The 57,671-nt window shown below is 65.5% G+C and carries 48 protein-coding genes (1 of these 48 running past the window's edge); 26 read left to right on the top strand and 22 right to left on the bottom strand.

The features are described from left to right. The 10 genes from Q7514_RS30290 to Q7514_RS30245 all read left to right on the top strand — a co-directional run. Positions 1-728, top strand: the 3' portion of a protein-coding gene (locus Q7514_RS30290) for a hypothetical protein (RefSeq protein ID WP_330136957.1). The gene continues 10 nt to the left of window position 1, outside the view; the window shows 728 of its 738 coding nt (coding positions 11-738); the start codon falls outside the window, past its left edge; its stop codon occupies positions 726-728. Beyond that, positions 716-2,260: a hypothetical protein gene (locus tag Q7514_RS30285; protein WP_330136956.1), complete on the top strand. Its 1,545-nt coding sequence runs from the start codon at positions 716-718 to the stop codon at positions 2,258-2,260. Before Q7514_RS30290 ends, Q7514_RS30285 begins: the two co-directional genes overlap by 13 nt. After that, on the top strand, positions 2,257-3,750 hold the full coding sequence (locus Q7514_RS30280) for an SCO6880 family protein (protein WP_330136955.1): 1,494 nt from the start codon (positions 2,257-2,259) through the stop codon (positions 3,748-3,750). The genes Q7514_RS30285 and Q7514_RS30280 overlap by 4 nt, the downstream gene beginning before the upstream one ends. Before the next feature lie 37 nt (positions 3,751-3,787). After that, positions 3,788-5,527 carry an ATP/GTP-binding protein gene (locus tag Q7514_RS30275; RefSeq protein WP_330136954.1) on the top strand — a complete coding sequence of 580 codons (1,740 nt, stop codon included), beginning with the start codon at positions 3,788-3,790 and terminating at the stop codon, positions 5,525-5,527. Positions 5,528-5,622: 95 nt separating this feature from the next. After that, positions 5,623-5,820 carry a hypothetical protein gene (locus Q7514_RS30270; protein WP_330136953.1) on the top strand — a complete coding sequence of 66 codons (198 nt, stop codon included), beginning with the start codon at positions 5,623-5,625 and terminating at the stop codon, positions 5,818-5,820. Next, positions 5,820-7,430, top strand: a complete 1,611-nt coding sequence (locus Q7514_RS30265) for a peptidoglycan DD-metalloendopeptidase family protein (RefSeq protein ID WP_330136952.1) — start codon at positions 5,820-5,822, stop codon at positions 7,428-7,430. Before Q7514_RS30270 ends, Q7514_RS30265 begins: the two co-directional genes overlap by 1 nt. 21 nt (positions 7,431-7,451) lie before the next feature. Next, positions 7,452-8,015, top strand: coding sequence for a hypothetical protein (locus tag Q7514_RS30260; RefSeq protein WP_330136951.1), 564 nt, complete (start codon positions 7,452-7,454; stop codon positions 8,013-8,015). Between the two features lie 53 nt (positions 8,016-8,068). Further along, positions 8,069-8,734, top strand: a complete 666-nt coding sequence (locus tag Q7514_RS30255; protein ID WP_330136950.1) for a hypothetical protein — start codon at positions 8,069-8,071, stop codon at positions 8,732-8,734. Positions 8,735-8,793: 59 nt separating this feature from the next. Then, on the top strand, positions 8,794-10,659 hold the full coding sequence (locus Q7514_RS30250; RefSeq protein WP_330136949.1) for a type IV secretory system conjugative DNA transfer family protein: 1,866 nt from the start codon (positions 8,794-8,796) through the stop codon (positions 10,657-10,659). 11 nt (positions 10,660-10,670) lie between these two features. Further along, complete coding sequence (locus Q7514_RS30245; protein ID WP_330136948.1) at positions 10,671-11,510, top strand: DUF4913 domain-containing protein; 840 nt, start codon at positions 10,671-10,673, stop codon at positions 11,508-11,510. 187 nt (positions 11,511-11,697) lie between these two features. On the opposite strand, the gene Q7514_RS30240 is transcribed toward Q7514_RS30245, so the two are convergent. The 3 genes from Q7514_RS30240 to mobF all read right to left on the bottom strand — a co-directional run bounded on the left by Q7514_RS30240 (position 11,698) and on the right by mobF (position 27,210). After that, positions 11,698-20,574, bottom strand: a complete 8,877-nt coding sequence (locus Q7514_RS30240) for a DEAD/DEAH box helicase family protein (RefSeq protein WP_330136947.1) — start codon at positions 20,572-20,574, stop codon at positions 11,698-11,700. 227 nt (positions 20,575-20,801) lie between these two features. Continuing rightward, the gene (locus Q7514_RS30235; protein WP_330136946.1) at positions 20,802-21,437 is read right to left on the bottom strand and encodes a hypothetical protein; all 636 of its coding nucleotides are present in this window, start codon (positions 21,435-21,437) and stop codon (positions 20,802-20,804) included. Between the two features lie 184 nt (positions 21,438-21,621). Then, entirely contained in the window at positions 21,622-27,210 is a 5,589-nt protein-coding gene (gene mobF, locus Q7514_RS30230; protein WP_330136984.1) for a MobF family relaxase, read from the bottom strand. A 241-nt stretch (positions 27,211-27,451) separates the two neighbouring features. Between mobF and Q7514_RS30225 the strand changes: the two genes are divergently transcribed. The 4 genes from Q7514_RS30225 (at position 27,452) to Q7514_RS30210 (ending at position 29,051) form a co-directional block, all read left to right on the top strand. Next, positions 27,452-27,847, top strand: a complete 396-nt coding sequence (locus Q7514_RS30225; RefSeq protein ID WP_330136945.1) for a hypothetical protein — start codon at positions 27,452-27,454, stop codon at positions 27,845-27,847. A gap of 16 nt (positions 27,848-27,863) precedes the next feature. Beyond that, entirely contained in the window at positions 27,864-28,361 is a 498-nt protein-coding gene (locus Q7514_RS30220) for a hypothetical protein (RefSeq protein ID WP_330136944.1), read from the top strand. 165 nt (positions 28,362-28,526) lie between these two features. After that, a complete protein-coding gene (locus Q7514_RS30215) occupies positions 28,527-28,865 on the top strand; it encodes a hypothetical protein (RefSeq protein WP_330136943.1) in 339 nt (112 codons plus the stop codon). 12 nt (positions 28,866-28,877) lie between these two features. Further along, on the top strand, positions 28,878-29,051 hold the full coding sequence (locus Q7514_RS30210; protein WP_330136942.1) for a hypothetical protein: 174 nt from the start codon (positions 28,878-28,880) through the stop codon (positions 29,049-29,051). Between the two features lie 127 nt (positions 29,052-29,178). Here the strand turns inward: Q7514_RS30210 and Q7514_RS30205 are convergent, their stop codons facing one another. Together Q7514_RS30205 and Q7514_RS30200 are read right to left on the bottom strand one after the other, a co-directional pair. Next, positions 29,179-30,177 (bottom strand): DUF4192 domain-containing protein, encoded by a 999-nt coding sequence (locus Q7514_RS30205; protein ID WP_330136941.1) that lies wholly within the window; start codon positions 30,175-30,177, stop codon positions 29,179-29,181. 388 nt (positions 30,178-30,565) lie between these two features. Beyond that, positions 30,566-31,081 carry a hypothetical protein gene (locus Q7514_RS30200; RefSeq protein ID WP_330136940.1) on the bottom strand — a complete coding sequence of 172 codons (516 nt, stop codon included), beginning with the start codon at positions 31,079-31,081 and terminating at the stop codon, positions 30,566-30,568. A gap of 290 nt (positions 31,082-31,371) precedes the next feature. On the opposite strand from Q7514_RS30200, the gene Q7514_RS30195 reads away from it, so the two are divergent. Then, positions 31,372-31,572 (top strand): hypothetical protein, encoded by a 201-nt coding sequence (locus tag Q7514_RS30195; protein WP_330136939.1) that lies wholly within the window; start codon positions 31,372-31,374, stop codon positions 31,570-31,572. Positions 31,573-31,630: 58 nt separating this feature from the next. On the opposite strand, the gene Q7514_RS30190 is transcribed toward Q7514_RS30195, so the two are convergent. Beyond that, the gene (locus Q7514_RS30190; protein ID WP_330136938.1) at positions 31,631-32,239 is read right to left on the bottom strand and encodes a recombinase family protein; all 609 of its coding nucleotides are present in this window, start codon (positions 32,237-32,239) and stop codon (positions 31,631-31,633) included. Positions 32,240-32,758: 519 nt separating this feature from the next. Here Q7514_RS30190 and Q7514_RS30185 point away from each other — a divergent pair. Both Q7514_RS30185 and Q7514_RS30180 read left to right on the top strand, forming a co-directional pair. Beyond that, the gene (locus Q7514_RS30185) at positions 32,759-33,175 is read left to right on the top strand and encodes a hypothetical protein (protein ID WP_139282005.1); all 417 of its coding nucleotides are present in this window, start codon (positions 32,759-32,761) and stop codon (positions 33,173-33,175) included. 160 nt (positions 33,176-33,335) lie between these two features. Beyond that, positions 33,336-34,241: a hypothetical protein gene (locus Q7514_RS30180; RefSeq protein WP_139282004.1), complete on the top strand. Its 906-nt coding sequence runs from the start codon at positions 33,336-33,338 to the stop codon at positions 34,239-34,241. Between the two features lie 264 nt (positions 34,242-34,505). On the opposite strand, the gene glpX is transcribed toward Q7514_RS30180, so the two are convergent. From glpX to Q7514_RS30165, 3 genes are all read right to left on the bottom strand, one after another. After that, complete coding sequence (gene glpX, locus Q7514_RS30175) at positions 34,506-35,483, bottom strand: class II fructose-bisphosphatase (RefSeq protein ID WP_083583940.1); 978 nt, start codon at positions 35,481-35,483, stop codon at positions 34,506-34,508. A gap of 77 nt (positions 35,484-35,560) precedes the next feature. Next, complete coding sequence (gene nhaA / locus Q7514_RS30170) at positions 35,561-36,865, bottom strand: Na+/H+ antiporter NhaA (RefSeq protein ID WP_330136937.1); 1,305 nt, start codon at positions 36,863-36,865, stop codon at positions 35,561-35,563. A gap of 496 nt (positions 36,866-37,361) precedes the next feature. After that, positions 37,362-38,903 carry a SulP family inorganic anion transporter gene (locus Q7514_RS30165; protein WP_330136936.1) on the bottom strand — a complete coding sequence of 514 codons (1,542 nt, stop codon included), beginning with the start codon at positions 38,901-38,903 and terminating at the stop codon, positions 37,362-37,364. A 202-nt stretch (positions 38,904-39,105) separates the two neighbouring features. Here Q7514_RS30165 and Q7514_RS30160 point away from each other — a divergent pair, with 202 nt between their 5' ends. After that, positions 39,106-39,477 carry a MerR family transcriptional regulator gene (locus tag Q7514_RS30160; protein ID WP_330136983.1) on the top strand — a complete coding sequence of 124 codons (372 nt, stop codon included), beginning with the start codon at positions 39,106-39,108 and terminating at the stop codon, positions 39,475-39,477. A gap of 99 nt (positions 39,478-39,576) precedes the next feature. On the opposite strand, the gene arsA is transcribed toward Q7514_RS30160, so the two are convergent. The 3 genes from arsA to Q7514_RS30145 are packed head-to-tail and all read right to left on the bottom strand — an operon-like array spanning position 39,577 to position 42,303. Continuing rightward, positions 39,577-41,367: an arsenical pump-driving ATPase gene (gene arsA, locus Q7514_RS30155; RefSeq protein WP_330136935.1), complete on the bottom strand. Its 1,791-nt coding sequence runs from the start codon at positions 41,365-41,367 to the stop codon at positions 39,577-39,579. 59 nt (positions 41,368-41,426) lie between these two features. Then, positions 41,427-41,822, bottom strand: a complete 396-nt coding sequence (arsD, locus tag Q7514_RS30150) for an arsenite efflux transporter metallochaperone ArsD (RefSeq protein WP_330136934.1) — start codon at positions 41,820-41,822, stop codon at positions 41,427-41,429. Between the two features lie 58 nt (positions 41,823-41,880). Beyond that, positions 41,881-42,303, bottom strand: a complete 423-nt coding sequence (locus Q7514_RS30145; RefSeq protein ID WP_330136933.1) for an arsenate-mycothiol transferase ArsC — start codon at positions 42,301-42,303, stop codon at positions 41,881-41,883. Positions 42,304-42,355: 52 nt separating this feature from the next. Between Q7514_RS30145 and Q7514_RS30140 the strand changes: the two genes are divergently transcribed. The 5 genes from Q7514_RS30140 (at position 42,356) to Q7514_RS30120 (ending at position 46,110) form a co-directional block, all read left to right on the top strand. Continuing rightward, entirely contained in the window at positions 42,356-42,763 is a 408-nt protein-coding gene (locus Q7514_RS30140; RefSeq protein WP_330136932.1) for an ArsR/SmtB family transcription factor, read from the top strand. 35 nt (positions 42,764-42,798) lie between these two features. Then, the gene (gene arsB, locus Q7514_RS30135; protein ID WP_330136982.1) at positions 42,799-43,839 is read left to right on the top strand and encodes an ACR3 family arsenite efflux transporter; all 1,041 of its coding nucleotides are present in this window, start codon (positions 42,799-42,801) and stop codon (positions 43,837-43,839) included. 23 nt (positions 43,840-43,862) lie between these two features. Beyond that, positions 43,863-44,513, top strand: coding sequence for an arsenate reductase ArsC (locus tag Q7514_RS30130; RefSeq protein ID WP_330136931.1), 651 nt, complete (start codon positions 43,863-43,865; stop codon positions 44,511-44,513). Between the two features lie 27 nt (positions 44,514-44,540). Further along, on the top strand, positions 44,541-44,975 hold the full coding sequence (locus Q7514_RS30125) for an arsenate reductase ArsC (protein WP_330136930.1): 435 nt from the start codon (positions 44,541-44,543) through the stop codon (positions 44,973-44,975). Positions 44,976-45,048: 73 nt separating this feature from the next. Next, the gene (locus Q7514_RS30120) at positions 45,049-46,110 is read left to right on the top strand and encodes an ArsO family NAD(P)H-dependent flavin-containing monooxygenase (protein WP_330136929.1); all 1,062 of its coding nucleotides are present in this window, start codon (positions 45,049-45,051) and stop codon (positions 46,108-46,110) included. 129 nt (positions 46,111-46,239) lie between these two features. Here Q7514_RS30120 and Q7514_RS30115 read toward each other — a convergent pair whose 3' ends face one another. Together Q7514_RS30115 and phoU are read right to left on the bottom strand one after the other, a co-directional pair. Continuing rightward, positions 46,240-46,404 carry a hypothetical protein gene (locus tag Q7514_RS30115; protein ID WP_330136928.1) on the bottom strand — a complete coding sequence of 55 codons (165 nt, stop codon included), beginning with the start codon at positions 46,402-46,404 and terminating at the stop codon, positions 46,240-46,242. A gap of 67 nt (positions 46,405-46,471) precedes the next feature. After that, complete coding sequence (gene phoU, locus Q7514_RS30110; RefSeq protein ID WP_330136927.1) at positions 46,472-47,119, bottom strand: phosphate signaling complex protein PhoU; 648 nt, start codon at positions 47,117-47,119, stop codon at positions 46,472-46,474. Positions 47,120-47,478: 359 nt separating this feature from the next. On the opposite strand from phoU, the gene Q7514_RS30105 reads away from it, so the two are divergent. Beyond that, a complete protein-coding gene (locus tag Q7514_RS30105; RefSeq protein ID WP_330136926.1) occupies positions 47,479-47,775 on the top strand; it encodes a DUF3349 domain-containing protein in 297 nt (98 codons plus the stop codon). A gap of 147 nt (positions 47,776-47,922) precedes the next feature. Next, entirely contained in the window at positions 47,923-50,001 is a 2,079-nt protein-coding gene (locus tag Q7514_RS30100; protein WP_330136925.1) for a PhoX family protein, read from the top strand. A 36-nt stretch (positions 50,002-50,037) separates the two neighbouring features. On the opposite strand, the gene Q7514_RS30095 is transcribed toward Q7514_RS30100, so the two are convergent. From Q7514_RS30095 to Q7514_RS30060, 8 genes are all read right to left on the bottom strand, one after another. Next, entirely contained in the window at positions 50,038-51,087 is a 1,050-nt protein-coding gene (locus tag Q7514_RS30095; protein ID WP_330136924.1) for a helicase associated domain-containing protein, read from the bottom strand. A 17-nt stretch (positions 51,088-51,104) separates the two neighbouring features. After that, entirely contained in the window at positions 51,105-51,827 is a 723-nt protein-coding gene (locus tag Q7514_RS30090; protein WP_330136981.1) for a response regulator transcription factor, read from the bottom strand. A 106-nt stretch (positions 51,828-51,933) separates the two neighbouring features. Further along, positions 51,934-52,701, bottom strand: coding sequence for a phosphate ABC transporter ATP-binding protein PstB (gene pstB, locus Q7514_RS30085; RefSeq protein ID WP_330136980.1), 768 nt, complete (start codon positions 52,699-52,701; stop codon positions 51,934-51,936). Positions 52,702-52,874: 173 nt separating this feature from the next. After that, entirely contained in the window at positions 52,875-53,780 is a 906-nt protein-coding gene (gene pstA / locus Q7514_RS30080) for a phosphate ABC transporter permease PstA (protein ID WP_330136923.1), read from the bottom strand. Beyond that, positions 53,780-54,760 carry a phosphate ABC transporter permease subunit PstC gene (gene pstC / locus Q7514_RS30075; protein ID WP_330136922.1) on the bottom strand — a complete coding sequence of 327 codons (981 nt, stop codon included), beginning with the start codon at positions 54,758-54,760 and terminating at the stop codon, positions 53,780-53,782. Before pstC ends, pstA begins: the two co-directional genes overlap by 1 nt. After that, positions 54,761-55,729, bottom strand: a complete 969-nt coding sequence (locus Q7514_RS30070) for a PstS family phosphate ABC transporter substrate-binding protein (protein WP_330136921.1) — start codon at positions 55,727-55,729, stop codon at positions 54,761-54,763. 304 nt (positions 55,730-56,033) lie between these two features. Next, on the bottom strand, positions 56,034-56,276 hold the full coding sequence (locus tag Q7514_RS30065) for a hypothetical protein (RefSeq protein ID WP_330136920.1): 243 nt from the start codon (positions 56,274-56,276) through the stop codon (positions 56,034-56,036). A gap of 141 nt (positions 56,277-56,417) precedes the next feature. Next, positions 56,418-57,305 (bottom strand): helix-turn-helix domain-containing GNAT family N-acetyltransferase, encoded by an 888-nt coding sequence (locus tag Q7514_RS30060; RefSeq protein ID WP_330136919.1) that lies wholly within the window; start codon positions 57,303-57,305, stop codon positions 56,418-56,420. Positions 57,306-57,405: 100 nt separating this feature from the next. Here Q7514_RS30060 and Q7514_RS30055 point away from each other — a divergent pair. Beyond that, the coding region (locus Q7514_RS30055) for an FAD-dependent oxidoreductase (protein WP_330136918.1) at positions 57,406-57,671 on the top strand (266 nt) is incomplete at its 3' end.

Genomic DNA, 57,671 nt, shown 5'->3' with positions numbered 1-57,671 from the left:
CGCCCGGTGACGATGCTGCGGTCGAGCAGGCTGCACCTGCGACTCCGGCGCCTGTGGAGTCGTTGGAGAACAACGGGAGCATGGGGTTTGGGCCTCCGTCTTCCGACCTGCTCGGACGAAAGGTCATGATCCCGAATAACCATGCTGGTCAAGCACTGCCGCAGCAGGCCCCCGGCCCTCGTGCGGGATGTGACGATATCGACAATCTTGTCTCGCCGGCCGGGATGATGATCCAGCACACGTTCGGCACACCGAATCTCTTCTCGACATCAGATGGTCCGAGCCACGTAGACGGTGTGCTTGCCGAGGGGTACTCGAGAACTCCGCAGGGTGCTGCGTTGGCTGCCTACAACATCTGGCAGCGGGCGAACCTTGGCGGGGACGTTGCTCTGACCGTGATTAAGAACCAAGGCATCACTGACCCTGCGACGTTGCAATCTGTCGAGGACAAGGGCATCGCGAACTCGGACTGGTCCGCTGAAGATCGCCGCAAAGTTCCCGCCGCCGAGGCATTCCGCATTCTCAGCTGTGACAACGACTTCGTCGTCACAGAGTTCGCAACACGAATCTTCGGCGACGAGACTGGCCGATTCACCGAGCCACGGTGGGTGACCTTCCGCTTCAACATGGCGTGGTCTGACGGCGATTGGAAGATGCAGTTGCTCAAGGGCGCCGCGTCCGCGTCCAAGGTCGATTCGCTGGCGGGGTGGACACAATGGGCATTCTGAAACGCATCGTCGTCCTGAGTTTGGCGATATTCGCGCTGCTCGGTCTCGGCGCCAGTACCGCGATGGCGCAGGACCGTCCACCGGCTCCTCCGATGAATCCGTCCCCGTCCCTGAATTTGCCGGAAGCTGGCGGCGATCAGAATGACTTCCAGAGGGCGTATGCGCAATGTGTGGAGGAAAACCAGGACAAGGGAGCCTGGGAGAAGCTCGCCGATTCCGGTGAAGGCAACCTCTGGGACGAGTTCTTCGGCGCTCCAGATAGCCCGTTGCTGGGTTTGCTCAGCGACGAGCTGAACTGTGCATCGACGGAGACTTGGAACCATCCTGGTGACGCAGCGAGTGCAGCCGTAGACAATGCTGCTTCTGCTTTCTGGGGCGACCCGGTCGGTGATCTCGCGAAGGCCGTGATGGAAGGCAATGTGTCGGCGTTCGCGACAGTGATGACGTTCTGGATGTCCGTGCCGATTCCGGGTCTGTCCGGGTCCGCAGGTATGGACGGGATCCGCAACCTGACGTGGGAATTGCAGCTTGCGTTCCTGGGATTCGGCATCGTCTTCGCTGGGATCCGACTTGCCCTCGCTCGAAAGCAAGCTGTCCTCGATGGCGCAGAAGAGTCTGCGAAGATGATCACTCGAACGATCTTCGCGGTGACTCTACTTCCGTTGCTGGTCCTGACTCTCCACGCCGCCGGCGACGTGTTCTCTGCGTTCGTCATCGAGCAGGCCACCGGTGACTCGAATGCCTCCATCAGCGGGATCGCGTGGATCGACGAAGAGACTGGTCTCGGACCAGTGGTGTCGCTCCTGTTCGCGGGTCTCTCGTTGCTCGGTTCGGTCATCCAGCTCATCGCGTTGATCGTGAGAGAAGCGATCTTGACTCTCGCGGTCGCGCTCGCCCCGATCGCGGCAGCAATCTCCGTAACCAAACATGGCCAGATGACCTGGTCAAGCATCATGACCTTCACCGCCGGCGCCTTGCTGTTCAAGCCGGTGGCATCACTGATCTACGCGTTCGCGTTCTGGGCGTCGTCCAGCGACGATGCTGCGTCAGCGATCGTCGGTGCCGTCCTCCTAGCAGTCGCGGGCCTGGCCCTGCCTCAGATCATTCGGATCGTCGCACCTGCCGCTGAGTCGATCTCCGGCAGTGGCGAGCAGATGGCGTCTATGGCTGGCGCCACCGGCGCTATGGCCGGATCAATCGCATCGCGTGGCGGTAGCAGTCACGGCGTATCCGGCGCTGGCGGTGCCGGAGGTACTTCCGGCTCCGGTGCGGGCGGAAGCGGAGGCGCATCCGGCACGGGCGGGTCGGCTGCATCCGGGGCGGGCTACGGAGGGTCTTACACCGGCGGTGGATCCCGAGGGTCGGCCGCAGCTCGGACAACCGGGAAAGCAATGAGCGGCGCTGCCGGCTTGGCCGGCGGTGCCATTGGCGGGGCCGCCAAGGCTCTCCAGGTCGCGGGTACGGGTGTACGCACAGCTTCGAACATGGCCGAAGGCTCTGTCGGGAACTACCACGGAAGGATCAATCGGTGACTGCACCTGCCGCCGACCTGGAGATTCGACTGCATCGTCCGGGACAGCGCCCGAAGCGAGTCGGCTTCTTCGGTATGTCACTGAAGGCGAGCGTCTACGGCATCGTCGGGCTGCTCCTCGGTGTCGTCGTGTGGATGTGGAAGCAGAACGGGTGGCTGGGCCTGACCATCATCGTCGGCACCGTCCTCGTCCTTCTTCCGATGGTCATTGCCCCTGGCGGGCGTTCCTTCTACGAGAGGACTGAACACACAATGCGTTGGTGGAGCCGCAAGCTCAATGGTTCGACTGTCTACCGGCCCGGTCCACATGGTCGTGTCCCGGACGGGATGTACAAGCTGCCCGGCATCCTGAATCAGACGACGATGCATATGGGTCGTGACTACTTGGGCAACGACTTCGGCATCATTCACCGTCGCCGCGGTGACCAGTACACGATTGTGCTGGACTGCTACCCCGGCGGTGACGAGGCCGTCACGCAGGCGCAGCGGGACCTGATGACCGCCGATTGGGGTGCCTACCTCGCTGGTATTGGTCTGCCGGGCGACGTCGTTCTCGCAGCGGTGACGGTCGAGGAGATTCCCGCAACAGGTCACCGGTTGGCGCTCGAGGTCGAGCAGGATATCTCGAATTCGCCGAGCGAGTTGGCGTCGGCGATGATGCGGCAGTCCGCGATTCAGTTCCCAGCTGGCAAGCAGCAGACCATGGCGCGGATGGCGATCACGTTCAAGGCGAAGACGAAGGAACATCGTACCGAGCCAGAAGAGATGGCCACTGACCTGGCGCGTCGACTGCCGGCACTGTACGAGGACCTCGCCGGTGCAGGTGTCGAGGCAGTGCCGATGACGGCAGAGGAAATCACAGCGTTTGTGCACCGCAGCTATGATCCGTCGTCCGAGCCGCTGCTCGAGGAGCTCGACATCGCGGGTGAATCGCACGGCATTGCGTGGGAGAACGCTGGTGCTGCGACACGTACCGAGTGGAATCACTTCCGACATGCGGGCGCGGTGTCCGTGGTGTGGGAGATGCAGGCCCCGCCGGATTCGGTGTTCCCGGACACGATCCTCAAGCCGTTGCTACGCCCTCACGACGAGCTGACCCGCAAGCGTCTGACCGTTTTCTACCGCCCGTTCTCCGCTGGTGACGCAGCACGAAGCGTGAACCGCGAATACAAGGACGCGCTCAATGCGCTCAATCAGAAGAAGGGCGTCAAAAGCGCGCAGGACGAACTGCGTGTGGAAGCCAGCGAGCAGGCGCGGAACGAGCAGGTGCGCGGCGCCGGCCTTGTGCGCTACTCGGCGCTGATGACGGTGACCGTCGACAGCATGGAGGCACTGCCGACTGCCGCGTCGATCCACGACGCACTCACCGCCCGCGCGTCACTGAATGTGCGCCGCTGCTATGGATTCCAGGACGCAGCGTTCGCCGCGGCCCTCGGGATCGGCATCAACCTCGCTGACCACTCGACCGTGTCGTCGCTCGGCAAGAACTGACCGCGATGAGAACCACCCAGAGAACTGTACTGACGGAATGGAGCCAATGATGGGCGGGATACGTGGGTCGGTGATCGATCCGGACACCGAGGTAGCGCTGGCGCAGCTCGCTGCGGAGATCGAGGCCGGCGAGGCAAGCGAGCCCGGTGTGTTCTCGCGAACGCGATGGGCGTTGAATGCGTGGCGCAAGCGGCATGGCCAGGTCGAATCGGCCGAGCGTGGTTCGTCCGGCAGTGGTGGCCCGGGCGTGCGGTTCGGCTGGCCGGCACCGCTCAAGCTCGCGGTCAAGGGATACAAGGGCCGCGGCGGCGGTGCGATGACGAGCGTGATGCCGCTCCTCGAGTACCAGTCGACGACGATGCACGCGTGCGGGTTCAACCCGTGGGTGATCGGTGCAGCGTCACCGCAGATCGGTGTCCCGGTCGGTGTGCACGCCGAGACCGGGGAGGCAGCGTGCTGGGATGTGTTGTCCTGGTTTGCCGAAGGACTGATCTCGAATCCGTCGGCGTTTGTGTTGTCGCTGCCAGGACTGGGCAAGTCGACGCTGATCCGCAAGGCGCTGACCGGTGCGGTCGCCTACAACCAGATTCCGATCGTTGCCGCCGATATCAAAGGCGAATACGTTCTGATCACACAACTTCTCGGCGGCCAGGTCATCAAGCTCGGCCACGGCTACGGCCACATCAACCCGCTGGCGGCCGGCGCGCTTGGTGACTCTCTGTCTGTGCTGGTACGCAACCGGGCGAAGCTGGAGGCGATCGGCAAGGTTGAGGAGATCGCCAAGACCGAGGCGATGATCCACTCGCGCCAGGTCACGATGACGGTGGCGTTGCTCGAACTGAATCGCAAGGCGCAGCTCGAGGACTATGAAGTCTCGGCGATCTCTGTTGCGCTGCGCGAGCTGCGTGAGGACGGGCAGTTCTCGTTCGCGCGCCCGCCGCTGCTCAAGGATCTCCTCGACAAGATCGCTGCCGGTTCGGAGGGGATGCACCGCGCAGTATGGGCGAAGGGCCAGGAGGAGTACGAGCGAACGGTTCGGCGGCTCGCGCAGTCCCTGGTGGCTTTGCTCGACGGCGCGCTGGGGCAGATCTTCGCCCATCACACCACCGAGAGCCTGGATCTGTCGAAGTCGGCGATCTGCATCGACGTCTCGGGTCTCGAGCGTTCCGATCAGCATCTCAAGGCTGCGGTCATGCTGGCGTGCTGGTCCGACGCATTCGGCACGATGGAGGCAGCGCATCTGCTGGCGGACTGCGAACTCGGCCCGCAGCGCTACTTCCTGGCCATCCTCGACGAGTTGTGGCAGGTGCTCGGTGCGCAAGGCGCGGGGATGGTCCAGCGTGTCGACGAGTTGACCCGCCTCAATCGCACCGACGGCACGGGCTTGTTGCAGATCACCCACACCGGACGTGACCTCGAATCTCTGCCGTCCGAGGTCGACGTGAAGATCGCCAAGGGCTTCATCGAACGCTCCGGCATGGTCATCGCCGGGGGACTACCGCAGGGTGAACTCGAGCGACTCGCCGATGTACTGCCGTTCAGTGAAGCCGAAGCCCGCCAGATCACCTCGTGGTCGCGGGGTATCCCGTTGCGACGCAGCAAAAGAGGACGTCGGCAGCAGTACTACGGCACCGGAAAGTTCATGCTCAAAGTGTCGAAGGACAACACCCCCGGTGTGCCGATTCAGACGGTGCTCACCGACGTCGAGCGCGAGTACCAGCTTCACAACACGAACGTGCGCTTCGAGGAACTGATGATCGAGAGGGGCATTGTATGAGCGGGTCCAGCTACTCCGATTCGACTCGAAGATGGGCACTCGAGACCTATGCCGAGACACGTACGCGGTATCGGTCCCGACTTGAATGCTGCACGGTGATCGCCGGGGACATTGGCGCGCACGTGAACACGGTGCTGCGCTGGGTCCAGGCCGAGCATGGCCAGATTCGCGCGCTCACCAGCGAAGAGATTCCCGGTCATATCCGGGTCCTCGAAGAGGAGAACGCACGACTGCGGGCGGCGAACCGTGAGCTGATGGAGCGGCTCGACACCCGCTGGGCGGTGGAGAACTAGTGAAGCCGGCTGCCCTCGCCGCAGCGGTCTTTGTCATGCTGACGCTGCTGACGGTGTTCCTGACGACGATGAGCGACACCGAGTCCACTGACTGCACGCCTCGCCAGAGTGGGTCAGTGGTGGTCGAGGGCGTCCCGGCTGGGCAGCTGGCAAAACCGATGAAGACCGGCGACGGCCAACTCACCTCGAGCTGGCGTACGTCGAATCGGCCTGACCATGAAGGCATGGATCTGGCCGGACCACCCGGCACCCCGATCTACGCACTCGCCGATGGTGTGGTCGTCGCTGCTGGCCCGGCCACCGGATTCGGGCAGTGGATCGTTATCGACCATCAGCTCAACGGCCAGCTGTACTCGACCGTCTACGGACACATGAACGATGACGGACTACTTGTCTCGGCAGGTGATCAGGTCAAAGCGGGCCAGCACATCGCCAACCAGGGCTTTAACGGTGTCGTCTCGCCCCCCGGCCCGGCCGGTACCCACCTGCATTTCGAGATGTGGGAGGGCGGCAGGCTCTCTGGCGGCAATGACGTCGACCCGACGCCGTGGTACGAGAGGGCCGTCGAGCCTGGCACTGCCGGGTCGGAACCGACGACGCCCGCGCCGACCCCACCACCATCTGCTGGCGCCGAGCTGGCGGCGCTGCCAGCATCAGTCGGATCGGAAGCACACTTTCAGATCGACACGGTCCGGGTAGCGCGGGCGGTGCACGCGAAGTTCCCGCAGGTCGAGACGATCGGCGGATGGAGGGAACAGGATCCATATCCGGATCATCCGTCAGGCCGGGCCGCGGACATCATGATCCCGAACTACACGACCAGCGAGGGCAAGGAGCTCGGCAACGCGATCCGAGACTACCTCTGGACGAACCGGGCCTACTTCAACATCGAGTACATGATCTGGCGACAGGAATACATTCCGTCGCAGGGCACCCCGAGCATCATGGACGACCGCGGTAGTGCGACACAGAATCACTTCGACCACGTGCACGTGACCACCGTCGGCGGCGGTACGCCGAAGCCGGGGCAACTGTACGGGGGACTTCCGAACGGCGAAATCGCATCCCCACCCGACGCGTCCGACGATTGCACATTGTCGGGTCCGGTCGGAGATTCCGGCGGAGACCTTGCCGAAGGCGCGGTCCCGCCGGAGTTCGAGAAATGGTTGACGATCTCGGCGACGCAGTGTGCGGAGATCTCGCCGAGCCTGCTCGCCGCGCAGATCCAGCAGGAGTCCGGGTTCCAGCCGAACCGTGTCTCGCCGGCCGGGGCCAACGGGTACACCCAATTCATGCCGGATACCTGGGCAGCTTTCGGGCACCCGGTCGACGAGAACGGCGAGATCGCCGGCCCCGCAGGTGCTGGCGACCCGAACGACATCGCCGATGCCGTGATGGCACAGGGCCGCTACGACTGCTACATCGCCGACTACCTGCGGCCGAAGCTCGCCTCGGGCCAGGTCACCGGCGACCCGATCGACCTGATGCTCGCTGGGTACAACGCCGGACCCGCCGCGGTCGAGCAATTCGGTGGCATCCCGCCGTACCCCGAAACGCAGGCCTATGTCCCCAGCATCCGCAGCAGTGCGCGGCTGTACGAAGCGACCTGACGAGCGAAAGAGCCATCCATCATGCGTACTACCTACAAAACACTGCTCCTGACCACGGCGATGCTCGGCTTGATCGGGGCCGTGATCGCCGTCGTCATACTGACCCGAACCTCCTCGCCCACACCGCAGACCGGTACCGACAGCCACATCGGTGAGGGTGACCCGCTCTCACCGGTCGGATCGGCACCCGAAACCGTCGCAACGAACGCGATGTCGATCGTCTTCAGCTGGAAGCCTGCCACCGACAAGTCCGGGTGGGATGCGTTACACAGAGCCGGTGACCTGCTGACAGGCGAGCTCGCCGCCGCGGCCGCGACGCCGCCGGCGACATCGCCGCGGCCGGTGTCCGAGTGGGATTCGTGGGCTCGCAGCGGTGACGTTGTCAGCGCATCAACCACCGTGTCGGCCGGGAGAAACACCACGATCTCCGGATCTGCATCGTCCGTGCCGGTGGACATCTCACAGACGGTGCTCCATCCCGACGGCGACATGACGCCCTACACGAAGATGACCGCCACCGTCGAACTGGTCAACGTCGACGGAACCTGGCTCGTCGAGACATACCGCATCGACACGACGCAGTGATCGCCGATCAACTACCACCAGAGGGGGCCATGATGGCTGGAAAGAAGACCAGCATGTCGAGCGTGCAGGACTGGGACAAGGCGAAATCCGCGGTCGCACAGCACCGCGAAACGTTGACGTCGCTTGCTGATCACGCCGAGATTTTCGGCTGGGCAAAGGAGAACGGTTTCGCCACCAAGTCGTTGTTCCCGAAGTTCAAGGTGGAACTGAACAAACAACTCGGCATCGACTATGAGGCGCGGCGCGAAGAGGCCCACGTGCTGCGACGCGAGCAGATTGCCGCCGCAGCCACCGACGGGCCACTGATCGAGATCTACACGGCTGCGGATGGTCAAGGAAGCTTCGCGGTGTGCGGGCCTGACCACACGATCGTCGCCTATGGCAGCTTCCACCCAGAGGACCGTGTGTTCATCGAGGGCGATCAGACGTCGGCGGACCTTTCTGCGGCCGAGTTCGCAGTGTTCCTCGCCGGGCAGGCACGCGAAGAACTCCAGGTCGATGCGGTACGCCTTCGGCTACACGTGCTCAATCACGAAGTATCGGCCGACAATCCGGTACTCGACCGGGCGGCAATGCGGTTCAGGGTGGCGCTGGCGGTCGAGGTCAGCGACACCAATGCTGCACTCGAGTGGACTCAGGAGCCCGGATATAAGCAGTGGCGTGAGACGAATTTGGCAACACTGATCGTCGATGAGTCGATGGCCGGAGCTGAGCAGTGATGGCGCGGACACGCAAAAGTGCGTCAGCTTCTGGGTCGGGCTCCGTTGAGCTTGTCGCGGTGTGCGCTGTTGTCTCACTGGTGGTGGTCGCCTATGTCTCGTGGTGGATCGGCGCGACGCTGTCGGGTTCGGACACCAGCGGTGATCCGATCACCGCCATGACAGAGGTCGTGACGGGGAGTCGTCCGTGGCCGGTTCAGGCAACGGTGGTCGCAGGAGTGCTGCTCACGTTCGTTGCCGCGCTGGTCATCCTTGCAGGGTTGCGGATACGGGGCCGCACCGAGGTGGATTCGGCCGCCCGGACGATGGTCGATCCTCGCAAGCTCAAGGGCGTCTCCGCGAGCGAGTCTCAGCGTCTCGTTCCCCAGTTCGGCAAGGACGACCCACGGGCACGTGGATTCTGTCTCGGCGACACGGTCCGTGGAAACCGACGTGTATACCTGTCCTGGGAAAACGTGATGGTCGTCCTGGCGGGTACGAGAATGGGGAAAACGGCGGCCATCGCGGTGCCGGCGATCATGTCGGCACCTGGAGCTGTGATTGTCACAACCAACAAACCGGATCTTTATCCGCTCACGCGCGGACCCCGCGAGAAGCTTGGAAAGCCCTGGCTGTTCGACTTGCAGGGTGTCACAGGCGAACCCCAGCTCGAGTTCTGGTGGAACCCACTCAAGCAGGTTCGGCGAAAGGCAAGTGCGGACAACCTCGCCTCATTCTTTGTGTCTGCTGCGACAGCGAAAGACGCACGAACGGACGCCTATTTCGATCCCGAGGCGCAGGACACGCTGTCGATGTACTTCCTGGCCGCGGCACTGGCAGGCGGGGACCTTTTGCACGTGAAAACGTGGCTGGACAGCGATCAGGACCCCACTGTGGTGCAGATTCTCGAAGCATTCGAGCAGCAGGGTCCGGCGTCGACAATCCGGTCGCGTCAGAACCTGACAGGAAAGCAGCGCGACGGCATCTTCGGCATGGCACGTAAGTATTTGAACGTGCTCAACGATGACGAGTATGCAACGGCGGTACTCCCACCGGCGCGAGCGATCATCGAGGTTGATGCAACCGCTCGAGGCCGGAAGCCGACGGTGAATGTGCGCCACGACGTGACCACCCATGCCCGCCCTGAGTTCGACCCGATTGCGTTCGCGTCCAGTACAGACACCCTGTACGCGCTGTCGAAGGAGGGTCCTGGGTCTGCCGCTGCGCTGACGACTGCCCTGGTTGGTCAGGTGTTCGAGGCTGCGGAGGCATTGGCGTCGAGGACTCGCGAACGTTCGTATCCGAAATGGAAGAATCCGCCGAAGTGGTTTCCGGAAGCACTTGTGCCGACGATCAAGTCGATTCATGGCCGCTTGGAAATCCCCTTGGTCGCGGTCCTCGACGAAGTCACGAATACCGTTCTGCTCAAGGATCTTCCGGACCAGTACAGCCACTTCGGTGGGCGTGGAATCATTCCCATCGCGATTCTCCAGTCTCCACAACAGGGTGTTCGAATGTGGGGGCGGGACGAGTTCGAGGGGATGTTGGCGGGTTCGGTGCACTACTACGGCGGCAACGTCAAGGGCGATGCCTACCTGCGGTCGTTGTCGGGCCAAATCGGTAGTCACGAAGTCCTCACCACCAGCCGAAGCAGCGGCCGCGGTGGCGGTGGCACATCGCAGAGTTGGCAGGAACGATCGATTCTGCCGATCGACGCACTCGCTGCGCTCCCGAAGGAACGTGCCATCGTGTGTTTCCCTGCAAACCGACCGGTTCTGATCAAGAAGCTCTGGTGGTGGGAAGCGGACTACGCCGACGAGATCCGGGACTCGATTCGCCGGTACGCGGGCAGTGCCGCCTTGTCCGACAGGCTCATGTCCGGAGGCGAATTCGTAGACGAGTACGACGAACCGGAGTCGACCCGCGACGTCCAAGCATTCCGGTAGGGGTGGATGACATGATCGATGATCTGCTTGACGACGAGTTCGCGCTCGACGATGACTTCGATGAGGACCCTCAGATCGATCCGGCATTCGAGTCGGTGGAGCAGTGGGTGAGCGAGTATCTGGCCGCTGTCATCAATCGCAAGATCGATCCACAGGCAGGGCGTGGCCTTGCTTGGGATCCGGGCTGGTGGCGGCATTCGGAAGTGGTAGCCCGTCTGACCGCGTTGTGGTGGGCGTTCGAGGGCGCGAGGCTGCGCAGTCGCGAGGATCGCTCGGCAATGTCCGGGTGGTGGGTCGAGCACTGCGAGCCTCACCTGCGGGTACTTCTCGACGGCGAAACCGGACCGATGAGTGGTGCCAACGAAGGCGGCACGTGGCTGGGCCACGGCTCGCTCGCGTATGAACCGACTCCGGGCACGTGGCATGCGGACGATCTCGCGGACTTGCCGGAACCAGCGGGGGAGAACGCGGACGAGCTTCCTGAACCGGCCTTTTCCCGATTGGAAGACTTTGTCGAAAGCTACTTCTGTGTGGTCATCAACCGGAAGATCGACCTGCAGCCCGGCCATGGTCTCTCCTGGGATCCGTGCTGGTGGAGACATCAGGAAGTGGTCTCTCGACTCACCTCGTTGTGGTGGGCATTTGAAGATGCGCGCGCTGCCTCCGATGATCCTGCCGCGATGTCGACCTGGTGGATCCGCCACTGCGATCCGCACCTGCGCGTGCTTCTCGACGGTGAGGATGGGCCGATGAGCTTGACCAACGGGGCCGGGACCTGGCTCGGACACGGCGGTCTCGGCGCCGATCCGCCACCGGAGGGCTGGGTGCGGCCAGCGCACCTGACGCCATGAAGGGGTACCGGTAGTAATGGGGAAGTAACGGTCGAATATGCAGGTCAAGCAGCCAGGTGTGGAATGCTGTCGACGTTGATTGCAGAAGCTCTGACCTGGTAATCCGCCGATTTTGTCGCCATTGCTACCGGTACCCCGTGACAGATGCCCCCGATCCTTGAGATCGGGGGCATCGCACAACCAGGGGCTACAGTCCGCGGTCTTGGTCACGATCGCGGCCAGTGCGTGCATCAGGCTCGAGACCGTGCCCGCGATCGGTTTTGCTGCGTGACTGGTTGCCGAGCATGGTCGGCAGGTCGTTCGGATGGCCGGCGCCGCGGGAGGTGTCGGCGGTGCGAGTGACGTCTGCTCCCGATTCCACGGCGGTGGTGACCTTTTCCAGCTTGGTCAAGGCATCTTGAGCCGCGTAACAGGCAGCGTCGCGGCGTTCTTCGAGACCGCCGACGATGCGGCCGTCGCCGCTCCAGGCGCTCCAGTGCCAGGCCCGGTCGGTCCATTCGATGCCGGCGCCCTCCTTGCCGCTGTCGCGGTCGGCGTCGAGCTGGAACCTTGATCCGTCGGCCGATTTCGGCTTCCACGGGTCGTTGGCGCGTCGTTCTTCTCTTTCGTCGGCTCCTGCTGCCCAATCCTCGGCGGCGGCGACCATTCGCTCGGGTACGGCTGCCCGCAAAGCGGCCCGGGTCATGCCTTGGTCCTCGGCGTGACCGGGGGTGGCATTGAGGTCGAGGGTCCATTTCTCGTAGAGGCCTTCGGACCGGCGTCGATCGAGTTCGTGGCCACGTGCGACGAGTGCCTGGGGGGAGTTCTCACGTGCGTTGACCTCTGCTTTGAATTCGGCCAGCTCGTAACGTGCTCGAGCCAGTTCCTCGGTCTTGGTGAACTCGCTGTCGGGAACCGCGGAGAGTTCGTCGCGGCGGGTGCCCGCACGGACGAATTGTCCATGGGCACTGGCGGCCTTCTCCGGCAGGTCTTTGATCAGGTTGCGGGCTTGTTGGATGATGCCGCGTGCCGCGGTCTCAGCACTCATCGCCTCGATGACCCTGTTGTGCTCGATGAAGCGATGCCCGCCTGGGGTGACGGACAATTGCAGGGCGTCGCCGGTCCTCACGGCACGACCGGTGATGGTGATACCGCCGATCTCGAGCAGGTCCCACGGTTTGTCGTTCCTGACGGTGCGGGCGTCGATGTACTTGCTCCGGAGAGCGCGTTGAAGGGCATCGACGAGAGCTTCGCTGTCGTTGTCGGCGATCGGTGTGCTGCCGACGGTGATGGTGCGTGCGCTGCGGTCTTCGATCGTGAGCCATGCCTGGGCCTTGGCGGCGTGATCGTCGAGACCGGGGAGGGCGGCGTCGAGGCGGCGGACGGTGCGAGCGAGGCGTTCGATCGCGCTATGGCGAGATGCGTTGCCGTTGGCGACCATGGCCTGCTCGGATTCGAGAGCATCGACGAAGGCCTCCTGTTCGACGACCTGGACATAGACCGGGTCGCCGGTGGCGGCGGCCTTGGTCTGGGCGGCGGAGAGTGCAATGTCGCCGCCGATGTCTTCGAGGGTGTCGGGTACGTCGGCGTTGCGGATCTGCTGGACGGCGTTGGCCTTGCGCTCGATGATCTGCCACATCGTCGCGTCGAAGGATCGGCGGGCGACGAGGTTGACGACGTCTACCTCCTTGTGGACGTTGCCCTGGCGGATGATGCGGCCGAACCGCTGTTGCATGTCGGCGGCTGTCCACGCCGGGTCCAGGGAGATCAGTTGCTTGAGCAAGCGCTGTGCGTTGACGCCGGTGCCGAGCATCGGGGTTGAGCCGATGAGAACTCGGACTCTGCCTGCCCGGCACAGGGCGAACAGTTCCTGCTTCTGCTTCGGTGACGGGTAGTCGTGGATGAATGCCACTTCGTCCTTGGCCATACCGCGTTCGACGAGTTCGTCCCGGAGTCGGGTGTAGAGGTTGTTGTCGCCGATGACACCCGGTTTCGGTGTGCCGCGGTCGCAGAACGCTATTTGGAAGACCCCGTGGGCGTCGGGGCCGTGACGGTCAGCGGGGGTGAACAGGTCGAGGTTGTCGGTGTGTGTCTGCCAGATCAAGTTGGCCGCGACCACGATCCTGTCGTGCTCGGGGTCCGGTTCCGGGAGGCCGGCGAGGGTGGGGTGCAGGGAGGCGTTGCGGCCGTCGTTGGCGATCTTGAGGGCATTGTCGATGTGCATGGTCTTGCCGGTGGTCGCGGCCATGCGGTCGTCGAAGTCGTACATGGCGTCGCGGACGGTCGGCGCCAGGTCGAACTCGACGACGATCGGTTTGCCGGTTCGCATCCGCGGGAGGTCGACGGGGATCTGGTCCTCGGTAACGACGTCGCGGAACTGGTCGACCATTGAGATGAGCTGTCCGAGATTCTGGTACTCGGCCATGCGGGAGACCGGCCGCAGCGAGGTGCCGGTGATGTTCATTTCCACGGTGGTGCGCTGCTTTGCGAAGGTCTGCGCCCAGGCGTCGATGTGCTCGACGCCGGCGGCGCGCAGCAGGTCCGGGCGAAGGAACTTGTTCATCACCCACAGCTCGCTCATCGAGTTCGAGACCGGCGTACCGGTGGCGAACGCGACGGCCTTCGCGGGGGCGTCCGGGCGACCTGCCTCGACATTGCGCAGGAAGGCGCGGGAGCGGAGGTGCCTGGCCTTCATCTCGAGATCGCTGGCGCGCTGCGAGCCGTTGACCACGGACAGGTCGGTGCTGTTGGAGGCTCTCGCGAGGTTCTTGTAGTAGTGCGCCTCGTCGACCCAGATGAAGTCGCAGCCCGACTGCTCGAACGTCAGACCGATGTCGGTGGCCTTCGATTGGACGAGTTTGCGTTGCTTCTCCTCCTCGCGCTTGATGGCTTTCTCGATCTCCTTGATGGAGTGGTCACTGCCCGCGGCTTTGGCGGAGTCGAGTCCTTCTCGCAGCTCCATCAGTCGGGTCTGGATGTACTCGATCTCGGTTTCTTTGGCGACGCCGATCATCTTGAATACGGACTGCGGCACCACCACCATGTCCCAATCGGTGACCGCGGTCTGTCCGAGGAACCGTTGCCGGTCGCGGAAGCCGTCGAGGTCGCCGCCAACGAGAATCTTCGCCGCAGGGTAAGCGTCGCGGATCTCGGTGGCCCACTGGTCGACGAGGTGATTCGGTGCCACGACCCACGGCTGCTTCACCTGTCCGAGGCGCCGCATCTCCATGCTCGCGATGGTGATGGTGAGGGTCTTGCCGGAACCGACACAGTGATCGAGCAGGATCGTCTCGCCGTGAAGTAGGCGCTCGATTGCGCGACGCTGGTACGGGTACGGATCGTACTTCTCGGTGTTCAGGCCGGGGTACTGCCTGTGGGCGGTGTCGTACTGCGGAGTGACGAAGCGGTTGAACCGCTCGTTGTAGGCGGACTTGAGCTGTTCGTATCGCTCCGGTTTCGCCCAGAGCCACTGCACGAACCGCTCTTCCATCTTCACTGCACGGTTGCGCAGGTCGTTGGTGTGCTGCGGGTGGAAGCGTGGCTTGGGCGCCCTGAGCAGCTCCTCCTCGGTCTTCTGGACCTCGACCGGTTTGTTGTTCGCAATCGTCTCGAACAGGGCCACGCCGTTGGCGCGGCCGGGGATACCCCAGGTGTCGTTGTATCCGCGTTCCTCGTCGATCCAGTTCGGTGGCCGGTTGACCTGGATCTTCCATGTCGCGGTGACCGGCGCGTACGAGACCTCGACGTCGTCGACCGAGACGTCGAACTCCTCGGCAATGAACTCGCGGTGGAACTGCTCGCCGACCCAGTCGGCGCCGGGCCGCACCCCGATGCGGGTCGGGTCGACCTCGGGCGGGAGGGCATCTTCGAGCGCTTCGACCGCTCCCCGATACCGGTCAGGGCTCTCGGCCTCGGAGATGCGGGCGCGGGCGAGTTTGGCCCGCACGTCGCCGGAGAGGAATTCGCCGGCCAGCTCGTAGCGATCCGAGTCGGACAGGGAGGGGTAGATCTTGTCGCCGGCCTGTTCGAGGACGGCGGACACATCGGCATCGAGCAGGTCGGCCATGCGCTCTGGATCGACTCGGCCGAGTTCGTCGATGCTGATGGCAATCGCCTCATCGATGTTCTGTGCCGACTCCGCCCTGCGGGCGATGAGGGTCGCGTCGTCGGTGAATATCGATGTCTTGACGCCCGCGTTGGTCTCGTCGTCGAACAGCTCCAGGGAACGGACCATCGCGATCCGCGGGTCGTAGCTGATCGCGCCCTGGAGGTGGTAGCGGCTCTTCCTCGGGCCTTGAGCTGGTATGCGGGCGGCCTCCATGAGGGCATCGCGGACCTCGTCGGGCATGGGGCCATCGAATGGATCGACGTCAAGGTCGTCGATGTCTTCCGGAGCCATGCCACGCTCGACGGCGAGTCCTTTCGCGGCGTCGACACGCCAGCCGGCTTCGAGCTTGCCGAACTTCTCTTCGGTCTTCTCGGGACTGTTCTCGGTGGCGTGGTTGGTCCACTTGTACCGGTTGATGTAGCCGTACTTGGCGACATAGTCGTCGTACTGGTGCCCCAGGTGCTCGCGCAGGCCCTGGCGGTGGCCGGGGGTGGATGCGAGGTCGCGAGCGGCGTCACCGATTTCGAGGACCGTGTCACCCATCGCGAGCAGCCGCTGCCACTGGTCGTTGAGGTCGCGGCCCTTCTTCGGTGTGGACACCCAACCGTCGCGGACCTGGTACTGCTCCCACAGGTTGGTGCGTTCGTCGAAACGCAGCGTTCCGGGGATGGTGACTTCCTCGGCGGCGCGGGTGAAGATGCCCGGCTCGTCCAGGGTGGAGCCGATCGAGCGGTCAGGTGCGCTCGCGGTCAGGTGCTGACCGTTGTCGAGGGCGTCGTCGATGATGCGGTCGAGGACCCGGGCGACGCCGAGCGGGACGCTCTCGTGCTCGTGCGGGACGACTTTCAGGGTGCCGGGGCCGTACATGCCGTTGCCGATCTCGAATCGCCCGAGCACGTGCTGGGGTCGTTCGAGGAAGTAGCCGTTGATCCGGGTGTTGTGTTGCCCGTCCTTACCTGGTAGGGCTTGGGTCGAGGTGTCGAGCCATTCGCGGGTGTCCCCGCTCATGTCCCGGCCTTCTTCGCGCCGCCGGAACACGAGGATGTCGGTGACGACGTCGGTCGCGGCCTGCCGTCGGTGTGCGGTCGAGGGCAGGCGGACGCCGCCGACGAGATCACCGAGTTCGGCCATCTCCTTGCGCGAGTCCGGGCGGGCGGCGTCGGAGGTGAACGCGGAGGTGATGACGGCGACGTAGCCGCCCGGGGCGGTCAGGTTCAGAGCTTTGATGATGAAGTGATTGTGGACGTGCCGACTGTTCGGGTTGTGCAGGTCGTCATAGAGCGGGTAATCGCCGAAAGGGACGTTGCCGATCGTGGCGGTGAATGCGGCATTGGCCGCGAATCGCGCCTCGAAGCCGTGGTTGCGGACGTGCTGACCGGGGTAGAGGTGGTGGGCGATCTGCGCGGTGATCGGGTCGAGTTCGACACCGACCATCCGCACACTGTCCGGGGCCATGCCGAGAAAGTGTCCGGATCCACATCCAGGCTCGAGGACGCGGGCGTCTTCTGGAAGGCCGGCACGCTCGACTGCCTGCCACATCGCCGCGACGATCGCCGGGTCCGTGTAGTGGGCGTTGATGGTGCTTTCCCGCGCCGACGAGTACTCCTCCGGCGCTAGCAGGGTCCGCAATTCGGTGCGTTCGGCGTCGAACTCTGTTCTAGCGGTGTCGAAGATCTGCGGTACACCACCCCAACCGGACCACTGCGCGAGCACCTGCTGCTCGTCCGCACTCGCGGTCCGGCCTTCCCTCTCCAGCATGCGGACCACGGCCAGGGCGTTGAGGTTCGCCCTGGCCCGGCGCTTAGGCGACGACGGTGCCAGCACGTCGGTCCCGAGGTCGAAGTCTCGACCGGCCGGGGCGACGGGGGACGGGGCGACGGGGGACGGGGCGATGCTCGCCTGACCCACGGGTTCCTGTGACTCGGTGTTGTCGATGGGTTCCGCGGGCGCGGCGGCAGGGGCCTCGTTGACTCTGTCGGATTCCGGAGTGTCCAACGCTGCCGGAGCCTGAGCTACCTGGCTGTACCGCTCGGCGACCGCAGGGGAGAGGTACACGGTGGACCCGTCCGGGCGCAGTGCAGGCACGGTGGTCTTGTTACGCCAGTGCGCGCTGGTGAGGGATTCTCCGAGTTCGGTCTGTGGCACCGTCAGCGCCGATTCAGCTGCGGCAACCGGATCGGTGCCCCCCGCTGGGGCGGGCTCGCCGAACTTCTCGGGGGTGGCGTCGGTGACCGCTGACGTCACGATCTCGGGGTTGCCGCCGAGGTGCTCGACGACGGTCCGGGACTCGGTGGCGTCGGTACCAACAACCCCAGTGGTGGGCGCCTCGTTCGTCGCGGTGGAGGCCCGGCGGGTGTCAAGGGACTGGCGGGAGCGTCGCGCGCCATAGCGGATCTGCGCCGCGATCGCAGCCAGCGTCTCGTGCTTGGCGGCATGGTCTTCGCGTCGGATCTCGTCGACGGCGGCGTCGAGCGCGGTGAGTCGCTCGACCGTGTCCGTGAGTGCATCGGTGACATCCGATCCGGTGGCAGTCCCGGCTCTCCTGTCTTCGAGTGCGTCGGCGGCCGGCCTGAGTGCATCGTCGAAGCAGCGATGCGCAGATTTGGCAAGGTCGTCCAGGTAGTCCCCGCCATCGCGGAAACTCTCGCGTGCGGCGGCATCGAGAATCCGCTGGTAGTCGTCGACGGTCTTGGCGGCGTTGAGTGATGGAACCTCGACCCGTTCGAGGTCGGCCGGGACACCGGTGGATACCTCGACCACAGGCTCCGATTCCGGGTCAGTCCGCAACGGACGTGCTTCCGAATCGCGGAGGTAGTCGCGGGCGAGAGCGACCGCGTCCTGGAAGGTCAAGGTCAGGTCGGCGGGAGCGGAGCCGTCGAGAATCCAGCCGGATCGGAACCGTTCATCGCGGCTCATCTCGATCTGCGCGCCGGTCGACCCGGTGACGACCGCAGTTGTACCGGTTCTGTTGGAGAATTCGACGTCGGTGGGGAACTCGCGTGTCAGAAGACCACCATCGCCGTCGAACTCGGCATAGAGCTGCCGCAGTGTGGGCTCGATCGAGTCATCGTCGAGAACGTCCGCGAGGGGCAGGCCGACGTTGTCGAGGACCGCGACGTGGTCCGGGAACTGGTCGCGAATCGCAGCTATGACATCGCCAACGGCTTCCTTGACCAGGCTGTTGTACTTGGCGTTGAACAGCCCGTACGGGTCGTTCCGATACAGGTCGCTCGCCGCGACGATCCGGGTGCTCTCGTGGTCGGCGAGCATCTGCCGGGCCGCAGTGTCGAGGACCGAGCGGGCGGCGGCGACCTGGCGGTAGAGCGCTTCGCTGACCGGGTGCGGATTGGGTTGTTTCGCGGCTGCGAACATTGCCCCGAGGGCCACGCAGTGATCGGTTCCCCATGACCGCTGGTTGTCGCCGCGTGTGGTGGTGACATGCCAACGCCCCATCATGTATCTGACGCCGTAGTTCCTGCGGTTGGTCAGCGCCCACCCCGGGTCGTGGACGCACAGGACCTCACCTGCGGTTCCGCGTGCTTCGTTCCCCGCAGCGAAGGTCGGCACGATGTCTTGGCGGATCGCAGCCTCGACGCGCCCTCTTGTCGCGTCGGTGATGGCAGCGCCGAGGTCTGGGTGTTCCTGCGCGAACGCAGCCAGGCTCGTGTTGACCACCTCGTCGAGGACCTGGGCTTTGTCGTGCACGATGTGGTGTCGCAGCGCGACGGTGGCGAGTGGGTCGGTTCGGAAGTGTTCGAGCGTGAAGGCTCGCCAGGTCTCGAGGTCCTCGGTACGACTCCAGGGCAGTGGGCCGGCCTGCTCGACCGCGGCGGCAACAGAGACGGCTACGGACTCGTGACCGGCGGGGAACCGGTCGTCGAGGATGTCGTGGAGTGCCGCAGCGCGGGCGAGATCCCCTCGATCGTCGAGTTCCTGGGCTTTGGCGACGACGACCTTCTGGAAGTCCCTATCCAGAACCAGCTCGTTGGGTCCGCGTCCTCGGACTGCGGCGACGACCGCCGGGTCAGTGGCGACCTCGTTGACCAGTATGTTCTCCCGGATCGGCTCGGTGAATGCCGTCCGTTCCTGCTGGTAGCCGAGCTCGAAGTCGTGCTTGAGGCCGATGGCGGTCTTGCTGCGTGCCTTGACGCTGCTCAGGACTTCGGCGGCGACCGGGTCTGCGGCAGGGTTCGATGGGGAGAGAGGGTCGGCGGGGTCGAATGCTGCGCGGCCACGCAAGCGCCAGTCCGTGACGGTCGAGGCGTCGGCCTCCTCGAGTTCACGCTGGAGGCGTTCCTGCCGGATGACCTCGGTGGTGGAGACGGCATCGTCGCCCGCGGGTGTGGTCCCGCGGGCGTCGGCGTGTGCATTCCAGAGGTTCTCGGTCCACTCGCGGGTGAGGGTGTCGAGGTGGGCAGGGTCGGCGAGCAAGTCACGGGCGGCGGCAGCCAGTACAGACGCGCCAGCCGGGAGCTCTGCGAACTCTGCGCGGTCGTCAGCGAGGTCGACGAGCACACCGACGGCACGGTCGGCGATCTTCTGGAGGGCCCAGTCCCGGAACTGGTCGTAAATGTTGACCGGGCTGGATGCTGCCACGGCGATCTCGGGATCGCCCTGGATCGCTGCGAAGACCTGGTCCCGGGCGGCAGCAGCGTGAGCGGCGGCGGCCATGCCGTCGACGACGGCGGTGACCGGGTCCGGCTCGGTGATGGCTCGAGGGGTCGGCACCTCGGTGTCACCGGCGATCAGGGCCTTGATCGCCTTGTCCGCCTCGCCCTTGGTCATCCGGGCGTCGAGCAGCTCGTCGGGCAGGCCGCGGTGCTCGATCATCCGACGCAAGGTGCCGATCTGACGCTCGGTGGCGGGGTCGTCGACCCACGTCCGCTCCGGCCGGGTGCGGACACGGTCGATACGACTGGCCAGTGCAGACTCGACGGTGGTCGGGTCGACGCCTGCGCCGATCAGTTCGCTGCGCAAGCGCCCCTCGGTGGCCGCAGCCTGCTCGTACTCGGCCAGTAGGCGAGTGCGCTTGTCCGACAGATCGGATATCCGCTGGGTAAGTGTCTCGATCCCGGCGGCGTTGTGTTGCGCTCGGGCGCGCTCGAGCGCGCGAGTTGCGGCGTCGAGGTGCTTGCGGACGGTGGTACCGCGGCGCAGTGCTTCCTTGCGGGAGGTGTGTGCGCGCGCCCACTGCGCCCGGAGGGTCAGAACGGGGTCGTCGTCGGATGCTCCTGCATCTCGACCTCGATCAACGCTCCCAGCTCGTCCGCCAGTGGGTCGTGCCTGCTGTCCGGTGTCCGCTGGTTGTCCTCCAGTCGCTGCTGGATCAGCGACCAGGCCAGGACCAGGAACCGTCCCGACTGCCCCGGCCAGACCCGGTCGACGATCTTCTCCGCCAACTGCGACGGATCCACCCACGGCGTCTTCCAGCGATCCGGGTCCCGCGAGTCGCGTGCCCGCTCCACCAGCTGTTGGCTCTCCTGCTCGACCAGCTCCTGTGCGCGGGTCACCCGCTGGTACACCTCGTCGGTCACCTGCGAGTACAGCTCCGCTTCCAGCACCCGCGAGCTCTCCCGCTCCCACGCCTGCCGCATCGCCGAGACCACCGTCTGATAGTCGGGTGTCAGTCCGGGGTTCTTCGCTCGCCACTGGTCCAGCAGACCTCCGTGGCCCCCTTCCCCGACTGCTTCCTCCACCATCTGCGTCAGCCGCGCGGCTTCTTTCCAGATCAGGCTCTGGCGCTGCTCCGGTGTCAGGTCGGGGTCCATCCCTACCCACTCGCCCCAGATCCGAGCCACCTCGGTCTGGATCTTCAGATCGGCGTTGCCTTGTTCTTCCATCGTTGTCTTCCTCCCCGAACGTAAACAGTGATCTCTGGTCGTCGTTCTGCCGGGCCATAACCCTCCCCATGTCGGTCGGCTACCACCGATGAATCTGCCCACGCACCACCGACCGTGGTGAGCGTCCCCGCTGCGGCCGTGCGCGTTTTTGTGCATCGTTTCATGCCTCCTTCGTCTCGGCCGGTCAGCGGTCAAGGCCACGGTCACGGTCGCGACGCGGGCCAGAGTCGTGGGCATCTCGGCCCGGTTCAGTGCGAGCCTTCTTCTCGTTGATGCGTTGCCGTGCAGCATCTTCGACCGTTCGTTCGGCGGCGGGAAGCTGGGCGCGGCGCTGCAACTCGGCGCGGTACTTCTCGATGCCGGCGCGGCCTGCGGCGGTCGGGTTCATCCGCTGAGTGAGCATCGCCTGCTTGATCTTCGACTTGAGCTCGGCCGTCGGGATCGCGGCGACTTTGTCGGCCTTCTTGATCCGTGCGGTGACCTCGTCGATGGTCCGCGCTGCGGTCGGCTCGCTCACCGCAGCGCGGTGCGTCTGTGGTTGCTCGACCGTGTCACCGCGGCCCACCTTCGGCAGTTGGTGGTCGAGGTCACGCTGCGGCGTGGGCTGCTGGCGGGTCTCGGCTGGACGGTCGAGGGTCCGGGTCGCGGCAGCGGCTCGTGCGACGTGCGGTGCCGGACCGTCACCAGGAACGATGGGGGCGGTCTCTGCGTACGCGCGCGCAATGACCGATTCAGCACGGCTGACCGCACCGCTGAGCTGTTCCACATCGCGACGAGCCTCGGCGAAGGCGCGCAGGTCGCGTTCCTCGGCCTCGAGCCTGGCGATCTCGACGTCGGTGGAGGAAACGATGTTCGCGGCGCCCCCGGCCATCTCGACCAGACGCTGTTCGGCCGCGTCGTGGTCCGCCTTCGCCGCTGATGCGGCGGTGGCCGCCGCATCAGCGACCATCGCTGCCAGCGCGTGATCGGCATCGAGCGCCGCTGCCTGGTCGTTGTCGCCGGCCGCCCGCGCGGTGCGCGCTTGCTCGGCCAGACGGGCGACGGTGTTCGCCGCGGCCTCTGCCTCGCGGGACTCGTCGGTCCATCCACGATGCGCGTCGGCGGCGTCCGCAGCGTACGGGCGCTGCTCGTCAACTCGGCGCTGCATATCGGTCAGCATCGGCAGGGCGGCGGCGAGGTGCTCGGTGGTGCCGTCGAGCGTGGCCTGCCACAGCGAATCGAGTCGTCGCTGCGCCGCGGCGAGATCGCGGTTGAGACGGTCGAGGCGCTCGATCAGGGACAGCTCGGTGTATCGATCCGGCGTCGCCCGGGCGGTCGCGAGCAGACCTGCGGCCCAGGCGTCGCGGTCGGCGACGTCGACCGGCTGGTCGAACTCCACGTCCGGAGGCGGGGGCAGATCCAGGTCCGGCGGCTCCTCCAAGTCGCTCGGTACCGAGATCTCGGACGTGGAGGTGCGGCGCTCCGATTCGAGTGAAGGGGATGTCGATTCGAGGGGCCGGACGCTGCGGGTGCGCGAGGGCACGTGCGCGTCGGGAGCCCGCTGCTCGACGATCCACGCTCCCGCAAGTGAGGCGACTTCCTCTTCAATCTCGGGGGAGACAGGCTCGATCGCACCCTCGCCGGGGACAGCGGCGGTGTGTGCGAGGACCGCTTCGACTCGCCACGGCAAGGCAGTGGCGAGCGCGCGGGTGTCGAGCGTCTCCCCGTCCTGCCCCTCGACTGCGAGGTCGTGGGCCACGGTGAGCAGATCATGGGCAGTCCAGTCGGCCGGATCAGCCGCGTCGATGACGGCGACAAGTTTGTTCCACACCGGATCCGCCGACAATGCCTCGGCGCCGCCCGATCCGAGGACTTCGGACAAGGTCGCGCCCCAACTGGGGGTGCGGTCCACCGCCGCCGCGGCATCGGAGGTAGTGCGCGACAGTTCCCCGGACAGTCGCCACCACAAGGCGGCGGCTGGTAGGTCGGTGGGCAGCGGTCGGTCGGCGACGCCGCGGCGGACGAGGCCGTGCACATCGACACCGGTGCGTCGCACAGCGGCGAGGCGGTCGGCGAGCTCGGGCCAGAACGGGTCCTTGAGTAGCCGGGGTTCGACGGACTCGGCGAGCGCGCGCCAGCGCGACGCCGCGGCGTTCGGATCCCCCAGGATTGCGGTTGCTCGGGTGTCGAGACGCCGCTGGTGGCGCCGGGACGCTGCGACGTATTGATCGGGACCGGTGGGCCTGCGGTCCGCGTCGTCGACCTCGTGGGATGCCCGCCAGACCGCGAGATCGCGGAGCAGGACACCGTCGGTGTCGAGGAGCGGGCAGGCCCACATCGGCGCGTTCTCGGGCGTGTATTCGCCGGCCTGGGTCTCGATCTGGGCGGCGAGGTCGGAGACCAGTTCCGCGCGGCGGGACAGGTAGGGACCCCACTGTTCGTCGGCGGCGAGTGTGGGGGGGATGGCCGGGAGCCACGGCAGTGGGCCGGTACCGGCCGAGTGTGCGCCCGAGGGGTCGAGGCGCCAGTCGAGCACCGCGGCGACGTCGAGCGCGGTGTCGATTTCGCGGTGGTGTGCCGCCACGTCGAGGACTTCCACAGGGTCGTGGCCTTCGATCGCGATCCGGGCGAGGTGCTTGCGTAGCACCGGATAGGCCGGTGCGTCGGTGAGGCCGGACCGGATCTTCTCGGCGGCGGCGTCTATCCGTGCGAGCACCTCGGCGCCGACCGCGTGTTCAGCAGCGGTGCCGATGGCGTCGTCGTAGGCAGCGGCGGCATGCGCGATGCGGGTCGCGGGGTCGGTGAGGTCGCGGGCGGTGCTTGTCGCGGACTTTTGTGCCTCGCCACGGGCGAGGATGCCGGTGAAGATGTCGACTGCGGTCGGGGGCAGCAGGGTCTCGCGGTTGATCACGTTCTCCGGGTCGCCGTCGCTGGCGGTACCGAAGTAGAGGTGGTTGCTCTCCTTGCCGCGTGTCATCGCAACGTACGCGAGCTGGCGGGATTCGGTTCCTGTGGCGACGGTGTGGCAGGTGTCCGCGGTGATGCCCTGAGCGGCGTGGATGGTGCGCGCGTAGCCCAGCGTCGTGTACTCGGCGACGTACTCGGCGGGCAGCTGGATCGACCGTGAGTTGCCGACGTTGGTGACGGTGAGTGATCCGTCGGGATGGACCTCGTCGACGGTCCAGCGGTCGCCGTTGCGGACGAAGTCGGTTCGGGTCAGGGCGAGCATCCGGTTGTTGCGCCGGGTGCAGATCATGTCGCCGGCCGAGCAGGGGAGTCCGTCCGAGAGCGTCACCGAGGCACCGAGGACCGGGCCAGTAGCGGCGAGCCGATCCGTGCGGGCGCGTTCATTAAGACCGCGGACCATCTCGCGGTTCGGCGCGAGCAAGACGGTGTCGAGACCCCTGGCGCGGTCTTGCTGCCAGGCCGCGTAGGCGATGTCCTCGGCGGCGACCTTGTCGGCGACGTGGACCCGGCCCTGGTCGATGTAGAAGCCGATCGCGGCCGGATCGCCGTCACGTAGAGCGAGAGTTGCTGCACGCTCGCCGGCGCCCTTGAATCGCACCACGTCGGTGAGGGTCACGGCACCGGCGGTGGTCGCGACGTCGCGCAGGACACCGCCGGCAGACACCGACGCGAGTTGCTGATCGTCGCCGATCAAGCGGACACTGCCACCTCGGGACACGACGAACTCGATGACCCGGTCCAGGTCGGCGGTCGACGCCATCCCTGCCTCGTCGACCACGATGAGGGTGTCGGCGCCGATGCTGTCGAACCAGTCGGGTCTGCGCAGCGGCTGCTCGGTCAGCGTGTGGATGAGCTTTCCCATTGTGTCCGTCTGCGCGCCGAGGTCCTTGCGCAGTGCATCGGCGGCGGTCGCGGTGGGGGCGAGCCCGATGACGTTGCCGCCACTGTTCTCCCACGCCCGTGCCAGGGCCGCCATCGCGGTGGTCTTGCCGGTGCCGGCGGGGGCCAGGGCGAGCTGCACCCGTGCCCCGGAGGTGGCCATCTCACGAACGAGTGCGGTCTGTCCGGTGTTCAGGTCGAAGTCGTTGGCGGCTTGCTCGAGCAACGCGAGGTCGACGTCGATCTCGGTGGCGCGGCGGCCGTCGGTGCGCATCGCGGAATCGACGATGCGCTGCTCGGCATCCAGGACTGCCTCGGAGGTGTAGAGCTGCGTTCCAGCTGTCGTGTAGACGCTCGAACCATCGCGGCGGCGCAACGGGCCGGGCTCGCCGAGTTCTTCTGGGCGTCCGAGCGGGACGCTCATCTCGGGCGACGTGACGGTCTCGACGAGCCGGGAAACGACCGTCTCGACTTGTTGCTCGGAGAGGTCCGCTGCACGGGCGGCGCGCTGCGCCTCGGCGATCACGTGCGCCTTCTGCCACCTCGACTGGTGTGCGGAGATGGTGGTGAGAATTTGCTCGGCGGACCGGAGAATCCACTCGTCGGTGATCTCGGCCCGGGTCTTGCTGGGCGCGGGGTTGGTGGCCGACCTGACCATGTCAGAGAGTTCATGCTCGCCGCCGAGGACTCCGACGGCGGTCTGCCTCCACTCCTGCCGCTGCTCGGCGTGCGACTTCGGCTCGTGCTTTGCTTCGCGGGTTTCCAGGTTCGCCTGCTGCGCTAGTGCGATCGCTTCGATCGGCGTCGGTTCGCGGCCGTGGTCGCGCTGGAATGCGGAGGCGAGCTCGGCGCGGCGGACCTCGATCATCGCGCGTCGCGAGGACCACACTTCGTTGAGGTTCGGGTCGATTCCGACGATCTCGCGGACCGGTCGCTTGGTGCGGTCCGTCTGCTCGCGTTCGGTGAAGCGAACTCCGAGCCGAGAGCGCATCTCGACTTCGAGTTCGGTGTTGTAGACCTCGGATGCGGCGACGAACAGCTTGTGCAGGGGGCGTCCGTCGAGCGCCAGCCATCGCCCGGACTCGCTCGCTCGGACTTTGTTCGATACGGCAACGTGGGTGTGCAGGTTGGGATCACCGGCACGGGAGTCGCGGTGCGTGAAGGCGGCGCAGAGCAGCCCGTCGACGTCCACTTGCTGGACGCCGTTTGTGCCGAGTCTGGTGTATGTCGCGTTCTTCTCGACGAATCGGATTGCCTTCTCGACCGCGGCGTGATGGGCGCTCTCGACCTTCTCTGAGATCTCGAGAGGGGCGACGGCCCACAGGGTCGATACCGACTTCACCGGGGTGAAGGTGAGATCGTATCCGGCGACTGCTGTGGTCTGTTGGCGTGATCCCTTGGCGACGAAACCGGACAGTTCTCGCTCGTCGACCGGAGGGCGGCCGTACTCCTTTTCGAAGAGTTCGTGCCCAACCTTGGTGCGGATCTCGGCGCGCACCTCATCGTCGATGCGGGCGTTCCATTCGGCCCCGCGGGCAGTGTTGTAGTCGGTGAATCGTTGGGCAACCACCTGACGGAACTCGGTGGCACCGGCGTAGATCCGGAAGGGGTTGCCGAGTCGCGTTTCGGCCATTCCGAGCCGCGCTGCTGCCTCGGGTTCGAGTCCGCGGGTGACGGCCTCGGCGATGGTTTGCTTCTCGATCTCGGTCGCATTGGGGTGGCGTCCTTCGCCGAATAGGGCGCGCATCTGGTCGGCTTCCACCTGTGATCCGGAGTCGACTCCAGTCAGTGATTCGAGTCCGTTCCCCATCCATCGGCCGGGTGTCTCACCCTTGGCGGAGTAGTAGTCCGAGAGGGTGGAGCGCCCGAGTTCGGTGCTGTCCGCGGCAGCGACCTGCCGGGTCAGGTACTCGTACCCGTCCCCTGCGGTCAGCTTCTTCGCGGACATGCCCACGAACGAAGAATAGCGCACGTTATCATTTCGTGACCTTAATGCAAGAGGTGTGTTGGATTTAAGTGGCAGAGTCTCCATGCTTGGAGACGGCGGAGTCCGATGAGAAGCTGATCGGATCTCGAAAGCGATAGGGTGGCCGAAGCCGAACCAAGATCTGGAGGAATCTGTGAGCGCTACTGAGAAGAAGTCCGCAGCCACCGCGCGCCAGAGCGCGCGCGTCCGCGCCGCGGAAAAGATGGCCGAACGCAAGAAGCGCGAGAAAGAAATTTCCGACAAGCTCGAAGAGTTCATCGCCGCCGGCCTCCTGATCGACGACGCGGAGAAGCAGCGAGATGAAGCCATCACGAGAGCAAACGAATCGTGCACTGCCGCTACTGCGAAAGCTCGAGATCTGCAATCCACGCACGCACTCGGGCTCAAGAACCTGGATCTGACAGACCGCGAGATCTCAGATCTGACAGATCTTCCAGTGAGCGCAGTGCGCGAAATGGTCAAGGAAGCAAAGAAGTCTTCCGCTGCGGAGACTGTCAAAAGTTCGGACACTGGGGCTGCCGAGACTCCGACCTCCAAGCCCGGCTCGTCCTCGACGGACACTGATCGTGTAGCTACCGATGATCGGATCGCATCCTGACGCCACCGGAGTCACAGTGACCCTCGAACCTGACGACGATTCCGAAGTCGAACGGTTCTTCCGCTACGTCATCAAAGGGCCGGGACCGCAGGACTGCCACTGGTGGATAGGAAGCATTGCTGACGACTCATACGGTCGATTCTGGATGAAGCGAGACGGGCGGCAGCGTGTTGTTCGTCCGCACCGATACGCACTCGCGCTTGCGCTCGGTCGACCGCTCCAAGACCACGAAGTGGCGCTGCACGTGGTGTGCGACAACCCGCTGTGTGTGCGGGCTTGGGAGGCGTTAGGTCGCCCACCTCACGTGGTTCCCGGAACACAGTCAGAGAATCTGGCGAGTATGGCGGCGAAGGGTCGCGGTGGAGGCAAGACACAACCGTGGCGATGGCAGGAACTCGATCGCGCTGGACGCGTAGCGCGTTCACGCCGAGCTCGTGAAGCATTGCGGAACGGTTGGGACGAAGACGCGCTGCGGCATGCACTATGGCAGTCGGGAAACCCGACGTTGTTCTGACTATTCGGCTCGTGAACGAACCGGGCAATCAGAAGAATGGGTGAGGGGTTGGCGGACGGTCAACGAACCGGCGGTACAGATCTACGGCGCGCTCGTGTGGATCGGATGATGTGGGTGTCAGTGCCGAGTGAGACGATCCGACAGCATCAGAGATTGGGGAGAATCGTGGGCGCCTTGGCAGGACTTGTCATCATCGTTCTCGCAGCGTGGGTGTTTGGTTCCGGTCTCGCGCGACTCAGCGGCGGGCTGCTCGTCATCATCGGTCTGCTTCGGATCGCGAGCGACCACGCGAGCCCGCGTATGTGGACGTTCGTTGCGGTCGGAGCCGGCCTGTGGCTATTCGGTCATTGGCTGTGGGCATTCAAACACAAGCTGTGGCGCACTCGGCTCGCGCTTTCTGTATTCAGCTTGCCCCTGCTCGATGGTCTTGCGCCGATCCATACCAACCGGGTTCCACGAGACCGCGGCGCTTCCAAGAAGGAAGGCCAGTGGGTTCAGCAATGAAAGGCATAGACGTTGGAGCGTTCACACGCGGAGAAGCAGTTGTACGACGCGACGAAGCATCTGTACCGACCGAGTGACAGTGACCTCGAGGCGATCGTCGGCGGCGAGAGCATCCCGCGCACCTTCCCTGTTCGGATCGACGTCGTGTTCCCAACGGACGTGGACGGCGACGCGTTCGGACTGTAGGCGCCCTGCCCAGCTGGGTACTGTGAGACTTGCGTAAACGTTGTTCAGGCTCGATGCCTGAACAACGTTCCTGCGCAACGGGCGTGGCCCCCGGAACTACCGATTCCGGGGGCCACGCTTGCGTGTGTTAGATCCAGTTGTTGCCCGGGGCGGGTAGCTCGATGCCGAACTTCGCTCGGGCGATTCCGACTCCGGTGCCGGAGAGTCCGCGCATCTTCTTCGGGTGCAGACCCGTCTGGAGTGCCTCGTCCACCAGTCCGAGCAGTCGTGTGTCGGACAGCGGATGCTGGTCGGCTTCGGTGCGGGCAGCATCGAACGCGCATCCTGCGTCGGGCCCCTGAAAGTTCACGTAGGCGAAGAATCCGGCGACTGTCAGGGCTGCCACACGCTCAGGTCCGTGAAGCTTGCGAGTGACCGTGGCCATCGTCTCGGATGCGGATGCCGGATCGATCACTGCCAGTCCGAGGATCGCGTCGCGGGCCACGATGTCGGTGGTAAGCAACAACCCGATGCGGGCTGCGAGCGCGGCCGACGGTTCCCGGCGCTCGGTCACGGTGTCGGCCAGCTCGCTGATGACATTGCGTGCGAAGTTCTCGCCCATGACTTCCTTGGCGTTGCGTGCGCGGCGGCGATCGATGATCTTCGATCCCTCGCGCCGGTAGCGGGCGGCAATCTCGTCGCGGCTGGCCGCGACGGCCTTACCGGCGAGAACGGTCGCGGCGGCGAATTCGGTCGTGCTCGGATCGACCACGGTACCGGTCTCGAACGTGCGCATGTCGGTCCATGTCTCCCCGCCCTCGACGCTCGGGGTGTAGAAGACGTCCTGGTCGGTGACACCGAGTGTGAGCAGCACGTCGCTGACGCGGTCGCACTCGTCGAGCACTTCGCGGAACGTGCGGCCTTTCGCCACAGCGACAATCACCACCGCGTCGGACGCGTTGGTCTTGACGATCGCCTCGGCCGTCAGCGCTCGTCCGCCTGTGCCGAAGTCGGTGCGAGCGATGAAGGTCATTGCTCCGGCATTGAGGAATGCCATCACGATCGACGAAGCGGGAACGAAGCCAAGCATGGTCGGCAGAGCTGCAATGAGTTCGCCGGTGCTCTTGATCTGAATGCGGTCGGACATGACCACTCCTCACGGTCGCGGCGGACCTGCTCGGCCCGCCCGTTCTTTTTGCCTTCTGGCAAAGGAGATGTAGACCGGCATGAGGGGTCCGGAGTGCCACCCCTGGGACGAAAAGTTTCGGAGGAGCGAAGCGGAGGAGAAAGTTTTCGAGCCGTAGGCCGCGAAGCGCCCAGGGGTTGCGCGCAGGTCACCGCCGGTCAAAATCGGAAGGCCAGAAGGAAAAAGAATGCTCTTCAACAGGGCGGAGCGCAGCGGAGCTCGAATCGGTGGACACCGAAGGTGGCCTTTGAACCCCGTGCGGACCACGAAGACCGGAGACCTCGATTCGGAGACAAGATCCCTCGGTTTGCTCGGCGACTGCGACTTCGGGAGAGAATCGCGCTGGCCATCACGTCAGTTGCGGGTGCACGTCCGCTTTTAGCTGCGGCAGGGTGACCTTCTGGGTACTCCGTGTCCCGCCCCGCGGATTCACCTTGTCACCTTGCCCTGAATCGGCCTGCTCGCCTCCGCCCTGAGTCCCGAACGCGATCCAATTGAGTAGGCAGGCGGACAGTTCCTCCCCCACTTGCCCGCATTCCGCTTCAGCCCGAGCGACCAGCTGATTCTCGCTCTCGTATCGCCAGGGAATCAGCTTCGCGCGGAGTACATCATCGGCCGGAAGCCTGCTGATGCTGGACTCATCCCAATCCTTGTCCAGATTGTCGGGGTGGTCGATCCAGAGCGCGTCTTCGGCGGCTCGAAAATCCTGGCTCGGGATCGGCCGGAACCAAAGTTTCCGCCCCGGTGACTTTTTCCGGCTGACGATGCTTTTTGCCTCTGCACGTAGCCACGGGAAGCCGTAGGGGTTCATCATGGTGGTTTCGAGAATTCCCTGCTGCTCCATGAGGTGCACTGCGCGGGCCATCGAGACTCGTTCGGATCGCGGCGAAGCTACTGGAGTCAGGCCGCACATGTTGAGGGTGAACCACCGTGACTGATGTGTGTATCCCCGGACGGACGGATATCTGAGGCGAAGCGCCTCGGCAATCGCCGCCTGAATCTGACGCTGACGCTTCCCCGGTCCCCGTGACATAGCCGCAGCATAGCGGCTTTCCGACCTAAGTGTTGCATTTATGCCATGCTTCCGAAAACGGCAGATGCTATTCCTCAGCATGTCCGTGCAAGTGGCACTGCCCCGAACTGGAAGGATCATCTATGAGCCAATCGCTCCCGAGATCTCGCAGCAACTCCAACACCCCAGGTCGGAGCCGATGGTGGGCGTGGTCTGCTGCGGTCCCCGCTGTCCTGGCCGGCACTCTTGCCACCTGGATGTCCGATTGGACTGTGGGTGTCGGGGTGGCGAGCAGCGTTCTCAACGTCACCCACCAGGTGATCCGATCACGCACCCGGAAGTAGTGGGATTGCGGGTGGGGCGCAATGATTCACTGTGTACCCCACCCGCACCTTCTCGCAGTCACACCGTTTCGAGCTGCCGCGTCTTTCCTACTTCTTCGCGTGCACGCCGTAGTGCCGCGTACATGGCTGACCTCGAGAGCCCGCTGATCTCGCAGAGCTGCGCGGCGCTGTACTGACCGGACTCGTAGTCGTCGAGCAGTCGCTTGTGTTGCAGAGCTGACAGTTTCGGCTGCTTACCTTTGAGCCGACCGGCCTTCTTCGCTTCGGCCATACCTTCCTTCGTCCTGGCCCTGATCAAGTCGGACTCGAACTCGGCCATCAATGCGAGCATGCCGAAGAAAAGCTTGCCGGTCGGGTCGGTGGGGTCGTGGATTGATCCGCCGATGTTCAGCCGGGTGCCTTTCGCTTCGAGTTCGTCGGCGATGGCACGCAGATCGACGGCACTCCGACCCAATCGGTCCAATTTTGCAACCACGAGTTGGTCGCCCTGCCGGCATGCGGCCAGTGCTTCGCGCAGACCGGGTCGGAGGCGGTTGCGTCCAGTGAAGCCCTTGTCGGTGTAGATCCGATCCGGATCGACGCCGAGGCGTTTGAGCGCTGTGCGCTGCGCTCGCAGATCTTGGCCTTGAGTGGAGCATCGGGCATACCCAATGAGGATTTCGGTCACCAGGCGACGATAGTCCGTCATAGGCCGCCTATCCCGGACCGACATGCAGGACGGTTTACCAGCACACGCTTCGAGGCTGTGATCTGTGGTGGCGTTCGGGGGCGGGGCCGTTTTCGGGTGTGCTGGTAGAGGGTCGCCTTACAGGACACCTTCTCGCCGCAGGAACCGTTGCCATGAACTCGACCGGAACGCGCAAGCAGAAGATGAAAAGAGCTAGAACTGATATGAGTTCTATTCAGAACCGAGTGTCCGATGCTTTGCTCGGCGCCTTGGCGGACTTAGAAGCCCTTTCGCCCCCCGTTCCGTGAACATCCCATCGATGTCGCGGGTCGAGCGACCGGACAGGCGGCGCCGATACAGGAAGACGAGCTCCATCGCCCCAGCCACCGAAATCCTCCAACCTACGGTCACGTAACCTCGAAATTGCGATGACAAACTTCATCAGGACTTCAACCAGACGTTCAACGAGGGAGTTGTTGCATCCCGTTTGGTACACTCAATCCAAGGTTAGGAGGAGCAATGGGATTCGAAGTGTTCGACAAGAGGATGGCTCCACTGGCGAAAGCCCCCAGTGTGACCATTCAGAAGCGTGGAATCTTCTCCATCAACAAGGCCGCACACAAGCTCATTGGAGAGCCTGCGTCGGTGGAGCTCCTGTTCGACAAGGACAACCAGGTCGTTGCTCTGCGTGAATCCGATCAACCGCACGCATACACGGTTCGGCCTCAGTCGGCGCGTAAGGACACAGGGCAGGTCATCATGTCGGCCACTGCGTTTACACAGTTCTATGACATCGATACGACCATCAGCCGCCGATACAAGCCATACGAGCAAGACGGAATGCTTTGCATAGATCTCAAGGGTCCGAGCGTAGAAATTGTGGGGAACCGCTCGAAGCGCACTACGGATGATCATTCGGAGGGCGGCGACTCTTAAATGACTTCTGGCCTGGTCCCGCGCCAACGGGATCAGGCCAGTAACCGGTCCGAGGACGCGGTTGATGACTGTGCAAGTCTTCTCCAGCGTAGCGGAGTCCCCTAGGGACGCGTGTCTCTACTCCTCATCCTCGGGCCAATTACCTGATGAGGAGGGCCTGATGGCTCCTATCACCAGCGTGTACGGGATTACTGGTTCCGTACCGTTCCTGGATGTCGATGTCACTGTCGACAACAAGTGGTTTCTTGATCCGCGGGCCATTCGACTCCACCAGCGAGCGGATCCCTTCGCGGTCAAGGCGAATGAGTGCACCGAGACGTTCTTCGAGGAAGTCCTCGATTGTGTCGCTCGGGGAGACGTCCGGCGTGGACTGTGGCTTCTTCAGCAGTTTCCCGAGCCATGGGAAACTCGGTTGGGTCTTGCAAAGAGTGGATTCAGCGGCCATGGCGGCGCTAGCGAAGTCGGATCTTGGATCTGGAGGTCACTCAATGAAGACCTCAAGGCCTTCATCGTGCTTGGTCTTTTCAAAGAGATCGAGGAGTTGCCACTCTTCATAGAGGGCATCGACAAGGACATCACATCGGACATCACGACGCGTATCATTTTCGATGCGCTGGCTGAGTTCACGTCCTACACGGTGGATCAGTACCCGGAGTTCACGTCGGGTGGGCATCGGGTAGAGACGTTCGGGTGCCAGGCTTGGGATTCTTCCACTCGCGGCTGGGTCGTCAAGGCGTTCGAGCTTCCAGTTGCGGCTGACAAACCTCTACTTCTCGTTCCCCAGGGTTGGGCGCGTCAGAATCTGCTGATGTCCGCCTCTCGCTACTACGAGACGAAGGTACTGGGTTATGCCCAGCTCGAGCGGGCGGTACCACTGAGCACGGGCAAGCTGCTCAAGATTCCGAAGGATCGGTTGAAAACTGTTCCGGGGCTTGGACGCGGCCGAGTCACCAATCTCGATGTCACTCGTCGGGCGCATGAGAACAACAACGATCTCATCGCGGAGTTCAAGCAGTTCGTCGACATGAAGTGGACACCGCACGACGACGGTCGGCATATCGCGTAGGACTGGTGTCGCGGCGGGCCAACAGCCCGCCGCGACACTTTGCTAAGGCCAAGCCGACATTGGCGAATCACGCAGCTTTCAGTCAATCGTGAGTGAATCGTTGATCTCATCGTTTCGATCCGAGCAGCCCGATCGCGCCGGTGACCCATCGCTTCGATGCTGACGGTGGCCACCCTCTGGATCAGCTCGGAATGCAACGCGGATTGTCATGCTCATCGCATCAATTGTTCGGGTCATCGACGATCCCAGAGTCCTTATTGGTGGTCACCTAAGAGTGTGCTCGGCATCGACCACCCTGACGGTGCCGGACTTGCTGCGCATCACAATCGACTGAGTACCGGCCCGGCTCCCCCCGAAGTAACGCACTCCACGCAGCAAGGCCCCATCGGTGATGCCGGTGGCGGCGAAGAACACGTTGGTTCCACCCACCAGATCCATGGTGTGCAGGACCCGGTCCGGGTCGTGCCCAGCAGCGTGCACCTGTGCGCGTTCGGTGTCGTTGCGCGGGGCCAGGCGGGCTTGGATCGCCCCACCGAGACACCGCAGGGCGGCCGCGGCGAGAATACCTTCGGGAGTACCACCGACCCCCATGGCCACCTCGATCCCCGAACCGGGACGGGAAGCCGCGATCGCGGCGGCGACGTCCCCATCGGGCAGCAGCCGGATCTGTGCGCCGGTACTGCGGATCTGTTCGACCAGCTCGGCGTGCCGCGGCCGGTCGAGCACGGCCACAGTCAGATCCGCCACCGCGCTGCCCAGTGCGGCGGCGACCCGGGTGATGTTCTCGGCCGCTGGGGCGGTGATGTCGACGACGTCGGCCGCAGCCGGACCGACGGCGATTTTGTCCATGTAGAACACCGAGGTGGGATCGAACATGGCGCCGCGTTCGGCGACCGCGACGACGCTGAGGGCATTGGGTGCGCCGGTAGCCATGAGGGTGGTGCCTTCGACCGGGTCGACCGCGAAGTCGCACTCCGGTCCAGTACCGTCGCCGACCTGCTCGCCGTTGAACAGCATCGGCGCTTCGTCCTTCTCGCCTTCACCGATGACCACGACACCGCGCATAGCCACGGTGGCCAGCATCGCGCGCATCGCATCGACAGCGGCACCGTCGCCGCCTTCCTTGTCGCCGCGGCCGACCCACCGCCCGGAGGCCAGGGCGCCGGCTTCGGTGACGCGGACCAATTCCAGGGCGAGATTACGGTCCGGGCGCTGTTCGGCCGGGGCTGCGGTGGGACTCATGACAGGTGTTCTCCTCGGAAGTGGGTTTCGATAGCTCACGGAAACTCGGGGTGCCTGTCTGCCGGTGAGGCTCGAGGTCAAGGGTGCTGATAGATGTCGGGAATGCCATCGTGGTCGTCGTCGCGGGTTTCGCGTTCGGCCAGGACGCGGTGGGCGCGGTTGCGGATGCGCAGCGCGATCGCGGCAAGCACGGCCGCGATGATGGTGCCGGCCAGCACGCCGATCTTGACGTGGTCGCTGCGCAGCGGGTCACCGGCGAAGGCAAGTTCTCCGATGAGCAGGGAGACGGTGAATCCGATGCCGCCGAGCAGTGCCACTGCGGCGACATCGAGCCAGGTCAGTCCGTCGTCGAGACGAGCCTTGGTGAATTTCGCAGTCAGATAGCTGGCACCGGTGATGCCGACCACCTTCCCGATCACGAGTCCGGCGACGATACCCAGCGCGACGGGATCGCCCAGGGTATCGAGGAAACCGCTCAGACCACCGACAGTCACTCCAGCAGCGAAGAACGCGAACACCGGCACGGCCACCCCGGCGGAGAAAGGACGGATGCGGTGCTCGAAATGTTCCGCCAGGCCCGGTCCGGCTTCCGGGCCACCGGCGGCGGCGCTGCGCACGACCGGGACGGTGAAGCCGAGCAGCACCCCGGCGACGGTGGCGTGCACCCCGGATTCGTGGACCAACCACCAGGTCACTGCCGCCAGGGGAATCAGGATCCACCACGAGCGGATCCGTTTCTGCGCCGCGAATCCGAACGCGGCCAGCGGCAGGAGCGCCAGTGCGAGGTAGGTGAAGTTCAGGTCGTCGGTGTAGAACACGGCGATGACGGTTACGGCGAGCAGATCGTCGACCACGGCCAAAGTGAGCAGAAAGGTGCGCAGAGCCAGGGGTAGGTGGGAGCTGACCACAGCAAGGATCGCTACCGCGAAGGCGATATCGGTGGCGGTGGGAATGGCCCAGCCGTTCAGTGCGCCGTCCCCGGTGCGCCAGTTGATCAGGACGAACACCAGCGCTGGCACCGCCATGCCGCCGATCGCGGCCATGATCGGGAGTGCAGCGCGGTGCGGATCGCGGAGGTCGCCCGCGACGAATTCGCGTTTGAGTTCGAGGCCGACGACGAAGAAGAACACTGCCAGCAACCCGTCTGCCGCCCAGACCGACAGCGGCAGGTCCAGGTGCAGCGCAGCCGGTCCGACGGTAACCTCGCGCAGCGAGTGATATGCCTCGGACCAGGGGGTATTGGCCCAGATCAGCGCGAGCGCCGCAGCGAGGAGAAGCAAGATTCCGCCGACGGTTTCCTTGCGCAGGATCGTGGTGATGCGTCGGGCTTCGGGCCACGATCCGGGTGAGAGCAGGGGTAGACGAGAAAACGGTGTGGTCATCGGGGCACTTCCTGGCGATCCGAACCCTCAGGCGCCGGAGGCAGCAGAGGTCGGTGACGGCGAACCGCCGTGGCGGCGGTTCCTATACCTGCGCACGCCACTACCAGCGCCGAAGACCCTTCATCGCGACATGGGTGCCGGTCGAAGGTCTCGGGTCGGGGTGTGGCTCAGGGCCGAGACGGTGGGCAGCCGGCGAGCTTGCCGTGCGCGTTGGTGCCCCAGGAGGTGGTGTACCCGTTTGTTCCTCCGGGACGGAGATTCTCCTCGAAGTCGAGGTCCCACCGGAGAAGACCCCTGCCTACGCGGCGGGCTGCAGGCGCCGGAGAATTCGATGGTCGCGATCCGGCACGGAAGAGTGTCGGCCGGGTCTGCATAGGATCGATCCTATCGGCTGGTCGTATCGTCGGCGTGGTGCCCCTGCCCGACGGTGCCGCCGCACCGCAAACGTCTCACGGCAGAGGCACCCGGGTAGGGGGCGGACAAGCACACCAAGTGGCTAATGGCTCTCGCCCAGTCGCCCCGAGAGCCGGTCCAGGCGTGCGAGGCTGGCGCCGTCGAGACCGATGATCTCGACATGCTTGCCCTTGGAGGCGTACTTGCGCTGGATCGAATCGAGAGTGGCGACGGTGGAGGCATCCCAAATATCGGCTTGGGTGAGGTCGATGATCACATTCGTCGGATCGTCCACGTAGTCGAACTGGTACACCAGATCGTTGGACGAGGCGAAGAACAGCTCGCCGTGCACCCTGTAGACGCGGGTGTCGACGGTGCCGTCCTGATCGGTGTCGGTGTCGGAGATCTTCTCGATGGTGATCATGTGTGCGACTCGGCGGGCGAACAGCACCATGGCGGTGACCACGCCGAGGATCACCCCGATCGCGAGGTTGTGCGTCACGACGGTGGCGATGACGGTCACCACCATGACGAGGGTTTCGCTGCGCGGCATCAACTTCAGGGTGCGCGGATGAATACTGTGCCAGTCCAGGGTGGCCACCGAGACCATGATCATCACCGCCACCAGCGCGGCCATGGGAATCAGCGCGACGACATCGCCGAGACCGACGACGAGGATCAGCAGGAACACCCCGGCGAGGAACGTCGAGATGCGGGTCCGGGCGCCGGAGACCTTGACGTTGATCATGGTCTGGCCGATCATCGCGCAGCCACCCATGCCGCCGAAGAACCCGGTGACGAGGTTGGCCACACCCTGGCCCCAGCCTTCGCGGGTCTTGTTGGAGTGGGTGTCGGTGATGTCGTCGACGAGTTTGGCGGTCATGAGGGATTCGAGCAGGCCGACCAGCGCCATCGCCATGGCATAGGGCGCGATGATCGACAGCGTCTCGAGGTTGAGCGGTACATCGGGGAAGAAGAGTGCCGGTAGGGATTCGGGGAGTTCACCTTCGTCGCCGACGTTGGGGATGTCCCAGCCGAAGACGAGCACGGCGGCGGTGAGCAGCACGATCGCCACCAGCGGCGCCGGAATCATCGTGGTGATCTTGGGCAGGAAGAACATCACGGCCAGCCCGACCGCGACCAGCGGGTAGACCAGGATGGGCACATCGATCAGGTGCGGCAACTGCGCGGTGAAGATCAAGATGGCCAGCGCGTTGACGAAACCGATCATCACGCTGCGCGGGATGAACCGCATCAGCTTGGCCACGCCGAGCACCGAGAGCACCACTTGCAGGATGCCGGCGAGGATGACGGTGGCGATGAAGTAGTCGAGTCCGTGCTGCTGGGCAACGGGGGCGATGACCAGGGCAATGGCGGCGGTGGCTGCGGAGATCATCGCCGGACGACCACCGACGATGGAGATGGTCACGGCCATCGTGAAGGAGGCGAACAACCCCACCCGGGGATCGACCCCGGCGATGATCGAGAACGAGATCGCCTCCGGAATCAACGCCAGCGCAACCACGAGACCGGCCAGGATCTCGGTCTTGAGGCGCTTGGGAGAGCGCAGGGCGGCTCGCACCGAGATTGCGGGATCGGTGTCCGCCTCGTGCACGGGCGGAGTGCTGCCGACGGGCGTGGTCACAGGAAGGTCTTCTTTCCAGCGAAGGGATGGGACTACCGGGGCGATGCCCGTGTGCAGACAGAACGGGAACGTCGTGCCCGCAGATCGAGCGGAACTCTACCCTCCCGAGAGGGTAGAGTTCGAATCGCGGGTGCTGCGCCGTTACGGTGGAAGCTCACCGGGGCAGGAAAGAGAGCGGGCAGTGACGATCGAGTCGGGACACATGCAGATCGGGCAGGTGGCCTCGCGCACGGAGCTGTCGATCAAGACCATCCGTCACTACGACGAGCTGGGCCTGGTCACCCCGTCCGCCCGTAGCGCCGGGGGTTTCCGTCTCTACACCGAGGATGACGTGCAGCGGCTGTTGGTGATCCGGCGGATGAAACCGTTGGGGTTCACCCTCGAGGAGATGCGCGAGTTGCTCGACGCCCTCGATGTCATTGCCGACGCCGACGCAGCGCACGAGGCGGTGGCCGCCGCCCGGGTGGTGCTGGCGGGGTTCCATGAGCGCGCGGAGGACAGCTGTACCCGGTTGCGTACCCAGCTTGCGTATGCGGAAGAACTGACGTCCATCCTGAAAACGCACGCCGACTGAACACGACCGCGCAGTCCACAGATACGCAGTGGCGATTGGGTCACCGGCGACAACGACCGCACCGTCCAGGAATTGGCCGCCGACATCGGCGCTTGCGGATCAACGCACTGGTGCCGGACACCGTTCTGCCAGCCGTCCCAACGCGGTGATTCCGACCGGTTCGGCAACGGCGAGTGGGATCACCGCGTGCCGATCGGAGAGTTCGCCCCGGACCATGTCGATCTGCTCGAGTTCGGCGACCGCTCGCCGCTGCAGCAGCGTGGAGGTAGGTTTCGCAGCGGCCAGGGAATTGTTGACCACCCACCCCCACGGTGCGATACCGGCGCGGCGCAGATCATCCTGCAGGCCGGCGGCCTCGAGCACCGGGGTGGTCTCGGCGAGGGTGACCAGGACAATCTTGGTCTGTGCCGGGTCCTGCAGCCGCATCAGCGGGGTGGTGAAGCGCCCGCCGTCGCCCATCTGCCGAGCGATCTCCCGGTGATACGAACCGGTCGCGTCGAGCAACAGCAGAGTATGCCCGGTCGGGGCGGTATCGACGACGACGAACTTGCGACGTGATTCGTGGATGACCTTCGAAAAGGCTTGGAACACCGCGACTTCCTCGGTGCACGGGGAGAGTAGGTCTTCGGCGAGGGTGGCGCGACCGGCCGTATCGAGCCCCGCGCCTTTGGTGGCCAGCACGCGGTCGCGATAGGTCTCGCTCGCCTCACGGGGGTCGATGCGGGAGACCTCGAGGTGGTCGAGTTCCCCGGCGAGAGTCTCGGTCAGATGTGCGGCGGGGTCGGTGGTGGTCAGATGCACGTCGTGGCCACGACGGGCGAGGGCCACCGCGATCGCGGCGGCAATGGTGGTCTTGCCGACCCCGCCTTTGCCCATGCACATCACCAGCCCGTGTCCGTCTGCCTCGATCTCGTCGACCAGGCCCGCCAAGGGGGCGTCGACGACCGTGGCAATCCCCAGATCGGTATTGGCGGCGGACTTCGCCGTCGCAGTGGTGTCGAACAGAGTGCTCAAGGCGTCGAGGCCGACCATGTTGACCGGCTTGAGCTCCACCAGATCAGTGGGCAACGCGGCGATCGCAGCGGGACGATCCGACAGTGCGGTCTGTTCACGCTGGTGCACGGCGGTGGCGAGTGGGTCGGTGTCATCGGCCGGGGCAGGCAGTACGCCGTTGATGACCACATGCTGTCCGGTCATGCCGATCGCGGCGAGTTCGTCGTGGGTGCGGGCGATCTCGGCCAGGGCACCGCGGTTGGCGCGAGCGACCAGCACCAGGCGGGTACGGCCGGGATCCGATAAGGCCTCGACCGCGCCGGCATACATGGCTTTCTGCTTGTCGAGCCCGGCCAGCGGACCGAGACACGACGCGTCGCCCTTGCCGCGGTCGAGAAATTCGGTCCAGTTGCCAGGTAGTTGCAGCAGCCGGATGGTGTGGCCGGTGGGAGCGGTGTCGAACAGCACGTGATCGAACCCGGCGACCCGGTCGTCGGGATCGGTGAGCAGCGAGGTGAATTCGTCGAACGAGGCGACTTCGGTGGTGCACGAGCCGGACAACTGCTCGGTGATCGACGCGATCTCCGCATCCGGTAGCAGTCCTCGAACGGGGCCGACGATGCGTTCGCGGTAGGCGGCGGCGGCCTGCTCGGGGTCGATCTCGAGCGCGGAGAGTCCCGGCACCGCGGGGACCTCGGTGATCGTGTTGCCGATACTCAGACCGAAGACCTGCCCGACGTTCGACGCGGGGTCGGTCGAGACGAGCAGCACCTTCTTGCCGGTCCGGGCCAGGCGCAGCGCCGACGCGCACGCGACCGAGGTCTTGCCGACCCCGCCTTTGCCGGTGAAGAACACGAACCGGGGCGGAGCGGTCAGGAACGTCGGATCGGCAGCCATGAAAGCGAGTACTCCTCGTCGGACGGGTGTCGGCGGGCAGGGGTGCGGGTCTGGGGTGGTCAGCAGCAGGTGGACTCGCCCGGTGTGCAGCAGGGGTCGTTGTCGTCGGCGAGCCCGAGCATGGTCACGCCGGACGGCGGCGCGGCGGCTACCTCGAGGCGGGCCCAGGTGGCGAGTTCGGTGCGGGTCGGGTAGCGGCCGGTAGCCACGGTGACGTCGTCGACGAGCACGAGCGGCAGCCCGTCGGATCCGGCGAGTTCGAGGAATTTCTTGACGGTCTCGTTGTGGGCGAACGAGAGTGGGTCGTTGGCCAGGTTGTGGCGGGTGATGGTGGCGCCCTGCTCGGTCAGCGCGGCCATGTCGGCGGTGAAGGTGACCAGGTTCTGGTCGAGGTCCTCGCCGCACACCCCGGTGTTGCAGCACAGGGCCGGTTCGAAGACTGCGATGGTGCTCATAGGTATCAGGTATTCCTTCAGTGCTCGAGGGCGAACAGAGTTTCCGGGACGAACTCGGTTATCGGGCGTCGGCGTCGGAAAGCAGCCGGGTAGCGAGCTCCTCGACGCGGACGGCGATGTCATCGCGCACCAGGCGCATCCGCTCGATGCCGTCGATGCCGCGCTCGGACGGCTCATCGATGTCCCAGTTCTCGACGACCACACCGGTGGGCGCGTCGACGCGGGCTTCGCCGCCGAGAGTGACCACCAGGTCCACCTCGCCCAGCAGCTGCGGATCGATCGGCTTGGGATACTCGCCCACGGTAGGTGCCCCGACCTCGTCGAGAACCTGCATCGACAGTGCGTTCAGCGACGATCCGGGCGTGGTGCCGGCGGAATGGACAGCGATCCGGTCGCCTGTGGTCTTACGCATGAGGGCGGCAGCCATCTGGGATTTGCCGCCGTTCTTCACACATACGAACAGCACCGAAGCAGTGGGCACGTGGAGGTCCCTTCCCGTTGACGACTGGATTGATAACAGTCAATATAGACGCATGTCGAATCAGCCATCGAGTGAGGCCGAGCCGTGCTGCCCGCCGCTCGCCCGTGAGCCGCTCACCTCGGATTGGGCCACCGACCTGGCCCGCATGTTCAAAGCCCTCGGTGATCCGGTACGCCTGCGCATGCTCAGCATCATCGCCAGCCACCAGGGCGGCGAGAGCTGTGTGTGCGACATCAGCCCCGCGTTCGATCTGTCGCAACCGACCATCTCGCATCACCTCAAGGTGCTGCGTGAAGCCGGACTGCTCGACTGTGAGCGCCGCGGCACCTGGGTCTACTACCGGGTGATCCCCGCCGCCCTCGAGCAACTGTCCGCGGTGCTCGCCACCGAATCCGGGGTGCTGCCCGGATCGGCCTGCACCTGCGCACCGGCCGAACCTTTCGAGGAGGCCGTCTCGTGACCACCGCCACCGAACACCGGTCCGTCGCCGGCAAGATGTCGGTCCTCGACCGGTTCCTGGCCGTGTGGATCGGCATCGCCATGGTCGCCGGCCTGCTGCTCGGCCGACTCATTCCCGGGCTCGGGGACGCGTTGAGTGTCATCGAGATCGACAACATCTCTCTGCCGATCGCGCTCGGCCTGTTGATCATGATGTACCCGGTGCTCGCGAAGGTCCGCTACGACCGCCTCGATACCGTCACGGGCGACCGCAAGCTGTTGATCTCCTCGCTGATCCTCAACTGGGTGCTCGGCCCGGCTCTGATGTTCGCCCTCGCCTGGCTACTGCTGCCCGACCTGCCCGAATACCGCACCGGACTGATCATCGTCGGCCTCGCCCGCTGCATCGCGATGGTCATCATCTGGAACGACCTCGCCTGCGGCGACCGTGAAGCAGCCGCCGTACTGGTCGCGATCAACTCGGTCTTCCAGGTGATCATGTTCGCCGTCCTCGGCTGGTTCTACCTGTCGATCCTGCCGGGCTGGCTCGGACTCGAACAGACCACCCTCGATGTCTCGCCGTGGCAGATCGCCAAATCGGTGCTGATCTTCCTGGGTATCCCACTCGTCGCCGGTTTCTTGACCCGCCACTTCGGTGAAAAAGCCAAGGGCCGCCAGTGGTACGAGGACACGTTCCTGCCGAAGATCGGACCGTGGGCGCTCTACGGGTTGCTGTTCACCATCGTGATCCTGTTCGCGTTGCAGGGCGAACAGATCACCTCGCGGCCGTGGGATGTCGTGCGGATCGCGTTGCCACTGCTCGCGTACTTCATCCTCATGTGGGGTGGCGGGTTCCTGTTCGGTGCGGCGGTCGGCCTCGGTTACGAGCGCACCACCACACTGGCGTTCACCGCCGCGGGCAACAATTTCGAGCTGGCCATTGCCGTGGCGATCGGCACCTTCGGTGTCACCTCCGGTCAGGCGCTGGCGGGGGTGGTGGGTCCGCTGATCGAGGTGCCCGTCCTCGTTGCTCTGATCTACGTTTCGCTGGCTCTGCGGAAGCGGTTCACCCGCTCGCCCGCCCCCGTTGTGTCGTGATGACCGAACGTCAGGAGACGTCGATGTCCCAGCACGCTGCCCAACCGGAACTGCTCATGCCGCAGGCGGTGCTGCACCGCGCCGCCGAACATCTCGCCGAGAAATACAGCGGGGTGTTCTCCCCGCAGACCGTCGAGCGGATGGTGTTCGAGTCGTATGCGGCGCTGCGGCGCACCGCGAAGATCCACACGCATCTGCCGTCGCTGGCCACCCGCTTCGCGGGTGAGCGTCTCACTGCCCTGGCGCAGGCCGAAGGGGCGGTGCCGAAGGATGTGCCGGAGGTGCTGTTCGTGTGCGTGCGGAACAGTGGCCGTTCGCAGATGGCGGCGGCGTTGCTGGCTCATCACGGCGGTGGGCGGGTGCACGTGCGCTCCGCCGGATCGGCTCCAGCGTCGACGATTCACCCTGTCGTGATCGAGGTGATGGCCGAGGTCGGGCTCGATCTCGGCGCCGAATATCCCAAACCCCTGACCGATGATGTGGTGGCAGCCGCGGACGTGGTGGTCACCATGGGCTGCGGTGATGCCTGCGCGGTGTATCCCGGTAAGCGCTACCTCGATTGGTCGCTGCTCGATCCGGAGGACGAGTCGCTGGGCACGGTGCGGGCGATCCGCGACGACATCGACACCCGAGTGCGGGCTTTGCTGGCCGAACTCGACACCGTCTCTGCCTGAATTCTCTTCGAAAGGACGTCTACTTCCATGACCGCAGATTCCTCGACCGACCGCACACCCTCGGTGCTGTTCGTGTGTGTGCACAACGCCGGCCGTTCCCAGATGGCCGCGGGATTCCTCACCGCGCTGGCCGGCGACCGGGTCGAGGTCCGCTCCGCCGGCTCCGCCCCCGCAGACGCGGTGAACCCGGCCGCTGTCGCGGCGATGGCCGAGGTGGGTATCGACATCTCCGCGCAGAACCCGAAGATCCTCACCGTCGATGCGGTGCAGGCCTCCGATGTGGTGATCACCATGGGGTGCGGCGACACGTGCCCGGTGTTCCCGGGCAAGTCGTATCGGGATTGGGTGCTCGAGGATCCGGCCGGGCAAGGGGTGGAGGCGGTGCGTCCGATCCGCGACGAGATCAAAGTCAAGGTCGAGGCGCTGATCGCCGAGATCGTTCCCGACGACGCCCGCGTATGAACCAGGCGGGCTGGCTCTCGCCGGATTCGGGACCGGTCGGGTGCACAGTGATCCTGGTCGAGGTCCACAACCGATGAGCATGATCGACGTCGATGTAGTCGTGGTCGGCGGCGGCCAGGCCGGCCTGGCCGCCGGGTACTACCTGCGTCGGGGCGGGCACGAGTTCGTCATCCTCGACGACCAGCCGGCCCCTGGTGGTGCGTGGCCGCACACCTGGCCGACTCTGCGATTGTTCTCCCCGGCCGAGTACGCGGCCTTGCCAGGGTGGCCGATGCCGCCGTGGCCGGACGGGTTCCCGCCCATCCGGCACGTGATCGAGTATCTGACCGCCTACGAGCAACGCTACGAGCTGCCGATCCATCGACCGGTGCGGGTGCAGACGGTTACCCGCGACGACGACGGAAATCGGCTGCGGGTCGCCACAGGGGAACGGGTGTGGCGGGCACGGCGGGTGATCAGTGCCACCGGCACCTGGCGGCAGCCGTTCTGGCCGATCTATCCCGGCGCCCGCGCCTTCGCCGGCAGACAGTTGCACACAGTGGGGTATCGCACCGCAGGCGAGTTCGCCGGTAAATCGGTGACCGTGGTCGGCGGCGGCAACTCCGCGGCCCAGTTGGTTGCCGAGATCTCGGAAGTCTCCGACACCACGTGGGTTACCACCCGGCCACCGCGATTCCTGCCGGACGATGTCGACGGGCGCGTGTTGTTCGAGATGGCCACACGGCGCGCGATGGCACTGGCCGCCGGGCGTCCGGATCCGGGCGGTATCGCCGACCTCGGGGACATCGTGATGGTCCCGGAGGTCCGCGCGGCCCGAGACCGCGGCGCGTTGACTCCGCTGCCGATGTTCGACCGGCTGACCCGCGACGGCATCCATTGGGACAACACCGGCGAGAGCCGGCACACGGATGTAATCGTGTGGGCCACCGGGTTCCGTCCCGCCCTGGCACATTTACGGCCGCTGCATCTGCGAGAATCCGACGGTTCGATCGCTGTATTGGGCACGCAGGCGATGAAAGAGCCGGCGCTGCACTTACTCGGTTATGGGGACTGGACGGGGCCCGGCTCCGCCACCCTGATCGGGGTCGGGCGCACCGCCAAGTCCGCTGTCGCTGGGCTGGAATGGGACATCTGAGCCGGCGGGCATACCGAAGACGCCTCGCTGAGTTCCCCGAGTCCACAGGATAGCCGCCTCGTTCGCGGCCGATCCCCTCCACACCAGGCGACGTACTCGGAACTGCGGCACAGCAACGCATCGAAGGGGCTACGCGGCGGTGCGGGTCGTGCAGACACCGGGTTCCGACCGGTCACGTACACCACCGGGTTGTGGCGGATCAACGGCCAGTGCCTGGCCCACGCCCAGAACTGCTGGGCCCTCCCCGCGCCACACGTCGAAGCCGTGCGCGATGTCGTCGCTGTAGGAGGCCATCGGGCAGGCCCGTAGCTTCGACCTCGCCGACGGCCCTGCCGCCACCATCACTGCGCAGCCGGCACGATCAGTGGTCGGGGATCTGCCCGGTCACCACGAAGATGATGCGGCGGCTGATTTCGACGGTGTGGTCGCAGAACCGCTCGTAGAACCTACCCAGCAGGGTGATGTTCACCGCCGAGGCCGCCCCATACGGCCAGTCGGCGCCCTTGGTGACGGCGAACAGATCCCGCAGCAGCGCATCCATCCGGTCGTCGGAGGCGATCAGCTGCTCGGCAGCATCCGTGTCCCGGTGCCGCAGCACCTCCTGGGCGGCCTCGGACTGCGCCCGGGCGGCCTTGCCCATGTCGCCGAGTATTGCGCGCAGCTCCTCGGGCACCACCGCGGCAGGGTGATGCATGCGCGCGACCTCGGCGATGTGCGCGGCCAGGCTGCCCATGCGGCGCAGATCGGCGATGTTGTGCAGCCCGCTGATCAACACCCGCAGATCTCGCGCCACCGGGGACTGCAGTGCCAGCAACGTCAGCACTCGACGATCGAGGTCACGCGAGCGGGCATCGATATCCGCGTTGACCTCGTTGGTCCGATCGGCCGCGGCCGGATCGAGGTCGAGCAGCGCGCAGGTGGCCTGCTCGATGGCCACCGCGGTCAGCCCGCACACCTCGGCCAGCTCCGCTCGTAGCTGACCGAGTTGATTGTCGAACGACTCCCTCATGACCGCACTCCTTGATCCGCCGGCCTCGAGCGCGTGCTCCGGGGATCTCCGGGATCCTCTGACTACGACATTCATACCCCGAGGGGTGCGATCCACACCTCGAACTGTCAGATTCGTGTGAGGCCGTACGCCCAAGCACCATGGCCCGGCCGTGCCGTCGAGCGGGACCACGGCCCTGTACAGGAGTCGACATCGTGGCAGGGCGAGGCCCTCCCCGAGGTGTCATCCGACCGTCCGTCGATATCCACACACCGTTCATCCGTCGTTTCCCCGTTGCGCGTTACCTACCTCTCGGGCAGAGGTCCCTCACTACCGGAGGGTCGGCTCCGCGCCGCTCGAATGCGGGGAATGAAGGTCGGGTGGCAACAGAAATGGAGTTCGTGCATCGGGTGGTGCGCTGGCTACGGGCCGGCTATCCACCCCATGCCGATCGCCGCGGCTATTCGCCGTTGGTGGCGTTGTACGGGCAATTGCTCACCGACGAGCAGGTCGACCGCGCCGCCCGTGCCGTGCTCGCCGCCACGGCCGGGCCGATCACCGACATCGAGGTTCACGTGGCGATCAGCACGATCACCGAGGAGTTGCCGCGGCCCCGGGACGTGCAGCGGGTCAAGAACCGGATCGCGCAGATCACCGGACCGAACGCCGAGAGCTGAACCATCGGGCCGGACCGGCGTCCGCTCCCCTGGACAGCGTCGGAAATGCACATCCGTCATTGGCCCACAGTTCACGGCAAGGGCGCATTCTCCTGGTCTGGGCCTCGTACGGTGTCCCGGATTCCGCCCTCTGGTGAAGGAGTATCCGTGGTTCTGCACCCGCTTTCGCTGTTCGTCACGCACGACGGACGTTCGTCCCGGCAGTCGATCACCTGCAAGTACAAGTGCGGTGATGCGTGCGCGCATCCGGTGCCGAACACCTCCGAGGGGCAGTACTTCGGTGATCTGGCCCGGGCGTCGCTGTCCCGGCGTGGGGTGCTGCGCGGTGGTGCACTCACGGTCCTGGCCGTCGGCGGTGTCGGGGCGTTGGCGGCCTGCTCGGACGATGCTTCGGCCGGCAGTGGCGGGCAGATCACCGACCCCCTGGCCGCCGATCCGGCGATGCCGGGCACGAATTTCGAGCCGGTGGCGCCGAACACCGACGATGCGGTGACGGTGCCGACCGGCTACGAGCAGCAGGTGGTGATCCGGTGGGGTGAGCCGATCGTGGCCGGGGCCGCGGCGTTCGATGCGGGTAACCAGAGCGCGGCCGCGCAGGAGCAGCAGTTCGGCTACAACTGTGACTTCGCCGGGTTCGTGCCGGTGGAGGGTACCGCGCAGCGGCAGTTGATGATCGTCAACCACGAATACACCACCGAGCCGTTGATGTTCGCCGGCTACGACGCCGCCAATCCCACCGAGGAGCAGGTGCGCATCGCGTGGGCGGCGCATGGGCTCAGTGTGGTCGAGGTCGAAGGACGCTCCGAGGACGGCCGGCTCGACCCGGTGATCGGCAGGTACAACCGGCGTATCACCGCGACCACGCCGATGGCGTTCACCGGTCCCGCCGCCGGGTCGGCGCTGCTGCACACCACCGCCGATCCGGCCGGCACGACCGTGGCCGGCACACTCAACAACTGCGCCGGTTGCATCACTCCGTGGGGCACGGTGCTCTCGGGCGAAGAGAACTTCCACCAGTATTTCGGTCACGCCGACCGCGTCACCGACCCGGCCGCCACCGCGCACCTCGAACGGTACGGGTTCGCCGACGGGGAGAGCGAACGCAAGTGGGAGCGTTTCGATGCCCGCTTCGATCTGGGCCGGGAGCCGAACGAGGCGAACCGGTTCGGGTACATGGTCGAGATCGATCCGTTCGATCCGACGTCGGTGCCGGTCAAACACACCGCCCTGGGCCGGTTCAAGCACGAGGCGGCCAACATCTACGTCACCGACGACGGCACGGTGGTCGCCTACAGCGGCGACGACGAACGCTTCGAGTACATCTACAAGTTCGTCTCGTCGAAGACGATCCAGCCCGGCGCCGGGCAGGGGGCGACCCGGGAGAACATGACGATCATGGCCGAGGGCACCCTCTACGTCGCCCAGATCACCGGCAATTCCCCGGCCGAGCAGATCGACGGCAGCGGCGCCGTGCCCGAGGACGGCCGCTTCGACGGCACCGGCCGGTGGATCCCGCTGCTGCGCACCCTGCCCGGCGGGCGGGGTGAGTCGCTGGTCGAGGGCATGAGCGCCGAGGAGGTGGCGGTGTTCACCCGCGAGGCCGCCGACCGGGCCGGTGCGACGAAGATGGATCGGCCCGAGGATTCGCGGCCGAACCCGACCACCGGCAAAATTTATATCGCGTTGACCAACAACACCCGCCGCGGCACCGACGGCAATCCTGCCGCGGACGAGGCCAATCCGCGCAACGAGAACAAGAACGGTCAGGTCATCGAGATCACCGACGACCACACCGGCACCGAGTTCACCTGGGAGTTGCTGCTGGTGTGCGGGGATCCGCAGGCCGCGGACAGTTATTTCGGTGGGTTCGACAAGTCCGCGGTCAGCCCCATCTCCTGCCCGGACAACGTCGCCTTCGATGACCACGGCAATCTGTGGATCTCCACCGACGGCAACGCCCTGGGCTCGAACGACGGGTTGTTCTCGGTGGTGCTCGACGGCGAGCGACGTGGCGAGACCAAGCAGTTCCTCACCGTGCCGATCGGGGCGGAGACCTGCGGGCCGAACATCGGGGAGACGCGGGTGGTGGTGTGCGTGCAGCATCCGGGTGAAAGCGATGACGCCACGCTCGACAATCCGCTCTCGCACTGGCCCGACGGCGCCGGCACGGTGGCGCGGCCGTCGGTGATCTCGGTCTGGCGCGACGGTGGGCGGATCGGGATCTGACCACCTGCCCTGACCTGCCCGGCAGCGGCGGGCAGGTCAGGGTCCGGGTCTGATGCGCCACTGCCAGCCCGGCAGTGCTTCGAGCTCGGCGATCCGCTCGGCGGGCAGGGTGTGCCGCTGGTATTGCTGTCGGCGGGTATGCACCCACTCGCCGACCGGATAGCCGTCGAGCACCTCGGCGCGGGGCACACGCGTATGCCCGTGGGCGGCGCGATAGGCCTCGAGTGCGGCCATGCCCTGTTCCCATCTCTGCTGCATCGGGTTCCACATCCAGCCGGGCAACGACTCGAGTTCGGTGACCTTGTCCGGCGTCAACCGTCCTGCGCGGAACTCTTTGCGGCGGTGGGCCACCCACAGGCCCAGACGCAGACCGTCAGCGTCGACGTAGTGCTGGCCCGGGCTCGCATGGCCGTTCTTGTCGACGAATCGGCGGAGTGCGGCCATCCCGGTGCGCCAGCTGCCGTCGGCTCCGCCCCACCGCCAGCCGGGCAGCGCTTCGAGGGCACCGATGCGGTGTTCTGCCAGCCTTCCGGATCGGAGGTCCTCCCGGCAGCGGTTGACCCACTGTCCCAGCGCGAAACCGTCCGAGGTGCGCAAGCTGCGCGGGATATCGGCGGTGCCGTGTTCGGCGGCGTAGCCGGTCAGCAGAGTCAAGCCGTGGTGCCAGCGGTGCTCGCCCGGATCCCACACCCAGAACGACAGTTCCCGGAGCAGGGCGGTGCGGTACGGATGCAGAGTGCCGGCGGCGAACGCGTCGCGTTGCAGCCGTGCCCACTGTTCGAGCGGAGGTTCGCACTGTTCGAGGTAGTTGTCGCACAGGTCGGTCTCGGCCGAGCATTCTGTCCAGGCCAGGTACCACGCCCGCCAGGATGTGGGCAGTGTCGGCCCCCAGGACCAGCCGGGCAGGGCCTCGAGCACGGCGATCTTGTCGGGGTCGAGGGTCGCGTCCCAGTAGTCCGCTCGGATCTGCGACACCCAGGCTCCGAGCGGGAAGCCGCCCACGTGTACGGAGCGGGGTGGATCGGCGGATCGGCGGGCCTCGATGTATCTGCGCAGGGCGGCGTGTCCGGCGTCCCATCGGTCCATCCCGGACTCCGGAGGTTCTACGGACACAGCGAGGGGGCCAGCCGGTAGCCGCGGCCCCGCACGGTGCGGATCAGTTGCCCGTGGTCGGGGTCGTCGCCGAGCTTGTCGCGCAGGCGTTTGACGTGGACGGCGACGGTGTTGGTGGCGGTGGGCTGACCCCACACCACCGAGGCGATCTCGTCGGCCGCGACCACGGTGCCGCACTGGTCGATCAGGAACATCAACAGATCGAACTCGCGGGGGGTCAGCACGACCTCGCGGCCGTGCAGTCGTACTTCACGGCGGTGGCTGTGGACCGTGATCGGGCCGGCCACGACGATCGCTGCCGTCGGTGACGGCGCGGCGAGCCCGAGGAAGGCGGTGACGACCGCGCTGTCGTACGGACGGGTGATCACCGCCGAACCACCGGCGTGCAGGCACTGCTGTGCCCGGCTGCGATCGGCCGAGTCGGCGCCGACCAGGATCGGCACGTGCGTGTGCTCGCGCACCGTCGCGATGACCCGTCCGGTGGTGACGACCCCGTCGATGCGGTCGGCGAGGATCAGCACCGTCGGGGGGACCGCGCCGACCTCGTACAACGCCGAGGCCCCGTCACGGCACCAGCGGATGCGCACGCCCAGGTGCTCGGTGGCGTCGATCAGCGACGCCGCGATCTGTGGATCCGATTCACACAACACGACCGTGGACGGCGGCCGATTCCTCCCGAACGGCCCCGACCCGGTCGTCGTTGACCGTGTCACATCGGTCAACCCACTCTCCTTCCCCCGAGACACCCGTCCCCCTCGTAGCGCAACGAAGCCCAACCGCGGTCCCTGCCGGGATGCCGTGGCAGCGGCCGAGAACAGGTCAGCCGAACCGTCCGCTGATGTAGGCCTCGGTACGAGGGTCGGCAGGATTGGAGAACAACTGTTCGGTGCCGTCGAACTCGACCAGCTTGCCCAGGCGATTGCCCTTCTCGTCGGCCTCGGCGGTGAAGAACGCGGTGCGGTGCGACACGCGGGCAGCCTGCTGCATGTTGTGGGTGACGATGATGATGGTGAACTTCTCGCTGAGTTCGACCATCAGATCCTCGATCTTGGCGGTGGCGATCGGGTCGAGCGCCGAGCACGGCTCGTCCATCAAGATCACATCGGGACCGGTGGCGATGGCCCGGGCGATGCACAGGCGTTGCTGCTGCCCGCCGGACAGGCCGGTGGCGTTCTGCTTGAGCTTGTCTTTGACCTCGTCCCACAGCGCGGCACTACGCAGCGCCTTTTCGACGACGTCGTCCATGCTCTCGGGCTTCATGCCGGTGACCTTCGGCCCGTATGCGACGTTCTCGTAGATCGACTTCGGGAACGGGTTGGGCTTTTGGAACACCATGCCGACGCGGCGGCGCAACTCGATCACATCCACCGAGGAGTCGTAGACGTCGATGCCGTGGTACTCGACCGTGCCGTGCACACGTGCACCCGGAACGAGATCGTTCATCCGGTTCAGGCAGCGCAGCACGGTGGACTTGCCGCATCCGGACGGGCCGATCAGCGCGGTGATCTCGTGCCGGATGAAGTTCAGATTCACCCCGTTGACGGCGAGGAAGTCGCCGTAGCTGACCCCGAGATCACGGGTACTCATCACCCCGACCCCGGCTGCGGCGGCACCCTTCTTGGGGGCGTGCGGGGTGCGGTGGCGTTCGAGGCGGGCGAGGAGCTCCTCATCCTGCTCGTCGAACTCTGCCTGCGATGTGTTGCTCATCTTGTCCTGTTTTATCTGTGCCATGGAAAAAGGTCTCCTGTCGTGTCCGGTGGTCACCAACGGCGTTGGAATCGGTTGCGCAACCAGATAGCGATGCCATTCATGGCCAGGAGGATGACCATCAGCAGCAGGATCGTCGCCCACGCCAGTTGCTGGTTCGACAACTCCGGCAGCTTGACCAGGTTGAAGATCTGCACCGGCAGCACCGTGTACCGGTCGAGCAGCCCGTCCGGGTTGACGGTGATGAACACGGTGGCACCGACCAGGAGCAGCGGCGCTGCTTCACCGATGGCACGCGAGAGCGCGAGGATGGTGCCGGTGGAGATGCCAGAGACGGCCGAGGGCAACACCTGCCGCCAGGTGGTTTGCCACTGCGTTGCACCCAACGCGAGGGAGCCCTGGCGGATCTCCTGCGGCACTGCGCGCAGCGCCTCGCGGGTGGTGATGATGATGACCGGCAGGATCAGCAGCGCGAGCGCGACCGATCCGGCGAGGGCGACCGGCCCGATGGAGATGGGGCCGCGCACCACGAACGCCAGGGTCAAGATGCCGTAGATGATGGACGGCACCGCCACCAGGTTCTGGATGTTGAGTTCGATCAGCCGGTTCCACCACTTGGTGTTGTCGGCGTATTCCTCGAGGTAGATGCCGCCGGCAATACCGATCGGCAACGCCAACAGGATCGTGCCGAGCATGACCCACAAGGTGCCGAAGATCGCCGACTGCACACCGGAGGTTTCCGGTGCGAGTCGGGAGGGCTGCTCGGTGATGAGGTTTGCGTCGAACCGGGCCCAGCCTTCGGTGAGGATGACCACCAGAACGGCCAGCAGGAACAGGCAGGCCAGGGCCAGACACGTCCAGAGCAGGGCAGCGAAGGCGCCGCTGCGGACGTTGCTGCGCTGGCCTTTGGCCAGGTCGATCGGCGCGACGCTGTCACGGGTGGTCGTCGAAAGAGACATCAGTAAGCCTGCCTGAACTTGCGCACCATCGAGATGCTGACCATGTTGATCACCAGGGTGATCACGAAGAGCAAGGCACCGACCGCGAACAGTGAGTAGTACACCGGGCTGCCCTGGGGGGCGTCACCGGTGGCGACCTGGGCGATGAACCCGGTCATGGTCTGTGCGCCGACGAGCGGGTTGAACGTGAACTGCGGTTGGCTACCGGCGGCGATCGCCACGATCATCGTCTCGCCGACGGCCCGGGAGATGCCCAGCACGATCGCGGCGACGATGCCCGACAGTGCGGCGGGAAAGACCACGCGCACCGTGGTCTGCATGCGGTTCGCGCCCAGCGCGGAGGATCCTTCGCGCATCGCGCGCGGTACCGCCGACATCGAATCCTCCGACAGCGAGGCGATGGTCGGCACGATCATGAAGCCCATCACGATGCCGGGGGCGAGGTTGTTGAAGATCTGGGCGCCGAGCAGGGTCTGCAGGATGGGGGTGACCATCGTCAACGCGAACACACCGTAGACCACGGTGGGGACGCCGGCGAGGATCTCGAGGATCGGCTTGACGATCCGGCGGACCCGGTCGCTGGCGTACTCGGACAGATACGCCGCCGCGCCCAGACCCAGCGGGACCGCCACCAGCAACGCGATCACGGTGGTGGTCAAGGTACCGGCAACGAGGGGCAGCACGCCCCACTCCTTGTCGGTCCAGGACGACTTCGAGCCGAACCCGGCGGTCCATTCGGTGCCGGTGAGGAACTCGACGATGCTGACGTTCTGGAAGAAGGTGATCAGCGGGAACATCAGCGCCGCCACGATAGCGACGGTGATGGCCACCGACAGCAAAGCCGAGCCGGCAAGCACCATCTGGATGATGCGTTCACCGAGGCGACGGCTCTGCGGGCGTAGATCGACCGGAGACTCGGTCGGCGCGGGGCTCCCCGGGGCAGTGCCCGGGGAACCCGCAGTGATCGGGCCGAACGACATCTAGTTGCCAGCCTTGGTGTTGAGCTCGGCGAGCTGATCCTGAGCGACCTGCACCTGCTCGTCGGTCAGCGGGATGAATCCGGCGGCCTCGACGATCTCGGTGTTGTTCTCGAGGTAGTAGTCGGCGAAGGCCACCGCCTGAGGCTTCTGCAGTGCGGCGTCGGAGACGTAGATGAAGAGCTCACGTGAGAGCGGCTGGTAGGTGCCGTCCTGTGCGGTCTCGGCCGACGGCGCGACGCATCCTTCGCCCCCGTCGATGGCGACGCCCTTGACCTTGTCGGCGTTGGCTTCGAGGTAGGAGTAGCCGAAGTATCCGAGCGCTCCGCGGGTGGCCGAGACGCCCTGAACCGTGACGTTGTCATCCTCGGTGGGGTTGTAGTCGGTGCGGCTGGCGCCCTCTTCCCCGTTGACTGCCTCGGTGAAGTAGTCGAAGGTGCCCGAGTCGGAGCCGGCGCCGAACAGCTGCAGCGGCTCGTCCGGGAACGACGGGTCGACCTGGTTCCAGTTGTTGACGGTCGAATCCGGCGCCCAGATGCTGTTGAGCTGCTCGACGGTCAGGCAGCTTGCCCAGTCGTTCTCGTTGTTGACCACGACGCTGAGGGCGTCGTTGGCGACGGTGAGCTGACTGTAGGCGATGTTGTTCTGCTCGCAGATGGCGATCTCGGAATCCTTGATCGGCCGAGACGCGTTGGAGATGTCGGTCTCACCTGCACAGAACTTCTCGAATCCACCGCCGGTGCCGGACGTGCCGACGGTGACGTTGGTGTCCGGGTTCTGCCCCATGAATAGCTCGGCGGCGGCCGAGGAGAGCGGTTCGACCGTGCTCGAGCCGTCGATCACGACCGGCCCGGAGATCGAGTCCCCGTCAGTGCCGGTCGAGTCGTTGTTGCCACCGCAGGCGGCGAGGGTCAGGCCGGCGACCGCAATGGCGACAGCGGCACGTGTCCGCTTCGGAAGGCGGATGGTCACTACAGTCCTCCTGCACAGGTGTCCGGCACGAAAAGGGCCAGATACGAATCGATCGGCCCACCCGTTGTGGACCGAATAGAGCAAACCCGTAGGCACTGAACGGAAGATGAACGCTAAATGACTCCACATGAACGTTTGCAAAGAAAGTTCATGTCGGCGCGTGCGTCCCCCAGACGCGGGAGGCGGGCGGTGTTACGGCCTGCCGAGGTGGCCGACACCGAATTACCCGGTCACCACAAGAAAGAGGGTGCGTCAGCGTCGCTGTGTGGTCGTAGAACCGTCCCACGGTGCGGCGCAGGGCCGTTCATGACAGGTCCGGCTCAGGATCCGAGGGAGTCTCGGCCGGCCCCTCGCGAGGATCGTTCGGCAACCAGTAGGTAAAGAGGTAGGTGCTGATGCCCGCCGTGGTTGTCGGCGACACGGCGTGCAGATGCAATTGGGTCCACCCGGCCACTGCGCGGCTGCGCAGTTCTGTTCCTGCCATCGCGACTGCGTCGACGGCCGGAAGATCGAAAGGGAGATCGAGCGAGAGGTGCCGGATGCCCACTGCCTCAGGGTATCGGCGACCCTGAACCGTAGGGACGAAAAGCCGCGCCCCCTCGAGCCCTCACTGCAGCGCGGGCCGGCTCCCCATTCGGGCAGCCGTCGAAATACCGCAGTGCGATGTCCCTCTACACCCGATTCGCTCTCACTCGTGCTCGGCGGCGGGAACGGCCTCGGAGCGGCGTTCGAGCAGCACCGTGTCGCGCCAGATGCCGTCGAGCCGGCCGATGCGTTCGCGCACACCGACGGTGCGGAAACCCGCCGAATGGTGCAGCGCGAGGCTGGGACGGTTCTCCGGGAAGATCGAGGTCTGCAGCGTCCACAATCCGGCCTGATCGGCGGCGATGACCTGGGCGCGCAGCAGGGCTTTGCCGACGCCGCGCCCGCGCATGCCGTCGCCGACATACACCGAATTTTCGGCCACCCCGCGATAGCACTCGCGGTTCGACACCGGGCTCAAGGCTGCCCAGCCGACGACCTGACCGTCGATCTCGGCGACCCAGCGGTGCTCGGGCAACCACTGGTGCTCGAGGTGGTCGCGGCTGGGGACTTCGGTGGTGAACGTCGCGGCGCCGGTGGCGATGCCGTCGGCGTAGATGCGGCGCACCGCCGCCCAGTCACCGCCTGCGAGTGGGCGCACGGCCACGTCGGCGGGGACGTCCTCGGGGCAGCACGGGCGGGCGGTGAGCACCCCCATGACCGCGTCGGCGGCACTGGGCAGGTCGCTGCAGCAGCTCGGGTTGATCCGCACCACGGTGCTGGTGCCCTGTTTGTCGGTGGTGACGAAGCCGACGTCGGCGAGCTTGCGGACGTGATGGGAGATGGTGGGCTGGCCGATCCCAAGCCTGTCGGCGAGCTCGCCGACGGTGATGCCGGACGGATGCGCGGCGACGTGGTGCAGCAGCCGCACCCGGGTCGGCTCGGCCAGGCAGGCGAACCACCCGGCGTAGGTGGCCGCGTCCTGCGGGCTCAGGGCGTCGAGGTCCATCTCCGCGCCGGGGGCAACCATGGTCGGTACGCCGAGTGCTGTCATACCCCCACTATATCGATCGACATCGATGGTTGCATACATCGACGACCATCGATACTCTGACAGCAGCTTAGATCGATACCCATCGATGAAAGGATCTGTCATGAGCGAGTTGCCCGTCGTCGTCGTCGGAGCCGGACCGATCGGCCTGGCCGCCGCCGCCCACCTGCGCGAACGCGGCCTCGAACCGCTGGTGCTCGAACGCGGCAACGGCGCCGGAGCCGCCATCGCACAGTGGCACAGCGTCCGCACCTTCTCCCGCTGGGCCGAACTGATCGACCCCGCCGCCCGCCGCCTCCTCGACACCACCGGCTGGACCGCCCCCGACGACGACGCCTACCCCACCGGCCAGGACTGGACCGGGCAGTA

Source organism: Rhodococcus artemisiae (assembly GCF_036327795.1).
GTDB classification, from domain to species: Bacteria; Actinomycetota; Actinomycetes; order Mycobacteriales; family Mycobacteriaceae; genus Rhodococcus; species Rhodococcus artemisiae.
This window is presented reverse-complemented; position numbering and strand designations above follow the sequence as displayed.

What these genes read in the sequence shown, in the direction of transcription:
- Q7514_RS30285 (WP_330136956.1), top strand. Translation starts at nt 716, where the DNA reads ATGGGCATTCTGAAACGCATCGTCGTCCTGAGTTTGGCGATATTCGCG.
- Q7514_RS30275 (WP_330136954.1), top strand. Translation starts at nt 3,788, where the DNA reads ATGGAGCCAATGATGGGCGGGATACGTGGGTCGGTGATCGATCCGGAC.
- Q7514_RS30260 (WP_330136951.1), top strand. Translation starts at nt 7,452, where the DNA reads ATGCGTACTACCTACAAAACACTGCTCCTGACCACGGCGATGCTCGGC.
- Q7514_RS30255 (WP_330136950.1), top strand. Translation starts at nt 8,069, where the DNA reads ATGTCGAGCGTGCAGGACTGGGACAAGGCGAAATCCGCGGTCGCACAG.
- Q7514_RS30245 (WP_330136948.1), top strand. Translation starts at nt 10,671, where the DNA reads ATGATCGATGATCTGCTTGACGACGAGTTCGCGCTCGACGATGACTTC.
- Q7514_RS30235 (WP_330136946.1), bottom strand. Translation starts at nt 21,437, where the DNA reads ATGGAAGAACAAGGCAACGCCGATCTGAAGATCCAGACCGAGGTGGCT.
- mobF (WP_330136984.1), bottom strand. Translation starts at nt 27,210, where the DNA reads ATGTCCGCGAAGAAGCTGACCGCAGGGGACGGGTACGAGTACCTGACC.
- Q7514_RS30225 (WP_330136945.1), top strand. Translation starts at nt 27,452, where the DNA reads ATGGCCGAACGCAAGAAGCGCGAGAAAGAAATTTCCGACAAGCTCGAA.
- Q7514_RS30205 (WP_330136941.1), bottom strand. Translation starts at nt 30,177, where the DNA reads ATGTCCGACCGCATTCAGATCAAGAGCACCGGCGAACTCATTGCAGCT.
- Q7514_RS30200 (WP_330136940.1), bottom strand. Translation starts at nt 31,081, where the DNA reads ATGGCCCGCGCAGTGCACCTCATGGAGCAGCAGGGAATTCTCGAAACC.
- Q7514_RS30195 (WP_330136939.1), top strand. Translation starts at nt 31,372, where the DNA reads ATGAGCCAATCGCTCCCGAGATCTCGCAGCAACTCCAACACCCCAGGT.
- Q7514_RS30185 (WP_139282005.1), top strand. Translation starts at nt 32,759, where the DNA reads ATGGGATTCGAAGTGTTCGACAAGAGGATGGCTCCACTGGCGAAAGCC.
- Q7514_RS30180 (WP_139282004.1), top strand. Translation starts at nt 33,336, where the DNA reads ATGGCTCCTATCACCAGCGTGTACGGGATTACTGGTTCCGTACCGTTC.
- glpX (WP_083583940.1), bottom strand. Translation starts at nt 35,483, where the DNA reads ATGAGTCCCACCGCAGCCCCGGCCGAACAGCGCCCGGACCGTAATCTC.
- nhaA (WP_330136937.1), bottom strand. Translation starts at nt 36,865, where the DNA reads ATGACCACACCGTTTTCTCGTCTACCCCTGCTCTCACCCGGATCGTGG.
- Q7514_RS30160 (WP_330136983.1), top strand. Translation starts at nt 39,106, where the DNA reads ATGCAGATCGGGCAGGTGGCCTCGCGCACGGAGCTGTCGATCAAGACC.
- arsA (WP_330136935.1), bottom strand. Translation starts at nt 41,367, where the DNA reads ATGGCTGCCGATCCGACGTTCCTGACCGCTCCGCCCCGGTTCGTGTTC.
- arsD (WP_330136934.1), bottom strand. Translation starts at nt 41,822, where the DNA reads ATGAGCACCATCGCAGTCTTCGAACCGGCCCTGTGCTGCAACACCGGG.
- Q7514_RS30140 (WP_330136932.1), top strand. Translation starts at nt 42,356, where the DNA reads ATGTCGAATCAGCCATCGAGTGAGGCCGAGCCGTGCTGCCCGCCGCTC.
- arsB (WP_330136982.1), top strand. Translation starts at nt 42,799, where the DNA reads ATGTCGGTCCTCGACCGGTTCCTGGCCGTGTGGATCGGCATCGCCATG.
- Q7514_RS30130 (WP_330136931.1), top strand. Translation starts at nt 43,863, where the DNA reads ATGTCCCAGCACGCTGCCCAACCGGAACTGCTCATGCCGCAGGCGGTG.
- Q7514_RS30125 (WP_330136930.1), top strand. Translation starts at nt 44,541, where the DNA reads ATGACCGCAGATTCCTCGACCGACCGCACACCCTCGGTGCTGTTCGTG.
- Q7514_RS30120 (WP_330136929.1), top strand. Translation starts at nt 45,049, where the DNA reads ATGAGCATGATCGACGTCGATGTAGTCGTGGTCGGCGGCGGCCAGGCC.
- Q7514_RS30115 (WP_330136928.1), bottom strand. Translation starts at nt 46,404, where the DNA reads ATGGCCTCCTACAGCGACGACATCGCGCACGGCTTCGACGTGTGGCGC.
- phoU (WP_330136927.1), bottom strand. Translation starts at nt 47,119, where the DNA reads ATGAGGGAGTCGTTCGACAATCAACTCGGTCAGCTACGAGCGGAGCTG.
- Q7514_RS30095 (WP_330136924.1), bottom strand. Translation starts at nt 51,087, where the DNA reads ATGGACCGATGGGACGCCGGACACGCCGCCCTGCGCAGATACATCGAG.
- pstB (WP_330136980.1), bottom strand. Translation starts at nt 52,701, where the DNA reads ATGAGTACCCGTGATCTCGGGGTCAGCTACGGCGACTTCCTCGCCGTC.
- pstA (WP_330136923.1), bottom strand. Translation starts at nt 53,780, where the DNA reads ATGTCTCTTTCGACGACCACCCGTGACAGCGTCGCGCCGATCGACCTG.
- pstC (WP_330136922.1), bottom strand. Translation starts at nt 54,760, where the DNA reads ATGTCGTTCGGCCCGATCACTGCGGGTTCCCCGGGCACTGCCCCGGGG.
- Q7514_RS30060 (WP_330136919.1), bottom strand. Translation starts at nt 57,305, where the DNA reads ATGACAGCACTCGGCGTACCGACCATGGTTGCCCCCGGCGCGGAGATG.